This is a genomic window from Mucilaginibacter paludis DSM 18603 (genome assembly GCF_000166195.2).
In the GTDB taxonomy this organism is placed as follows: Bacteria; Bacteroidota; Bacteroidia; order Sphingobacteriales; family Sphingobacteriaceae; genus Mucilaginibacter; species Mucilaginibacter paludis.
This window is the reverse complement of sequence record NZ_CM001403.1, coordinates 7,913,288-7,970,958: the sequence shown is the minus strand read 5'-3', so window position 1 is coordinate 7,970,958 and position 57,671 is coordinate 7,913,288. Positions and strand designations below refer to the sequence as shown.

Here is a 57,671-nt window from a genome sequence, read left to right as displayed (position 1 = left end):
CATCAGAACTGGCGCTTTATCAAACCCCGATTGTTGATGTAGTGCCTTTTGAAAACTTTGTATGGCTGCTCTGGTCTGTTAAGGAGTCGGCCTACAAGTATTTGAAACGAATTAATACCGGTCTGTTATTTTCGCCGGTAAAAATTACTATCCAAAATATCAATATTCCAGCAAATCCTTTATTTATCAACTTAATCGATCTCTGTTGGGAAGGTAAGCCTGTAGGCGATTGGCTTTATAGCGGAGAAGTGATAGGAGAGGGCGAAAAGCTTTATTTTAAATCAATTATTCAGAACCAACTGATAGCTACCGTAGTCGGTGATCATTCAATATTTGATAAAATTTACTGGGGTATTCAATCGGTTAATGATGTTAGGCATCAAAGCCAATCAAGCTTAGTTAGGCAAGCTTTGTTGAACAAGTTGAAGAAATTGTTTTCCCAGGAAAATTTAACAATCGAGAAACACGGAGCTGGTTATCCCATCATATTGCAACAAGGCAAGTTACTGGATATACTTGTTTCTTTAGCCCATCATGACCAATTTACATCATATGTTTTTATGATGGAAGGCGATAGCCTATTACCCCAACCTGTTTAAAGCCTTTGGCCAGCATCGTTATTATGTTTTTTTACCCTTTGTTTGGGAGCATACTGCGTTTTCGTAGTGGTTTCAAGGCATAAACTACCTCATTGACTAATTTTTGTCGCCATTTTTTTATTTTCCACTCAAACAATTTAAAGAAAGATTAGCTTATGTGTACATGCTGTTTTTGCAATAGCAATCAACACTTAATTCAATCAATAATTCTTTCTAAACTATGCCAGGCGTGGAAGCTGAAAATTCGTACGAACACATCACTGGTTATTGGGAATGGACAGTTGGCAGCCGTGATATTTACCATAACCCGGCCCTGAAGAATACACTTGGCTATCAAGCATTGGATTTCCCGGATAAGATGAGCAACTGGATGGCTCTTGTTTTCCCGGAAGATTTGCGCCAATTCAGGATCATATTCGCAAGGCACGTACAAAGCGGCGGCGAAATTCCGTTTGCGCATGAAATACGCTTCCGCCATAAAAATGGTTCTACGGTGTTTATTTTGCTAACAGGTAAAGTGCAAAAATTTACCGCAGAAGGCAAGCCCGAGTATATGTTAGGTAACCATATCAATTTAACTGCTCAAAAGCTGGCGGAAAAAGAACTAAAACGCACCCGCGACTTTTTAGAACGCACCAGCGAAGTTGCTATGGTGGGCGGTTGGGAATTGGATATGCTGCATCAAAAAGTGACATGGTCGGCTGTTACACGGCAGATTTTCGGTGTTGACAAGGATTTTGAGCCAGCGACCGGCACTTCGGCATTTTTTTTCAGGGAAGGTAAGGATCGAAACCTTTTGTTAGAGGCTTTTCATAAAGCTATTACTACTGGTGAACCTTATGATTTAGAACTACAAATCATCACCGCCACCGGGGCTTTAAAATGGACCCGTACTGTAGGCCACCCCGAATTTGAGGATGGAAAGTGCATCCGTATATACGGTATATTCCAGGATATTACTATTCGTAAAACACAGGAAGAGGCACTACGCCAAAAACAGGAACAGCTTGAAACTTTTATAAAATACTCGCCGGTTGCCATTGCCATGATGGACAAACATTTTAATTATGTGGCTGTTAGCGATGTTTGGGTATCGTGTTATAACCTGGATATGCCTACGCTTTTGGGGAGAAGCCATTTTGAAGTATTTCCGGAGTTGCCTGGCATTTGGATGTCGTATTTGTCTCGTTGTCTTCGTGGCGAAGTGATAAAGAAAGAAGAAGATAGTTTTTTCCTTATAAACGGGCGTCGCGAGTGGTTACGCTGGGAGGTAAGGCCATGGTATGAGAGCGCCGGTACAGTGGGTGGCATCATCATGTTCACCGAATTGATTACGGAAAAAAAGCAAATTCAGGAGGCGCTGATCAAAGCTAAAGAGGACGCAGAACAGGCAGCACTAATCAAGTCGAGGTTCCTGTCCATTATGAGCCACGAAATACGTACACCAATGAACGGAGTCATTGGTTTTACCAATCTTCTGTTAAAAAACCCGCGCGAAGACCAACGGGAAGCTTTAAATGTTCTTAAGTTTTCTGCCCAGAACCTAATGGTAATTATTAACGATGTATTGAATTTGAATAAGATAGACGCCGGAAAGGTTGAGCTTGAAAATATAAGCTTTGATCTGTACGAGTTACTACAAAATATATGCCGTTCGCAGGAAAATGACGCTAAAGAAAAACACTTGAATCTATCAGTGCAGTTTGATTATTCACTGCCATTTTGGTTCAAGGGCGATCCGGTTAGGATAGGTCAGGTTATTACTAACCTGGTTAACAATGCTATTAAGTTTACTGCCGCCGGGCGAGTCAGTATCAGCACGGCCCTTGTTGGAGAGCATGAAGGTAAAATGACTATAGGCTTTGCCGTGAGCGATACCGGGATAGGCATACCTGAAACCAAACAGGAACATATTTTTGAGCTTTTTTCTCAGGCAGAAAGTGACACCACAAGGATTTATGGTGGAACCGGACTTGGTTTAACCATCACAAAACGGCTGTTAGAGTTAATGGGGAGCAATATCCAACTAAAAAGCACACCTGGCGAGGGATCTATTTTTTATTTCGATCTTGAGTTGGAGAAGAGCACGCTACCGGTAGAAGAAACATCCGGTTTAGACACACCCCGGCATGCGCATACATTGAAGGGTTCCAGGATTTTAATTGCCGACGATAACCCGGTAAATGTATTGGTTGTAAAACGTTTTTTACAACAATGGCATGCCGATTACGATGTTGCCGAAAATGGCAGAATTGCTTTAGAAAAAGTTACCGCAAATCAATACGACCTGGTGCTAATGGACTTGAAAATGCCTGTAATGGATGGATACGAAGCCACTATTGAAATTAGAAAACTGGAAGGCAAAGGTTTTGCAGACCTTCCGGTAATAGCGCTCACGGCCTCCACCTTGCTCGAGATGAAAGAAGAAATGATCAACAGCGGAATGAATGATTTTGTAATGAAACCTTTTGATCCCGAATCCCTGTTCAACAGCATCAAGCGACTTGTTTCTCCCTCTTAACTATAACTACATTAACCACAATTTACCTGTAGTTCGGTAATTTACTTAACGACTGGGGATGTATTTTTGAGCCAATACTATTCGCCCCAGGCCGTTATCACCAAACTTCTGTTGCCGCTATAATCGCGGTGTTCGCATAAATAAATTCCCTGCCATGTCCCTAAAGCCAATCTGCCGTTACGGATGGGGATCGTTACCGAACTGCCCATTAACGAGGCCTTTAAATGCGCCGGCATATCGTCTGGCCCTTCATCGTCGTGCAGGTAGTCTGGGTCATTCTCGGGTACGGCCTTGTTAAAATACATTTCAAAATCCTTTCTAACCGTTGGGTCGGCATTTTCATTAATGGTTAACGATGCGGATGTGTGTTGAATAAAAACCTGGCAAATCCCTGTTTTAATTTCGGCTATTTGAGGCATAGTATGTATTACCTCACCGGTGATCAGGTGAAAGCCCCGCCGTTTTTCCTTAAGTTGTATTACTTGCTGGTGTATTTTCATTATCGTATTTGTATCATATTAACAATTATAATCGTTTCAATTAACAGCCGTTTTAGTATAGAGGTTTCAATTACGCAGTGTAATTATCGCTAATAATTTCTGCAAACCTTTCATTTTATAAAGCTAACCGAATAATAAACAAGTTGCCTGTCGACGCCAGCGGCTTTCCAATATATTCTATAAAAATATCTTCCTGGCTCGGTTAACAGGATAATATGGTACAACACATAGGGAAAATGGTACAGTAAATACATGCGCTTGTAAAATATATTTGTTACAACCAATTATGATGATAAGGCTCTGGTTAACGGCCGTTTAATTTTCCGAGTATTGTATTAATTTATCTTGCAAAATGGTTCATAGATAGAAGGAAAATAAACATTATTATCGTGCTGGTTAGTTATAACGGGAAATGGTTCTGCAAATAGCATGATAATATCGTATTATAGAAAGAGAAAATATCACAACAAAGGGCGCGCGGTTAAAGGTAGTTTTGCGTTGTTTTAGTAATAATATTCTTATTGAAAATAGTGAACTGAGGTTTTGAATATGTTGAAATGTATCTATAAAATAGGTTTTGCCGTTTTATTGTTATTATTAATTAATAACAAGTGCAGTGCGCAAAGTAATGCGCATGTACTTAATTTAAATAACCTTAAACGCTACGTAAACTATTTTAACTCTATTGATACCGAGGCGGTAAAAAATTATGTGCCTAACGCACAATCGTTTGATTGGCTCTCAAAAAATATCCCCTTGTTTGAGTGCCCGGATACTACTCTGCAACAGATGTACTATTACCGCTGGTGGAGTTTCAGGAAACACCTGGTACAAACCCCGGATGGCTTTGTATTTACCGAATTTATCATCCCTGTTAAATTTGCCGGCGTATATAATACCATCAGTTCGGCAGTAGGGCATCAGGTTAACGAGGGGCGCTGGCTGCACAACCAGCAATACATTCAGGATTATATATCTTTTTGGCTTTATACGGTACCTAAGCAAACCAAAAATCACTTTCATAATTTCAGCAGTTGGATTGACGATGCGGTTTATAACCGATACCTGGTCAATTTAGACAAACCTTTTATCCGGCATATTTTGCCCGCTCTTGATGCTGATTATCATCAATGGGAAATAGAAAAACAGCTGCCCAACCAGATGTTTTGGCAGTTTGACGTGCGCGATGCGATGGAAGAATCGATAAGCGGCTCGCGTAAGGATAAAAATATCAGGCCAACCATTAATAGTTACATGTACGGTAATGCCAGGGCCTTAGCCAGCATGGGCCAGATAGCCGGTGTGGATTCGCTCAAAAATAAATATACGCAGAAAGCCGTACTGCTTAAATCGCTCGTTCAAAAAACACTTTGGGACAATGATGCTTCATTTTTTAAGGTAGAGTTTGCAAAAGGCGGCTTATCGGATGCCCGCGAGGCCATCGGTTTTATCCCCTGGTATTTTAATTTACCGGATGATCAGCCTAAATATGCAAAAGCCTGGGATCAGTTGATTGATACTGCCGGGTTTAATGCGCCCTGGGGATTAACTACAGCCGAAAGGCGCCACCCTAAATTCCGCACTCATGGTGTTGGAAAATGCGAGTGGGACGGTGCCATTTGGCCTTATGCCACCACCCAGGACCTGAAAAGTTTAGCCAACCTGCTTACTAATTATAAAAACCATGGAAAAATGAACGCCCATGTTTTTTATGATGCCCTGCACAAATATGCCTGGTCGCAGCAAATGAACGGCCATCCTTACATTGGCGAATACCAGGACGAAAAAACTGGGAAGTGGCTCAAGGGAGATAATCCGCGAAGCACATTTTATAACCATTCCGGCTTTGCCGATCTGGTAATTAACGATCTGGTAGGCTTAAAACCACGTTTGGATAACGTATTGGAGATAGACCCATTAATCCCTCAAAATCAATGGGATTGGTTTTGCCTTGATGATGTTAGTTACCACGGCCACAGTATCACCATACTTTGGGACAAAACCGGCAGCAAGTATCATAAAGGCAAAGGCTTACATGTTTATGCCGATGGCAAACAAATACTGCAAAGCAACCTGTTAAAACACGTTTACGCGAAACTGCCGTAGGTAAATCGCATAATAAACATCAAATTATTATCCCATTTAAATGAATAGCATTCCGAATTTAACTATTCACTTTCCTGCTAAGCTCGTTTTTGGCAAAGGATGCATATCCGAATTGCCCGCCGAGATTGCTAAACTATCTTGTAAAAAGGTTTTTATTTTAACCATCACGCCTTTATTATCCAAAATTGAAGAGCTCACCAAACAATTGGAAGCTTTAGATATAACCGTATCTGTTAATACTGATATTGTACAGGAGCCCACCTTTGCCGATTTTGACAAGCTGATGTTACAGGCCGGCGAAATTAAACCAGATATGGTGATTGGTATCGGCGGTGGCAGCGTGCTGGATGTAGCCAAATTAGTGGCCGCCCAGTTGGATAACACGCAATCATTAGCTGATATTGTAGGTATCGGTTTATTAAAAGGCCGTAGCAAAAAATTGATCTGTGTTCCGGCAACATCCGGTACAGGCAGCGAGGTATCGCCTAACGCTATTTTAGTTGATCCGGAAAATCAAAAGAAAGGCATTATCAGCCCTTACCTGGTTCCAGACGCGGTATATGTAGATCCTCTTTTAACGATGAGTGTACCGGGTTCTATAACGGCCGCCACAGGTTTGGACGCCTTAACCCATTGTCTGGAAGCCTATACCAATAAGTTTGCACAGCCTTTTATTGATCTATACGCCTATGAGGGGATGCGGCTGATAGGCGCTCATATTGTACAAGCTGTAAAAAACGGCGACGATGAGGAAGCTCGTACCCAGGTTGCGATGGGTAGTCTGTTGGGCGGCTTTTGCCTGGGCCCGGTTAATACGGCCGCCGTGCACGCATTGGCTTATCCCTTAGGTAGTTCGTTTCATCTGGCGCATGGCCTGTCGAATGCATTGTTGTTGCCTTATGTGATGAAATTCAATAGCTCCGCCGCGCCCGGTAAGTATGCAGGTGTTGCACTTGCTTTAGGTTGCATCAGGGGAGATGATGATTTACAAACGGCAAAAAAAGGAATCGAAAAAATAGAACAATTGATCCGCGAGTGCGGTATCCCGGCCAGGTTGCGGGATGTGGGTATTCCAAAAGACGCGATACCCCAAATGGCTGAGGACGCCATGAAAATAACACGTTTATTAAAAAATAATCCGAGGGAATTAAATTACCAGGACGCAGTAGACATCTATACAGACGCTTATTAACAATGAAAATAAAAAAGAAATATCAGGGAATTGTTGTACCCGCTGTAACACCAGTTACAGAAAGCTTTGAGCTTGATGAGGGTGGCGTTGAAAATATGTTTGCAAACTTTCACTCAAACGGGGTATTCCCATTTATATTAGGTACCACCGGAGAGGCAGCATCGTTATGTACCGACCTTAAAAATAACTATATTAAATTAGCTGGGAAGCTTAAACGGCCCGGCGATATGTTATACGCGGGGATAGCATCCAATTGCTTTGACGAATCTGTCGATTTGGCCAAATATTCCTTTGATCATGGCGTGGATGCCGTGGTAGCTAATTTGCCGTCGTATTACAGATTATCTGACGACCAGGTGAAGAAATATTTTGAGCAACTGGCCGAAAAATGCAACGGCCCGCTTATTATTTACAATATCCCGGCTACCACCCACATGTCCATCTCTTTGGAAGTGATTGACGAGTTAAGTTATCATGATAATATCGTAGCCACCAAAGATTCTGAACGGAGCGATGAACGCTTAAAGCAATCATTAAAATTGTGGGCCGACAGGGCGGATTTTAGTCATTTTTTAGGATGGGCAGGCCGGTCAGATGAGGGGATACTCAATGGTTGCGACGGACTGGTGCCCAGCACAGGCAATTTGCACCCCGGCATTTATAAAGATATGGCCATTGCGGCTTCAAACGGCGATTCAGTAAAAGTACACGCGCTGCAAAAGCAGTCTGACCTATTGGGCAACCTGTACCAATCTGGCCGTTTGTTAGGCGAATCATTATGGGCGCTCAAGGTGCTGATGAACGAAGCAGGGCTCTGTAAACCCCATGTGGTGCCGCCATTGCAGCCATTAAGCGACGGAGAAGCCGCCGCTTTGATTAAAGGAATGTACGAAATAATGGAACTTGAAGGATTAAAGATTAACTAACATGCAACTGAAACCGATAGTAGGTATTACCATGGGCGACCCAGCCAGTATTGGCCCCGAGATAGCATTAAAAGCATTGCTTCTGCCTGAAATATATGAAATATGCCGCCCTGTTATAGTAGGCGATGCGGGGGTATTTAGCCAGATTAAGGAGAAGTTAGGTTTAAATATCCAGTTAAACCCCATACAAAATATAAGCGAAGCGTTGTTTCAGTTTGGCAAGCCCGATATTTTTGATTTAAAAAATGCGGACCTGTCGCAAATACAATTCGGGCAAATATCGGCAATGGCAGGCAATGCTTCTTTTGAGGCGGTGAAAAAAGTGATCGACCTGGCTTTGGCGGGTGATATCGATGCTACCGTAACCGGGCCAATCAATAAAAAATCCATTAACGAGGCAGGCCATCACTTTGCTGGTCATACCGAAATATACGCGCAGTTTACCAATACAAAAAAATACGCCATGTTATTGGTTGAAGATAACATGAAGGTAATCCACGTGTCTACCCACGTATCGTTGCGGCAGGCTTGCGACCTGGTCAAAACAGACCGCATTCTTGAAGTTACTGAACTGCTTCACAACGGTTTGATCCAATTAGGCGAAAAAAACCTTAAGATCGGTATTGCCGGCCTTAACCCGCATGCTGGCGACTCCGGCTTGTTTGGCACAGAAGATGACCTTGAAATTTTGCCGGCTGTTGAAGAAGCACTGAAGCGCGGGTATGATGTGGAAGGCCCCGTGCCTGCCGATACTATGTTTGCCAAAGCGGCTACAGGTTATTATGGTGGCGTGGTTGCGATGTATCATGATCAGGGGCATATTCCCTTTAAACTTTCGGGCTTTAAATGGAACAGCGAAAAGAAACAAATGGACAGCGTAAAAGGGGTTAATATTACCATGGGGCTACCTATTATCCGTACCTCGGTTGATCATGGTACCGCTTTTGAGATAGCAGGCAAGGGTGTAGCAAGTCCGGATGCTATGGTGTTGGCCATACAATCAGCAGTACAACTGCACAACCATCGCAACGCGGAGAAATTGGTTAAAGCGTAATGATTATTGTAATTGCAGATGATTTTACCGGCGCCGCCGAATTAGGTGGCATAGGGCTTCGCTACAACTTGAGTGTTGAAGTGAATACCCACGTAAACCTGCAATCAAAGGCCGATCTGCTGGTCATTGCTACCGATACCCGCTCTATGCAAAAGCAGGAAGCGGAGCAACACATGGAAGCGGTTACCAGGGAGGTAGCCAAGCTTAACCCGACCTTCATATTCAAAAAAGTAGATTCAGTTCTACGTGGGTATGTGGCCGAAGAGTTACTGGTTCATATACAGGAGCTAAACCATTCCAGGGCTTTGCTTATCCCTGCCAACCCCGCCCTGGGGCGTACAATCATTAATGGCGAATACCTTTTAAGTTCGGGCCCCTTGCATCTGAGCAATTTTTCCAACGATCCCGAATTTCCGGTTAAAACATCGGCCGTGGTTGAGCACTTGCATCAAAAAGGTATTCATGTTTATTCGCAAAAACATCATGAAACCTTGCAGCACGAAGGCATTATTGTTGGTGATGCCGCCAGTGTTGACGATTTAAGGGCCTGGGCAGATAAGGTTAATAAAAATATGCTGATAGCCGGTGCTTCCGGTTTTTTTACAGCACTGCTGGATAAATTGATTATTCCGGATGAGCAAGCGAAACAAAAGCCGCCAAGAGTATTTAAACCGCCTGTACTCATCGTATCCGGCACTGCTTTCAGCGAAAGCAGCAACTCGATTGCTAAGCTAAAGCAATCTGGTGCTCCCGTAAGTTATATGCCTCCGGGGATCATCGAATCAGATACATTTGATGAGGAAAAGTATCAGAGCTGGTGTAGTGAAATTGTTTCGGATATCACTACATTTGGCCAAGCCATTATAGCCATCGATCCTTTAAGCACGGGCAACGAGTTAAATCAAGCACGGACATTAAGGGAAAAAACCGCAATCATTGTAAAAATGGTTTTTGAACAAATCGACATCAACGAATTACTCATCGAGGGTGGCTCAACGTCATCCGCTATCTTAAAAAAATTGGGTATTTCAAAAATTTACCCGGTTGAAGAACTGGCCGCAGGTGTGATTAGGATGAGTAACGACGAGAAGCCCCAATTATACATTACCATTAAACCCGGAAGCTATTCCTGGCCGCACTCCATACGCCAATACAGCCTATACTAATTATTATGCAGCGAGAAACATTACATTTTATTGACTACCTCATCATTATTATATCCCTGGCAACCTCGCTGGGTGTAGGTTTACGCTTTGGTAGAAATCAAAATACAACCGCTAAATATTTTGTTTCTGCGGGCACCATTCCATCATGGGCTATAGGGATGTCGCTGATGGCTACACTGGTAAGCAGCGTTACTTTTTTGGCCTATCCGGGTGAGGGCTATTCATCCAACTGGATCTTATTGATACAGGGGCTTATGGTGCCAATCGTGTTACTTTTTATGGTTTGGTTCATCGTGCCGCTTTACCGCGAAGTAATCGGCTTAAGCGCTTATGAATATTTCGAAAAACGATTTGGTGTTTTTGCCCGCCTGTATAGTTCAATCGCGTTTGTTTTAACGCACTTCTCAAAAATGGGAACGGTGTTTTTTCTGCTGGCCCTGGCGCTATCTAACATGACAGGAGCTAATACCTTTTTAATTATATGGGTTATCGGCATCATCGTTATTATTATCACGCTTATTGGCGGTATTGAGGCGGTGATCTGGGCCGATGTAATTCAAGGATTTTTGCTCATCATAGGTGGCGTAGTTTCGTTGGTGATCATCTTATTCGCGGTAAAAGGTGGCCCTGCCGAATTTTGGCATATCGCGTCGAGCAATGGTAAAACAGGTTTCGGCCCGTACGATTTCAACTTTAAAAAATTAACCTTTATTGTGATGGCTATCAATGGTATTTTTTATGCCATTCAAAAATACGGTACCGATCAAACCATGGTGCAAAGGTACTTAACTGCTAAAAGCGATAAGTCGGCCATCAAAGCGGCCTTGTTGGGTGTAGGCCTTACCGTGCCTCTATGGGCCTTGTTTATGTTTATAGGCACAGCTTTATTTGTTTTTTACAAACAAAACCCTTTGCCGCCGGGGATGCGCGCCGATGCTGTTTTTCCGTATTTTATCATGACCAATCTGCCGCCTGGAGTAGTGGGTTTAATATTGGCCGCTTTAATTTCCGCAGCTATCTCCAGCTTAGGCTCCGACCTGAACTGTTTGGGTGCCGTTGGCGTGGAGGATTATTATAAAAGGATTTTCCCTAAACATGATGACGTACAAAACTTAAAAGCAGGCCGTTGGATAGTGATATTCGGTGGTGTAGGCTCCGTTTTAATAGCGAGCCTTTACCTGATGGCTGGCGACGAAGGCGTGCTGGGCATTGTGTTTACTTTGTACTCTATATTCTCGGGCGGTATTGCCGGGATGTTCTTACTGGGGCTTTTCAGTTCCAGGGCTAACAGGCAGGGTTTGTTGATTGGCGTTATCACATGCGTATGTTTTACCGCCTACGCTTTTTTAACCTCTACTAAAATTGGTTTGGGTACGGATAAGCATATTTTAATCAATTTGGGTAAGTTTAATTTTAATCAGCATAAATATATGCTTGGCGTATATAGCCACATTATTGTAATTGTAGTTGGTTATATAGCCAGTTTGTTTTTCCCTAAACCTTCCATCAACAAAAACCTGTTATTCAGCGGCTGGCTTGAAACACGCAAAAATTTAAGAAAGGCCCAGGTTTAAGTACCTAATATGATGATCATGAAAAACCTGATAAAAACATTAATACTAAGTTACACTTTGCTATTTGCCCTGAGTAGCATAGCGGGTAACTTACCTAAAAATAAAATCACTATTGTTATAGCTACCCGTGCCCACGCCAGGGTTGTTTTTGGCGCACACCAGTTAGCAGGCGCTTTAACTTCTGCCGGATACGCCGTGAGTACCACGCAGCAAGGTGTTTTACCCAAAACTGGGCAAGTAATTGTTGTAGGCAAAGTAGGTGATGCTTTGATTATTAAAGCCACTTCGGCATATCAGCTTCCTTTAAAAAAATTGCCTGATACCAAGGAAGGCTTTTCTATTTCCTCATCTAAGCAACAAAATATCGTTATTTCGGGCATCGATAATTCGGGCGCTTTATATGGATGTATGGAGTTGGCCGACCAGATTAAAGCAAAAGGCAAGTTGCCCGAAAATATTTCGATGACTGATCGCCCCGAAATGGTGCTGCGCGGCGCTTGCATCGGCTTGCAAAAAACAACTTATCTTCCGGGGCGCGGCGTTTACGAATATCCCTATACCCCCGAAACATTCCCCTGGTTTTACGATAAAGCCCTCTGGATAAAATATCTTGATCAGATGGTAGAGAACAGGATGAATTCGCTCTATTTATGGAACGGGCATCCCTTTGCTTCGCTGGTACGCTTAAAAGATTACCCTTACGCGGTTGAAGTTGACGATGCTACTTTTAAAAAAAATGAAGAGGTTTTTAAATTTTTAACCGAAGAGGCTAACAAACGCGGCATCTGGGTGATCCAGATGTTTTATAATATTTTGGTGTCCAAGCCATTTGCCGAGCATAACCATATCAAAACGCAGGACAGGAACCGTCCGATCATTCCTATGATTGCCGATTATACCCGTAAGTCGATTGCGGCGTTTGTAGAGAAGTATCCCAATGTAGGCTTGATGGTTTGCTTAGGCGAAGCGATGGAAGGTGAGGGGCAGGATGATATCGACTGGTTTACCAAAACGATTATCCCCGGCGTAAAAGACGGGTTGAAGGCTTTAGGCAAAACAGATGAACCGCCCATTGTGCTCCGCGCCCATGATACTGATGCGCCAACCGTAATGAAATACGCTTTACCTTTGTATAAAAACTTGTATACCGAGGCTAAATACAATGGCGAGGCTTTAACCACCTATACTCCCCGCGGCCCATGGGCTGAACTGCACCGCACCCTGAGCCACTTGGGGAGCGTACAGATTGAGAACATCCATATTATGGCTAATTTGGAGCCATTCCGCTATGCTTCGTCGGATTTTATACAAAAGTGCGTGTTGGCGATGCATAATACTTATGAATCAAACGGGCTTCATTTATACCCGGAGTCATCTTATTGGGATTGGCCTTATACTGCCGACAAAGCCGATACCCGCTTATTACAAATAGATCGTGACTGGCTTTGGTATAAGGAGTGGTCGCGCTATGCCTGGAACTGCCATCGCGATAGCATACAGGAAAACAAATACTGGTCGGGCCAGATAGCCAATCAATTCGGTTGCGGCCAAAAGTATGGAAGCGATATTTTAGAAGCTTATAACCAATCGGGCGAAATTGAGCCTAAGTTATTAAGGCGTTATGGCATAACCGATGGCAACCGCCAAACCTTAACGCTGGGCATGTTTATGAGCCAGCTGATCAACCCTGAACGGTACGGCTTGTTCACCCTATTATATAATTCTGAAGGCCCGGAAGGGGAGATGATAGGCGAATATGCCGAAAAGGAATGGAAACATCAGCCCCACATTGGCGAAACGCCGGTGGCTGTTTTAAATGATATTGTAATTCGCGGTAAAAAGGCCATAGCGGCTGTTGAAAATGCAGCGCCGGGTATCAAAACCAACAAAGCGGAATTTGAACGGGTAAAAAACGATATGTATTGTTATAATGCCCTCGCCAATTTTTATGCCGCAAAGGTGCAGGCAGCGTTACAAGTGTTAAAGTATAAATACTCAAAAAACATAGCCGACCTGGAAGCTGCTATCCCTTACCTGGAAAGTAGTGTATCCTATTACAAACAACTGGCCGCCCTTACAAAGGATACCTATCTGTATGCCAACAGTATGCAAACCCAGCAAAGAAAAATCCCGATAGGGGGTAACGATGGTAAAAATAAAACCTGGGCCGAGCTATTGCCCATGTATCAGCAGGAGTTGGATAAGTTTAAAAGCAACGTAGCACTTTTAAAACAAAATGGCCCGGAAGCGAAAATGGCGGCTCCTTTAAAGCCTGCCGAGGTTGAATTACTTAGCCAAACCGGCGATTATTATAATTTGGGCGCTCAACAGTCGGTATTTACAGATACAACGGCTACCGCTACTGTTTTCGACCCGGTATTAAAACAACTTAAAGGTATTCCGTTATCAAAAGCCGCACAGGTAAAAGAAGGTACAACGCTAAAATTCACCAGCAAGCAACCGGTTAAAGTTATTGTAGGATTTTTTAATGCCAAAGATAAGCAGTACTTACCCGAGCCTCAGTTGGAAACAGATGCCAGCGCAAACGATTATGGGCAAGCTGAAATTAAAATAGCCAACGCGGTATTTATTACCGGTTTGCCATCCGTAAACCTGCATACATATACTTTCCCGGCGGGTACCAATACTTTAACTTTAGGTAAAGGCGCTTGTTTGGTTTTGGGTTTTGTAGATGGGAATACCGCTGTACCGGTATATGATGCGGGTATGAACAAAGGTGGTGCAAACCGATTTTTAGACGCGCTTTTTAATTAAGATTTTGCCGGTGGTAATATTGTATAGCAGATAGAAAATATACTATACCAAATTATGCGTTAGGCCCGATATATTTGTTGTTGAGGCTAAGCCCCCTCTAAATCTCCCCCGGTAGGGGAGACTTTTAAAGACCGCTGTACAGCGTGGATTAGGTGGGGGTTGGATTTGTTTATTTGATCCGGATGCAAAGGTGCGTAAAGGCCTGACTGCACGCCGGGCCAGGAGCTGGCTTTGCGGGTGGAAGGATCGGGCACTCCAAAGCCCCCTCTAAATCTCCCCCAGTAGGGGAGACTTTTAAAGCCTTCCATACGGGGAGGGTTGGGTAAGCTGCTTCACGCTGCGATTGAGCGTGCCGATGTTTTAAATTGAGGATACTGATTACCAGGCGCAGATACAGGATTGACAATCAGCGTAGCCGACATGCTGTATACTTTTCGCGCGAAAAAGATCCCTCCTCCCGTCGGGATGACATGGTGGAGGGGGGGTTGGTGTTGATAATCAATAACTTAAGAAAATGTTATTATAAGTAATGGACCCGGTCAGCCACAAAAAAACTGGGATGACGTTTGAACCTCGCAGACAGTTAGGTGCAGAAAGAAAAGTGCGCAAAAGCCTGACTGCACGCCGGGCCGGGTGTTGGCCTCGCGGGAGGAAGGATCGGGCAGTCTTGACTTTTTGGTTACTTTTGTGTCAAGACAAAAGTAACAAGCCCCTTCACGCGGCGACTGAGCGTGCCGATGCTATAAATTATGAATACTGATTGTTAGATCAAAAACAGACGCGCTGATAATCAGAAACTTAAGAAGACGTCATTATAAACCAATACAAACACCCGATAAATAATCCCGGGCCAATTTATGAAGCATTTGCTTAATCGTGTTATTATTGTTTTGTTGCTGTTAGCTGCGGCGCAAAATGTTTTTAGTCAGGATCTTAAACTCTGGTATAAAAAACCTGCCGAAAAATGGACCGATGCTTTACCTATTGGCAACGGAACCCTCGGCGCCATGTTCTACGGCGGAATAAGCTCAGACAGGATTCAGTTTAACGAGCAAACCTTATGGAGCGGCTCGCCACGCAAATATCAGCGCGACGGCGCGGCAACCTATCTTCCCGAAATCAGAAATTTGCTTTTTGCAGGCAAACAAGCGGAAGCAGAAGCTTTGGCCGAAAAGCATTTTATGGGCAAAAAGAATAACGAGGATACTTATCCAGCCGATTCCGCAGCCTGGGTCAATAAAATGCGTGCCATTAACGGCCCGCAACAACAATCATTTCAGGACGTTGCCTGGAAAATCATGAAATTGCCTACCGAGCAAGGCTGGGAAAAAGCGCCAGGTTTTGAGGGCCTGGATGGAGCAGTCTGGTTCAGAACAATATTTGAAGTGCCTGCTGATTGGAAAGGCAAAGATTTACTACTGAGTTTGGGCCGCGTTCGCGATATTGATTTTACTTATATCAATGGTAAGCAAATAGGTAATACAAGCGGCACTGCTTACCGTAAATACATCATTCCGGCAGCCGATTTGCATACCGGTACCAATGTTTTAGCCATACAGGTTTTTAACTTTAATGATAAGGGAGGCTTAACCAGCGCGGCAAAGGAGTTGATGATTTATCCTGTAGGTGTGCAGGTAAGTTCTGTTAAAGGCGGAATCACCAGCGGCGAAACCATATCGGGAGTTGACGAAAAAGGAACTGTTATCAAGCCAATTAAACTTGCCGGAAACTGGAAATACTGGATCCAGGATGCTAATCCTCCTGCTTACCCAAGCTATCAGGCCGATTATTTGCCTTTCGGCGATCTGATCCTCAACTTCAAAACCTCATCGCAGGTAATGGATTATAAACGCGACCTGGATATCGGCAAGGCTGTTGCCACCACTACCTATAACAGCAATGGTGTTAACTTTACCCGCGAATACCTGGCAAGCGACCCCGCCAAAGCTATCATCATTCATTTAAAAGCAAGTAAGCCAGGGCAAATTAACATGGTGGCCTTATTGCAAACCTCTCACAAAATATCCTCCGTTCATCAGGTTGATGCTAATACCATTGCGCTTGATGTAAAAGTGCAAAAGGGTGTTTTAAAAGCGGTTAGCTATCTGTATATTAAAGCCCTAAGTGGCACTGTTAAAGTTATCAATAACCAAATCAGCATAAGCAAAGCTGATGACGTAACCATATACTTAACCGCAGCTACCAGCTTTAAGAATTATAAGGATGTGTCCGGTAAACCTGATGAGATTTGCAAACAGGCTTTACAAGCTGCAAAAACTAAAACGTTTGCTCAATTAAAAGCGCAAAGCATTACAGACTATCAGCAATATTTCAATACGTTTTCGGTTAACCTTGGCCCTGGCAAAGTTGATGTACCTACCGACGAACGGATAAAAACTTATTCCGTAGCTTTTGATCCCGGTTTACTGGCGCTTTATATGCAATATGGGCGATATCTTTTAATATCCTGTTCTCGGCCAAATAGTAAGCTGCCCGCCAATTTACAGGGAATCTGGAATGATCAGATGGTGCCCTCCTGGGGAAGTAAGTTTACCACCAATATCAACCTGCAAATGAATTACTGGCCGGCAGAGGAATTGAATTTAACTCCATGCGAAAAGCCACTTTTTAAGATGATTAGCCAGTTGGCAGTAACAGGGGCGCAAACTGCAAAAATTCATTATGATGCACCGGGCTGGATTTTGCACCATAATACCGATATCTGGTTGGGTACAGCACCCATCAACGCATCCAATCATGGCATTTGGCAGGGAGGCGCGGCATGGTTGTGCCACCAGTTATGGGAGCATTATTTGTATACCGGCGATATCGATTTTCTGAAAAAACACTATGCTGAGATGAAGGGGGCCGCAGAATTTTTTGTGAGCACCCTGGTTAAAGACCCTGTAACCGGTTTTTTAATCAGTACCCCATCCAACTCACCTGAGCACGGTGGCTTGGTTGCCGGGCCTACCATGGATCGGCAGATCATCCGCGATCTGTTCAAAAATTGTATATCGGCATCCGAGATATTAAAAACTGATGATGCTTTCCGGAAAACCTTACAGGAAAAGTATGCGCAGATAGCTCCAAACAAAGTAGGCAAATTTGGCCAGCTCCAGGAGTGGATGGAAGATAAAGATGATACTGCGGATACTCATCGCCATGTATCGCACCTTTGGGGTGTTTATCCCGGCACGGATATTACCTGGGATTCAACGCCGCAAATGATGAAGGCTGCCGAAAAATCATTTCAGTACCGGGGTGATGAGGGTACCGGCTGGAGTTTGGCCTGGAAGGTAAACCTGATGGCGCGTTTTAAACAAGGCGACCATGCGATGCTATTGGTTAATAAATTATTGAGCGTTGCCGAAAACGGATCGGCCAAAGAAAGGGGAGGTGTTTATCATAATTTATTTGATGCACACCCGCCGTTCCAGATCGACGGTAATTTTGGCGGAGCGGCCGGTATTGCCGAAATGCTGTTACAAAGTCAGCAGGGATATATTGATTTATTGCCGGCTTTGCCATCCTCATTACCTGATGGCGAGTTAAAGGGAATATGCGCCCGTGGCGGCTTTGTATTGAATATGCTATGGAAGGGTGGCAAATTGCAGCAGGTGCAGGTTACCTCTAAAATAGGACGCGAGTGTGTGCTGAAATATGGCGACATGCAAACAAGTTTTAAAACCGAAGCGGGTAAAACATATACGGTAAACGGATTATTGAAGACGATATGAGTAAATACATTGTGCCCGGTATGCAATGCCGTTCATCAGGTTATTTAACGTTAATGGGTAAATGCCTGTTGCTGTGGGTATTTGTGCTTGGCCCGTTCCATGTTTTGTCGCAATCACACATCCGGCAGGATATTTCATTAAGCAGCGGTTGGTTAACCATTGCCTCAGATAGTGATCAAAATGCTTATGCCGGGTTCGAAAACCCTGAATTTAACACCAAAAACTGGAAACAGGTTAATGTTCCGCATACGTGGAATAACTATGAAGGTTATCGCCGCTTAAAACATGGCGACAGGCATGGCTATGCCTGGTACCGTACCAGTTTTACCGTAAACTGCGTATCTGCCGGTAAGGTTTATTTTTTATATTTCGAAGGTGTTGCCTCGTACGCTACCGTGTGGCTAAACGGCAAGCAGGTTGGCTACCACGCCGGTGGCCGCACCACGTTTACGCTTGATGTGAGCAAATACCTGCTATCCGGCAAACCAAATTTATTGGCCGTTCGGGCAGATCATCCCGACCATATCCAGGATTTGCCCTGGGTTTGCGGCGGATCGTCAGACGAGGTTGGTTTTTCGGAAGGATCGCAACCCATGGGGATCTTCAGGCCGGTACACCTGATTGTTACCAACCCGGTGCGTATACAACCCTTTGGGGTTCATATTTGGAATGATACCACCGTAACCGAAAAGGCAGCCCGCCTGAACATAGAAACAGAAGTCAAAAGTTACAGCAATAAAGAAAGAAAAGTCACGGTAATAAGCCGTTTGGTAAATCGTGACGGAATAGTTGTAGGCGAAGTAAGCAGTGATGCTATCCTGCCAGGTGGTGCTACATCCATATACAAACAGATGTTAAATTTGACGCATGTAAGGCTATGGTCGTTGCAGGACCCCTATCTGTACAGCGTAGTTTCAAAAGTTATTGATGCGCAAAGGCTTACCGATCAGGAAAGCACGCCTTATGGTATCCGGTGGATTAGCTGGCCCATCGGCCGTTCGGATAATCGTAAGGTATTTTTATTAAATGGCAAACCCGTTTTTATCAACGGCGTAGCCGAGTATGAACATTTAATGGGCAATAGCCATGCCTTTACTAAGGAGCAGGTAAAAACAAGGGTGATGCAGGTTAAGTCGGCAGGTTTTAACGCTTTTCGCGATGCACATCAGCCTCATAACCTGGAATACCAAAAGTATTGGGATGAGTTGGGGATATTATGGTGGCCGCAGTTCACCGCGCACATCTGGTACAACACCCCTCAATTTAAAGAAAATTTTAAGATTTTACTGGCCGATTGGGTGAAGGAGCGCCGCAACAATCCGGCTAATGTTTTATGGGGTTTACAAAACGAAAGTAAATTACCTGCAGAATTTGCAGCAGAGTGTTCATCAATAATACGCCAGCTGGACCCTACGGCATCATCGCAGCGCAAAATCACCACTTGCAATGGCGGTGCGGGTACCGACTGGGATGTTCCGCAGAATTGGACGGGCACTTACGGCGGCGATCCGTTAACTTATGCTGCTGATGTACAAAAGCAGGTACTGATAGGGGAGTACGGTGCCTGGCGCAGCATCGATCTGCATACTGAAGGCCCGTTTGTACCAAGCGGAGCTTTGAGTGAAGACCGTTTGGATCAAATGATGGAAACTAAAATCCGGTTGGCAGAATCTGTTAAAAACAAAACTGCCGGTCAGTTTCAGTGGCTGCTTAGTTCGCACGAAAACCCGGGCAGGGTACAGGGTGGCGAAGGCTTACGTGAGCTTGATCGTGTCGGCCCAGTAAATTACAAAGGCTTGCTCACCGCCTGGGGAGAGCCTACGGATGCCTTTTACCTGTACAGGGCCAATTACTCACCAAAAGATAAGGAGCCGATGGTCTACATCGTATCGCATACCTGGCCAAACCGTTGGTTATCTCCGGGTACAAGGGACAGCATCTGCGTTTACTCCAATTGTGATGAAGTTGAATTGTTTAACGATGTGGACGATGTTTCGCTTGGCAAAAAAACGAATGGTGGCATAGGTACCCATTTTCAATGGGACAGGGTGAACATCCAATATAATGTACTTTACGCGGTTGGCTATGTAAAGGGGAAGATCGTAGCACGGGATTTTATTATTCTAAACCATTTGCCCCAGGCGCCTAATTTTGCATCCCTGCTTCAGGGGAATAAAAACCTGCTTAAGCCGCAATCGGGATTAAAATATCTATACCGGGTTAATTGCGGCGGGCCGGATTACCGGGATCAGTTTGGCAATTTATGGCTGGCGGATGTACATCAAACCAACAACAAAACCTGGGGCTCTAGCTCGTGGACAGATGATTTCGCGGGGATGCCGGCAATGTTTGGCAGCCAGAGAAGAATATTTGATTTAATACGCGGGACTAATGATTCACCCCTGTTTCAAACCTTCCGTTATGGCTTAAATAAGCTGAAATATGACTTTCCCCTTCCGGATGGGGATTACGAACTGGAGTTATATTTTACCGAACCCTGGTATGGAACCGGCGGCGGGATGGATTGTACCGGCTGGCGATTGTTCGATGTAGCTGTAAATGATCAGGTTATTATTCATAACCTGGATATATGGCACGAGGCCGGGCATGATGAAGCATTAAAAAAAACGGTTAAAGTACATATTACCGATGGGCACCTTGCCCTTAGTTTCCCCAGGGTTCAATCCGGCCAGGCTATTATTTCAGCTATCGCTGTTGCTTCTGCAAATCAAAATGTCCAGGCAGCCGCGGCCTCAGCATCGTTAATTAACAACCTGGTGGTTACTGATCCGTCACAGGCAAAAAATTGGTACTTAAAAAGCTGGCTGGATATCGGCGATAAGCCCTACGATAACGACGAAACAGAGATAAGCGATTTACCACCTAACCTTTACGGTGCCGAGTGGATCAAAGTGCCCAAGGTTACCAATCAACAAGGAGATTTATTGGCCAAATTTAGCTTGAGTGCCGACGCTGATGTTTATATCGGCATCAACGAAGCCGTTAAGCAAATACCCGCCTGGATGCACGATTATGATTTTACCAAAACCTTTGTACAAACTGACGCCAATGGCGGCAGTAAATTTAATATCTATCATAAACGTTTTAAAGTTGGCAGTCAGGTTAACTTAGGCAGCAGTGCTGATAAGGCACCCATGTATTTTATTGCGGTTGTACCCGTAAGCCAAATGGAACCAGCAACCGATTTAAAGCCTACAACAGCCTATAAAGCAGAGTTGGCCACCATTGCAGGCGATGATGTAGTTAGAGGTGATGTTGCAGGCAAAAAGGCGGTCACTTTTAAAACACCATCGGGCAGCAGTATAACCTGGCCAATATCTACAGGTGTAGCCGATGTGCATGAACTGCGGATAAAATATTTAAACACAACAGAAAAGCAGTTAACAGCAGAAATAACAGTATTGGCCGCCGACGGCACGGTAATGAAAGCCGGTACCATGAAGTTTGGCCCAACCACGGCCGATAAATGGAAAACCGTTAGCACCACAACAGGTACAAGCATCAACGCGGGCAATTATAAAGTAGTATTAAAGGCAGTTGATGCACAGGGGTTAAGTATTTCAGGCTTAGAGGTGCAATAAAATTTAACAGTGTACAGTGCTATGGCGAAACGATATTTATTGAGTTGTATTTTAATTTTAATGGCGGCGCATCTGCTGGCGCAAGGCACGAGCGTTGTCAATTTAAAATGCGAATACCAGATTAACCCGATTAGTGTTTCGTCGTTATCGCCGCATTTTAGTTGGGAGTTGCAGTCGGGTCGGCGAGGTGTAATGCAATCTGCCTACCGGATACTGGTTGCCGACGATTCCGTTTTATTACAAAGAAATACAGCCAATATCTGGGACTCTCAAAAGGTAAAGTCTGATGCTTCGATACAAATAGCATATATAGGCAAGCCATTGACGGCTGCTAAAAAATATTACTGGAAAGTAATGGTCTGGGATAATAAAAAGCAGGCTTCGTTATGGAGTAAGGTTGCGCAATGGCAAATGGGCTTATTAACTCCAGCCGATTGGAAGGGGGCGAAGTGGATAGCTTACGAGGATATGCCCGATTCGATGAAGATATTTCCGACAATACCAACGCCAGGTGCCAAAAAGCGTGCCCCGGGTACAGATATATTGCCAATACTGCGTAAGGAGTTCGATATTGCCAAACAAATTAAAAGCGCCACGGCATTCATTTCTGGTTTAGGCCATTTTGAAATGAACTTGAATGGTAAAAAAGTTGGTGATCACTTTTTGGATGCCGGATGGGTAGATTATCAAAAGCAGGCCCTATATGTTAGTTTTGATATTACCGGGCAAATCAAGCCGGGCAAAAACGCGGTGGGCGTACTTTTAGGCAATGGCTTTTATTTCACACCAAGCGGAAGGTACCGCAAGCTTACGGTTGCTTATGGCTATCCAAAAATGATTTGCCGGTTGTTAATTCAATATACCGATGGTACATCAGCGGATTTGGTGAGCGACACATCATGGAAAGCCACGCCGGGGCCTATCACTTTTTCAGCCATTTACGGTGGTGAAGATTATGACGCTACTAAAGAACAGACGGGATGGGATCAACCCTCATTTAACGATAAAAGTTGGAGCAACGCCATCGTTGTTAGCGGCCCCAAAGTGCTCAACGCGCAAAATATGGAGCCGGTAAAAATATTTAACGTATTTACTCCTCAAAAAGCAACGCAAATTAAAGCCGGTGAATGGGTTTATGATCTCGGTCAAAACGCGTCGGGTATTCCGCAAATTTCCGTTAAGGGTAATCGGGGAGATACAGTTATCATTACACCCTCCGAATTATTAGACCAGGACAGTTTGGTTACCCAGAAAAATACCGGCAGGAGCCACTATTACCGGTATATTTTAAAGGGTGAAGGCGAAGAAACCTGGCAGCCCCGTTTTACCTATTATGGTTTCAGATACTTGCAGGTCAATCTAAGTGCATCAAAAAACAGTTCGGGGGATCTTCCGAAAATTGTAAATATTCAAGGGCTGCACACCCGTAATTCTGCGGCACGCGTAGGCGATTTTAGTTGTTCGAGCGATTTGTTTAACCGTACCAATACACTCATCGATTGGTCCATCAAGAGCAATATGGTGAGCATACTGACGGATTGCCCGCACAGAGAAAAGTTAGGCTGGTTAGAAGAAGATCATTTAATGGGTAACTCGCTACAGTACAACTATGATATCGCTGCGTTATGTAAAAAAATCATCAACGATATGAAGGATGCCCAAACGCCGGATGGCCTGATCCCCGAAATAGCGCCCGAATTTACGGTATTTGACGGTGGCTTCCGCGATTCGCCTGAATGGGGGAGCAATTGTGTACTGTTGCCATGGTATGTATATCAATGGTATGGCGATAAACAGGTTTTAGCGGACAGCTACCCTATGATGATACGTTACATGGAATATCTGGCCAAACAAGCCAACAACCATATTTTATCACAAGGCCTCGGCGATTGGTACGACATCGGCCCCAAACATCCTGGTGTTTCGCAGCTCACACCCAAAGGTATTACAGCCACGGCATTTTACTATTACGATCTGTGTCTGCTGAGTGATATAGCCCGGCTACTAAACAAACCAGCCGATATTAAAAATTATACCCAACTGGCTGCTGTAGTTAAGCAAGCCTTTAACAATCAGTTTTTTAATAAGGAAACCAAACAATACGGGTCAGGCAGTCAAACCGCCAACGCCATTGCCGTTTACATGAAATTGGTTAACCCAGATGATAAGGCAGCCGTGGTAGAAAATATCGTTAAAGATTTGCGAAGCCGGAACAACAGCCTCACGGCGGGCGATATCGGCTACCGGTATTTATTAAAGGTGCTGGAAGATGAAGGACGCTCTGATGTGATTTTCGATATGAACAACCATGCCGACGTGCCTGGATATGGCTACCAGTTAGCTAAGGGCGCTACCGCCTTAACAGAATCGTGGCAAGCCCTGCCTTCGGTATCCAATAATCATTTTATGCTCGGGCATCTTATGGAATGGTTTTATGCGGGTTTAGCGGGTATCAGGCCAGCTGATGATGTGGTGGCTTATAAAAAGATTGTGATTCGCCCGGAGATTGTTGGCGATATTACATCAGCCAATGGCAGTTATCATTCTGTATATGGTTCCATCAAAAGCGAATGGGTAAAAAAAGATAAGGAATTGGATTTAACCGTCGAGATTCCGGCTAATACTACTGCCCTGGTTTATCTGCCCGTGCAGGGGGCGTCTCAAATTATCCGGAATGGAAAAAGAATGCCGCATGTTAAAATTGAGATTGCAAGGGCATTGGTCAATATCGGTTCAGGAGTTTATCATTTTAAAGTTACAGAATAATATTTATGAAGAAAGCATATTTAGTATTGGTGTTAATTGGCTCGCTTTTGAGCGGCGTATATGCACAGTCTGACAAAAATAAAGTCCCGGAAAGCAGGATGAAAGAAATTTATGAGGAGGTTAAAACACCTTATAAATATGGCATGGTAATGGTGCCGGATAGCAATATTAAAAAGATAGATTGTCCAAGCGTTTTCCGTAAAGGCAACAAATGGTTCATGACCTATATCGTTTTTAACGGCCGTGGTTACGAAACCTGGATAGCTAAAAGCGATGACCTGCTGAAATGGAAAACACAAGGAAGAATTTTATCATTTACCGACACTACCCATTGGGATAACAACCAGAAAGCCGGTTATCCTGCACTGGAGGATACCAAATGGGGCGGTACTTATGAGTTGCAAAAATTTAATAACCAATACTGGCTATCCTACTTTGGCGGGCACGAACGCGGTTACGAAAAAGGCTTGTTATCCATCAGCATGGCTTCAACCGATAAAGATCCATCAACAGCGCACGAATGGGAAACCCTGGGCAAGCCGGTTTTAATGGCTACCGACAGTAATGTTAGCTGGTGGGATAATCATACCCTGTATAAAGAAACCGTGATATGGGATAAAAGCAAAACTACAGGTTACCCCTTTGTCATGTACTATAATGCCAATGGCGACAGCGTGAATAAAAAACGTGGCGCCGAGCGTATTGGTATGGCTGTGTCGAACGATATGGTAAATTGGATCCGCAACCAGAAAGATCCTGTATTAAACCACGGCGCAGGTATTACCGGCGACCCTTATATACAGCGGATTGGCGATGTATGGGTGATGTTCTATTTCGGAGCATTCTGGAAAACACATGGCGGTACCTTTAACCGCTTTGCCTGCTCTTATGATTTAGTGAACTGGACCGATTGGACAGGGGAGGACCTGATTAAACCATCTGAAATTTATGATGGCATGTTTGCTCATAAATCCTTCGTGGTAAAATACAAAGGCGTGGTTTATCATTACTATTGTGCGGTAAACAAGGCTGACCAACGTGGAATAGCGGTGGCCACCTCGAAAGAGATGGGCAAAAGCACGCTGAATTTTATTGCGCCTCCACCCGGAAAAGCAAGATCGGTAAAACAATAAAAAGATGAAACTTAAATTATATCTGTGCGCTGTTTTGTTGTTGGGCTACGCGATGGCCTTTGGGCAGGAGCACCAGGCATCACAGAATTTTAACAGCAACTGGAAGTTTTTTTTAGGTAACGATAGTACGGCCTTTCGGCCAGATTTCGACGATTCAAAGTGGCGCAAGCTAAGTTTGCCGCACGATTGGAGCATTGAAGGCCAATTCAGCGAAAAACATAGTTCAACAACAAACGAGGGTGCCTTGCCTACCGGTATAGGCTGGTATCGCAAAACATTCGCTATGCCATTGTCATCAAAAAACGAAAATGTGTTTATTGATTTTGATGGTATTTATAAAAACAGCGAAGTTTGGATCAACGGATATTATTTAGGTAAGCGGCCTAACGGTTATATCTCGTTCAGATACGATCTTACCGATCACCTGTATTTTGGTAACAAGCTCAACGTAATTGCCGTAAAGGTTGATAATTCTGCGCAGCCTAATTCGCGCTGGTATACTGGATCGGGCATTTATCGTAATGTTTGGTTGGTTAGTAAAAACGCAACCCATTTTAACCAGTGGGAAACAGTGATTACTACACCCAAAGCTGAAGGTAATGTTGCAACTATACATGTTAATACGCAAATTCACAGGGTAAACATGAAGCGAACCAGCCTTGTAACCACTATTTATGATGCAGGTGGAAAATTGGTTGGGAGCGATAGATACGATATGGATGAAGGCTGGCAGGCACAAGCGGATGTTAAAATAAAACAACCCCAATTATGGTCGGTTAACCATCCTTATTTATATCACGTTAAATTGCAATTATTGGTAGCTGGCAAATTAGTTGATAGCTATCAATCCACATTCGGCATCCGTTATTTCAAATTTGATCAGGATAAAGGCTTCTCGTTAAACGGTAAGCCGCTTAAAATACGGGGTGTTTGCATGCATCATGATATGGGTGCTTTAGGCGCGGCTGTAAATACCCGCGCTATGGAGCGGCAACTGCAAATTTTAAAGGCGATGGGTTGTAATGCTATCCGCACCTCCCATAATCCGCCCGCTCCTGAGTTTTTAGAGCTGTGTGATAAGATGGGCTTTTTAGTAATGGACGAAGCCTTTGATATGTGGGCCAAAAAGAAAAACAAATTTGATTATCATCTGGATTGGGCCAAATGGCATAAAGTTGACCTGGAAGATCAAATCAAACGCGACCGGAACCACCCGAGCGTTTTTATATGGAGCATCGGCAACGAGATCCGCGAGCAGTTTGACAGCACCGGTATCAGCATTGGCAAAGAATTAGTCGGCATCGTAAAAAAACTGGATAATACCCGCCCGGTAACCTCCGCCTTGAGCGAAAATGATCCTAAAAAGAATTTCATTTACCAATCGCACGCTTTAGATTTGGTTGGCTTAAACTATCACCAGGAAGCTTACGCTGATTTTCCGAAAAACTATCCCGGCGAAAAGTTTATCGCCACCGAAACCATGTCGGCCCTGGAAACGCGCGGGCATTACGATAAAGTATCTGATACTACGGTGCTCTGGCCTCACAATTCAAAATCCAAATTTACAGATGGAAATGCCGATCTCACGGTTTCCGCTTATGATAATGTAGCTGCATATTGGGGTACCACGCACGAAGCTACCTGGAAGATCATCAAAAAATATGACTATCTGTCGGGACTGTTTGTTTGGACCGGCTTTGATTATTTAGGCGAACCAACACCGTACCCCTGGCCGGCACGTAGTTCGTATTTCGGTATTATCGATCTGGCAGGGTTCCCAAAGGATGTGTACTATATGTACCAAAGCGAATGGACAACCAAGCCCGTATTGCATATTTTACCGCATTGGAACTGGCAGCCCGGCCAGATAATTGACGTATGGGCCTATTATAATCAAGCCGACGAGGTTGAGCTATTTTTAAACGGCAAATCCTTAGGTATCCGCAAAAAGCAGGGGGACGACCTGCACCTAGCCTGGAAAGTTACGTACGAAGCCGGTACATTAAGCGCTGTTTCAAAACTAAATGGCAAGGTTGTACTCAAAACGTCGGTTAAAACAGCTGGTAAACCTGCACGCATACAGCTCATTGCCGATAGGAGCACTATTAAAGCCGATGGAAAAGATCTGAGCTATATTACAGCCCGGGTACTGGATGAGCAGGGCAATATGGTGCCCGACGCGGATGACCTGATCAAATTTGAACTAACCGGACCGGGAGTTATCGCCGGTGTAGACAACGGTTTGCAAACCAGTACCGAGCCTTTTAAAGCCAATCAGCATAAAGCTTTTAACGGCTTGTGTCTGGCTATTATTCAGTCGGGTTTAAAGGGCGGTAAAATAATAATTAAGGCGAGCGCGAAAAATTTAAAGCCGGCCATATTAAATATCGGCAGCAAGTAGATGCTTGCTGCTTTAACTCATGGTAACATCGTATAATATCTGGAGAAATGTATATATAAAATGATGGTTTTGCCGGAGTAGCTTTATCGCGTTAAACCTAACGGCCTATAACGGGGATATTGTAGTTATGAAGCAGCAAAATTATTTTGATTTTATCAATGTAGATGGGCATTCATCAACTCCAAAGTACATACAATTAGCCAATTCCATCCAGGAAGCTGTATTATCCGGCAAAATTCATAAGGATAATTTGCTGCCTTCGCTGCACGAATTAACTTATCACCTGGAGATTTCTAAAGAAACTGCCGACAAGGGGTATAAGCACCTGCGCAAATTAGGGATTTTAGCATCTATACCCGGCAAAGGCTATTATGTTACTGATATCGAAATGGCCAGGCCTCCCAGAATATTTTTGTTAATCAATAGGTTAAGTACACGGAAAAAAAGATTCTACGACGCTTTTACCAAAACCCTGGGCGAACCGGTAACCATCGATTTTTATGTTTATAACGACGATTACCTGTTATTCAAAAAATTGATCAGCTCGCGCCGGGAAGGTTATTCGCATTATGTGATATTGCCAAATTTTGCCGACGGCGGCGAGGGTGCGCGCGAACTGATTAATACGATTCCCGAAGATAAATTAATATTAGTTGATAAGTGCGTTAACGGTATTAACCGTAGCCATGGCGCCGTTTACGAGAACTTTAAAAAAGATATCTACAAATCGCTCGAAAAAGCGCTTAAGCCCTTAAGCAAGTATCACGCTATTAAATTGGTTTTTCCTGACAATGGTTATTTCCCGGTTGAAATAAAAAACGGCTTCAATTTATTTTGTCAGCAATACGCCTTTGACCGTAAGGTAGTGAAGGATGTTAACAGCGAGGAGATTAACAAGGGCGAAGTTTTTATCTGCCTTGAAGACCATGACCTGATAACCTTGATTGAAAGAATTAAAGGATCAAAATTAGTTATAGGAACCGATATCGGGATTATATCCTATAACGAAACGCCGCTGAAAAAATTTATACTGAATGGCATCACAACCATATCACCCGATTTTGAGCAGATGGGCATTAAAGCCGCGCAAATGATTCTTGGAAACACAATGGAGAAGCTGGAGCTTGATTGTGAAATTAACCTCAGGCCATCTCTGTAACTGACCATGACTGATTCCTTAAAAAATAGAATAACCGGGCAAATCCGCCAAAGCTATAACCATCTATGAAAATGCTGCCTGTAGTCGACCTTGCTATTATTATATGTTACCTGATAGGGATGATACTGGTAGGATTTTATTTCTCCAGGAAAAACGATAGTTCCGATCAATACTCCAAAGCTTCGGGGTCAATCCCCGGCTGGGCCATCGGGCTGTCTATTTACGCCACATTTTTAAGCAGCAATACCTTTTTAGGCGTGCCAGGTAAGGCCTTCGGCACCAACTGGAACGCTTTTGTGTTTAGTTTATCCATGCCTTTGGCGGCTTGGGTAGCGGCAAAGTATTTTGTTCCCTTTTACCGTAATACAGGGCAAATATCGGCTTATACCCATCTGGAAAAACGCTTTGGCCCATGGGCGCGTACTTACGTGGTAGTTTGCTTTTTGTTTACCCAACTGGCGCGGATGGGTTCTGTTTTTTTCGGTATAGCGCTTAGCTTGCAAGCCTTAACTGGCTTTTCCATGCAAATTATCATGGTTGTGATGGGGATCTCTATCATCATTTACACGGTACTCGGTGGTATCAAGGCCGTCATCTGGACCGAGGTTGTGCAGGGGATCATTAAAACCTTAGGAGCCATTTTAATTATCTACCTTATTGTTACCAATATGCCCGGTGGGGTTTCTAAAATTATCGATATCGGCAATAGCGCGCATAAATTCAGCCTGGGCAGTTTCAAGCCCGATTTTACCAAATCAACCTTTTGGGTAGTGCTGCTATACGGTTTTTTTATCAACCTCAATAACTTTGGGATGGATCAAAATTATGTGCAGCGCTACCATACCGCAAAATCCTCAAAGGCGGCATCGCGTTCGGTATGGTTGTGCGTATTGATCTATGTGCCGGCGTCGTTCCTGTTTTTTATCATCGGTTCGTGCCTGTACGCCTACTATAGCGTTCATCCCGAACTGATTGAAGTAATTAAACACCAGGCAGCTATCGAACGGCTCCCGGTAAATGCTACAGCCGCGCAAATAGCCAACATGGCAGCTCACCTGCAACCCGCAGACTACGGCGATAAGGTGATGCCACACTTTATGGTTACCAAAATTCCGGCTGGTTTAGTGGGGCTAATTGTTTCGGCCATACTATCAGCAGCCATGAGCACCATCAGCTCTGGCATGAATTCCTCGGCTACTGTTTTTACGGTCGATATTTATAAACGCTATTTTAAGCCCGGCGTTAACGAAAGGCAAACACTCAACCTGCTGCACATCGCTACCGTAATTTTCGGCATCCTGGGTATGGGTACCGGGATAGCGATGATAGGCGTAAAGAGCATTTTAGATATCTGGTGGCAACTTTCAGGCATATTTGCAGCCGGGATGCTGGGGCTATTTTTGTTAGGCATCATCAGTAAACAAACCCGTAACCACGAGGCTTTGATAGCATCTATCATTGGCGGTATCATTATTTTGTGGATGACGTTCCCCAACATCATACCGGCTGAATACCCAGCCCTGCGCAGTTCGCTGCATACCAACATGATTATTGTTGTAGGCAGCTTATCCATTTTTTTAATAGGGATTTTACTTACCAGGCTCAGAAAATCAACAAGCAGTACAGCAGCATCATAACTCAATGGCTGGATCATTGAAATTGAACACAATAACTATGGAACAAAAAGAAAAAGGCTTTATCCCTGTAATGTTAACCCCGTTTAAAGATAACGGCGAAATTGATTACGACGTTTTAACCAAACTTACGGAAACCTACTTGCAGGCGGGAGCAAAGGGGCTATTTGCCAATTGCCTTTCGAGCGAGATGTTTGAGTTAAGCGATAATGAGCGTTTGCAATTGATTAAGCACGTTATTAAAATAGTAAACGGTGCAGTACCCGTGGTAGCCACCGGTACATTTGGCGGCCCTATAGCCCAACAGGCTGAGTTTGTAAAAAAAGTAAGCGATACAGGTACCAACGCCGTGATCGTAATTACTGGTTTACTGGCAGACGAAAAGGAAGCAGATGCGATTTTTGATGAACGCGTTTTTCAATTGTTCGACCTGACGGGCAACATCCCTTTAGGTTTTTATGAATGCCCCGTTCCGTATAAAAGGGTGTTATCGCCGCAGCAGTTGATCCGTTTTGTAGATAGCGGCAGGGTAATTTATCATAAAGATACCTGCCTTGATATTGAACAAGTGAAAGAAAAACTAAAAGCGGGCAATCATCATCCGGAATTTGGTTTATACGATGCTTACATGGGCCATGCTGTAGATACACTGCGCGCCGGTTCGGCAGGTTTATCCTGCATCCAGGGTAATTATTTCCCCGAGTTAATTGTTTGGCTTTGCGATAATTACGCCAATCAACACTTACAGCAGGAGGTTGGCCTGGTACAGCAGTTTTTAATTGACAACATGGATGTGATGCATAATGTATATCCCATAGTGGCCAAGTATTATTTGAACAAACGCGGCCTAAACATATCCACCTTTACCCGCAGAAACGTTGGAACATTCACCAATGCCATACAGACAAAAATAGACGGCCTGTATACCGACTATGCCAACCTGCAGAGCCAGATTGGAATAGAGGTTCAGGTATACTAAATTGTGATCGTTAATGGCAACTAATACGGTGTCTGCGGAAAGCAGGAATGATAATTTGAGCTTAAGTTAGCAGTGCGCACAGGGGGGGCAGAGTTCGTCGCATGGTGAGACACCCCCATGCAGCCGCAAGCCAAACCCGCCCCCTCCTCGAGAGGGGATCAAGATAACGTTCTTATTATCAAATAAATATAAAATAAAAGCGGCGGGCCGTGCGATTCCCCTCTTGAGAGGGGCGGAGGGGTGTGTACTATACGAGCGATTACAAAGCGCAGAGCATCTTGTATTTACATCTTTTATTTCTTAACGGATTGAGGCCTTTGCGTGAGTAGGTCATCCTTATAAAAGCCCAAATTCTTAGCTTAATAGCCCTCCCCGCGAGGTAGGGCTATTAATTTTGCAGGTACTTACGCTTATATTCCAAAGGCGTCATCCCGGTTACTTTTTTAAAGTGACGGTAAAAATTAGATACGTTGTTAAAACCGCACTCAAAACAAAGTACCTCGGTAGGTAGTTTATCCTCAATTAAAAATCTACAAGCGTGGCTGATACGGATCTCGGTCAGAAAATCAGAATAAGTTTTCTTGGTCATCAGCTTAAAATATCTGCAGAATGAGGTGATGCTCAGGTTGCCGATTGAAGCAATTTCGGCCAGGCTGATTTCTTTTTTATAATTAACTAAAGTGTACGAACAAACTTTATTCAAGCGGATGGTTTCCGATTCGTTAGACTGGTGGAATGCCTGTTGAGGTGCCGTAATACTTGTAAAATCCTCATTTTCGGCTAGTACCTTCAGGATAGAAAGAAACACCAGTATCTTGTCTAAATTGGTGGCATCAATGGCCGATTCCATCAATACCTTTAACTTTTCCCGTGCTTCTCCCTGTATCACTATCCCGTTTTTAGCACGCTCAAATAATTTGGGTAATAGATAAGTTTCGGGCAAATTCAGCAAATACTTACCCAGGCAGTCGGGTAAAAAGTGAATTACGATGGCCTCGATATTTAAATCGGGATTATGCTGAAAGTATTCTTCCTTGCATCGCCAGCAATGTGGCAGATTCTCTCCAAGAAGAACAATTTCACCTGACGAAAAATTATTGATATTATTCCCGATAAACCGGAGTCCTTCACCTTTGATAATATAATGCAGTTCCAGTTCGGGATGGTAATGCCATATCCCCCTAAAGTTAGGCTGAATATCGCGCCTGATATGAAAAGAATGCTGAGGCTTAGTGGGTACTTTTAAAAAATGGGGTTTCATAGCATTTATAAATCAAGTATTCTCAATTGGTTATAGGTAAATTGCCACGTTTGGTATCGCTCATGCGGGGCATTTCCCAAGGCTTGGTTTGCGTTTCAAATGTAATGATAATATTATACATAAAATAGGTTGTAATTAACATAAATAGCTTTGTTAAGCCCGTTTCTTTCGCGCCGGATGGCGATTTTGTATCATATACTCACTGTCTGAATTTTATCATGACTTGTTAACTGTACATTATTGGCATCGTGGTTTGCTGGATTTTTAAAAATGGGAATCGACCTGGCGGTGATAATTTACAAAACAAGTAAGTGGGGACTGAGGTATACGCTGCGGTGGTCTGAACCTAAATGAGAAGATATTTTAAAAGGCGTTTCAACAGTCTCGCAGATGAAAATTAATCAATATGTTAAAGTAGGTGTTATGCTAAGATTGTATAATAAGTTGATAACAATTCGCAGTAATACAACAAGGGGAAGATTGATATTTGTTCAAGCAAGTCTGTTTTAAAACAGCATGCATCAATTAAAATATAAACCAGCAAACATAAGCTATACATTATTGCAAAATAGATAGGTGTTAACTTTTGAAGTTAATGCGTGATAAATTATACAAATTAATCAATCCGACTCCTGTAGTATTTATGATATTTATTGCGAGTGATTGTTGCAAATATTTAATAAATAATCCGCTTTTGTTAGCAGATTAATAAAATTACAAGTTCTGAAAATGTCAGGTATACAAAAAGAAATTTTACTGGTATCAAGCGGAGATTTAAGATTAGCCGCTAACCAGATCTGTTGGGCCGAGCAGGAAAAAGCCGAGCAATTGCTTACAATTGCCGTTGATAAATTAGGATATAGCTTAAAACGCGCCCACGCTTACGACGCTGAAAAAAAGCATGGTTTTATAGACTCTCAAAAGATGGGTATTGAGGTTTTTCGCAATATCGATCCCACTAAACCAATCATCGTACTTGAAACCTTGTGGCAATATACTCACCATGTTTTGGCTGGGTTGTTCACACATCAAGGGCCTATACTCACCATGGCTAACTGGAGCGGTACTGCACCGGGCTTAGTTGGCATGTTGAATTTAAACGGATCATTAACTAAGGCCGGAGTTCAGTATAGCACCCTTTGGAGCGAAAGATTTAACGATACCTTTTTTGAAGCGGGGTTAAACGAATGGCTTTTAACTGGCTCCATTAAACATGACCAGAGTCATGTTCAAAATTTCGATACCGTTAAAATACCTCTTGAAGATGAAATGGAAGGCAGGGCGTTTGCGCGTCAGCTAAAATCTGAAAAGGCTATTATGGGTGTTTTTGACGAAGGTTGCATGGGCATGTATAACGCTATCGTTCCAGACGAGTTACTACATCCCACAGGTTTTTTTAAGGAACGTTTAAGCCAGGCTACCCTATACGCAGCGATGCAAAAAGTTAGTCGCGACGAAGCTGTGCAGGTTTTAACCTGGCTGCTTGAAAAAGGAATGAAGTTTAACTGGGGCAGCGATGATAAAACCGAACTGACCGAAAACCAAACCATAGAGCAATGTAAAATGTACATTGCGGCCACACGCATCGCTAGTGAATTTGGATGTAAAACCATTGGCATCCAGTATCAGCAAGGGTTGAAGGACCTGACCGTGGCGAGCGATCTGGTTGAAGGGCTTTTAAATAACCAAGACAGGCCGCCTGTTTTTTCTGAAACAGGGGAGGAGTTGTACGCGGGCGAAGCCTTGCCTCATTTTAATGAAGTTGATGAGTGTGCAGGTATAGATGCCTTGCTTACCTACCAGCTATGGAAACACCTGGGTATGCCTGGCGAAAATACCTTGCATGATTTACGTTGGGGAGAACATTATCAAGATGAAAATACAGAAGCTTTTGTATGGGTGTTTTTAATATCCGGCGCAGTGCCAGCCGCCCATTTAATTGATGGTTATAAAGGCGCAAGCAGCGAAAGGCAGCCCACTATGTATTTTCATTTAGGAGGTGGTAGCTTAAAGGGCATCAGCAAACCGGGCCATATCGTGTGGAGTAGGGTATATATAATGGATAATAAATTACATTGTGATATAGGCGTAGGCGAATCTGTTTTACTGCCCGAAGCCGAAACCCAGCGCCGCTGGCAAGTCACCACACCCCAGTGGCCGATAATGCATGGTGTATTAAAAGGCGTAAGCCGTGATCAGATGATGGCACGACACAAAGCGAATCATATCCACGTGGTGTATACCAACGACGAAGCCAGCGCACACAGAGCATGCCGCATTAAGGCGGCCGCAATGGCTGAATTGGGCTTGGAAGTTCACTTTTGTGGAGATATAAGTTATAAAGGATAAAACAGCGATAACATGAAGAAGACGATAAAACTATTGATAGCGGGATTGGCGCTGATAACGGCCACCCAGGTTAAGGCTCAGGATGCCGCCACCCCGGCACAGAAAGCAGCCCAATATACCCAGGTAATAACCGAGCGTTCTAATAAAATAGTGTCGGCCCTGGGCATAACAGATTCTGTAAAGTATAAAAGAGTTTTAAATGTTGTTGTAGATCAATACCGTGTGATTAACGATATCCATGATGCACGCAATGCAAAGGCGAAACAAATAAAAGAGCAGGCCGGAGCAGATAAAACCGCCGCAAACGCGCAAATAGCTGTACTGGATACCGCTGTTCAGGTGCAGTTAAATCAATCACATAACAAATACCTGGCTAAATTAAATACCAATTTAAATCCCACCCAGGTTGAAAAGGTAAAGGACCTGATGACTTACAATATTTTGCCAATTACTTACAAAGCCTATCTGGAAGAAGTATTAACGCTTACCGATGTACAAAAAGCCCAGATCAAAACCTGGTTGGTAGAAGCGCGCGAGCATGCGATAGATGCCGAATCATCAGATAAAAAACACGCCATTTTTGGTAAATACAAAGGTCGTATTAATAACTACCTCTCTGCCCAGGGATATGACATGAAGAAGGAAAGCGAAGAATGGCAAAAAAGGATCAAAGCAGCAGAAGGCAAATAATGATTAACCCCTAAAAATTATGAAAACATAAAATAAAGTTCCCTATATAAACCAATTGATTATTAAATAAATGAAACCCAAATTTAAACTATTATGAGAAAAATTCTCCTCTTGTTTTCTGTGCTGTTGTTAATGAGCAGTGCACTAAAAGCCCAAAATAGAACCATCACCGGGGTTGTCACCGACGAGAAGGGTGAAACCCTGCCGGGCGTTACCGTTCAGATTAAAGGTAGTACCAATGGTACCGTTACCGATATGAGGGGTAAATATTCTATTAAAGTTACCAATTTACAGAATGTGGTAATAGGTGTGAAATTTCTTGGATACGCCTACCAGGAAGTAAACCTTAAGCCAGGAGTAACTGTTGCAGACTTTAAATTAAACCAAACCGCTAACGCACTGAGCCAAGTTGAGGTTGTTGCAGTGGGCTACGGTACGATAGCAAAAGCTAAGGTTTTAGGGTCCGTGGCGGAAATTAAAGCGGCGGAAATTGAGGATTTGCCAGTAGCTAATTTAGGAACCTCTTTGATGAACAGGATTGCGGGCGTGGGGGTTAGTGTTGCGTCTGGTAAGCCTGGTGCAAGTACAACACTAACCTTACAAGGGGCTTATTCGGTAGCAAGTGGTAGTTTTGGTATTACTACTGATCCATTATATATAATCGATGGTTTGATTGCTCAAAAAACTGATTTTGATAATTTGGATGCCAGTTTAATCGAATCTATTTCGTTTTTGAAGGATGCGCAGGCTGCAATTTACGGTGCTGCAGCCGATAAGGGTGTTGTACTTGTAACTACTAAAAAGGGCAAGGCTGGTAAACCTCAAATCAGTTACACCGGTTACTTTGGTGTATCTGATGCTGTACAACGGCCAAAGCTGATGAGTGGAATACAATTGGCTCAAACTATTAACGATGCATTAACAGCCGCCAATGCCGCAAATACTTCAAAATTTTCTCAAGCTGATTTGGATTTTATCGCTTCAAATCCTTATGAAAGCTGGTACGACCAATTATGGCACTCCTCTCAAACCAAGCGCCATACTGTTAACGTAACTGGCGGTACTGAACGAGTTACGTTTTTTGGTGGTGGTAGTTTTTATGAAGAGGGGGGTAACTTTGGTACAACTACCGTTCGGAAGTATAACATTCGTTCAGGTATGACTGCGAAAGTTACCGACGATTTGACAGCATACATTAGCTTAAATACAAACTATGATTCAAGTCTAAGAAATACCGCCAAATCTGACAATAATGATACTGAAAATATTACATACACAGCAATTAACCAAGTAGCACCTTGGATACCGTTAAGTATTAACGGTCTTCCTACATATTGGAATGGGCCAAGTGCTGTCGGCGGGGCATTTAACCCACTGGCTTATTTTAATAACAATAATTATACGAGAACCAACAACCAATCATTAAATCTTAACTCGTCGATAGAGTATCGTCCGCATTTTATTAAAGGTTTAACTGCAAAAATTCAATACGGAAAAAACAATTACTCAACCGATGGAAAGAATTATTATTCAACCTATAATACCTATCAATTTACCTCCACAGGACAAAATGGTGCTTTATATAGTTTGCCATATACCAGTGTTAAAACTATCGCTAACAATGCTCAAATATTTTTAAGCAGCGGCTCAACAAGCCAATATGAGTTGATCGGCTCTTTGAATTATGCCCGTACGTTCAAATCACATAATTTTGATCTTTTATTTGTTGGTACACAAAATGAATCAACACAAAATTCTTATCAGATATACCGTACCAACCAACAAATACCAGGCGTTGATCAGTGGTTTGCTTTTGATCCAAGTACAACTACATCACAAACTGTTAGTACTGTAGAGAGTGGTAACATAGGTTATGTAGGCCGTTTAAATTATGATTATAAAGGTAAATATCTTGTGCAGTTGATTGACCGTATAGATGGATCAGCAAATTTTGCTCCCGGTAAACGTTTTGGTTCATCTCCCGCCGCTGCGATTGGTTGGCGTGTAAGTGAAGAAGATTTCTTTAAGAAGTATTTGGGAAAATATATCAGTTCGTTTAAAGTGAGGTATAACATAGGGGTGACAGGTGATGATAGGGTTAATGCGTTTTTATATAAAGATAGATTTACAACTTATTCAGGAACAACATTATATGGTTCAACAGTGGCTAATGGCTTAACTGGCAATATTCTTCCTAACCCTGATATTACATGGGAGCATAGTCGCGCCCAAACCCTTGGTTTTGATGTTGGTCTTTTCAACGATAAATTAACAATTACAGCGGAGGTATGGAGTAAACACTACTATGATGGCTTAGTTAATATTTCGGCAACCACATATCCAGCAACCCTGGGTGTGAGTGGTGCTCCTATCAACTACAATGAGGCTAATACCTGGGGAGAAACTTTTACAGTTGGATATGCTACTCAAGTTAGTAAAAATTGGGGTATTAACGCAAATATTAATTTTGGTTGGGGCAACAGCCAGCTTACTAAGGCACTTTATGGGCCTGCGCAGTTAGGTGTCGTTAATCAAGACAACTTGATCACGCTTGGTGAGTTATCCAATACTTATAACGGCACCAATTATGGTTTAATTGCTACAGGTATAATTCGTACTCAAGCCGAGTTAAATGCGATTCTGGCGAAAAACCCGAACTACACTATCGACGGTAAGGTTCCGCAAGTTGGTTGGATGAATTATAAAGATATCAACGGCGATGGTAAAATTGATGAAACATCAGATCAGACATATATGTACGATAGTACTGCTCCAATTTTTTCATCAGGCATCACTTTAGGGGCCACATACAAAGCATTTAAGTTTAATATAAATATGTTTTTACAATTAGGTGGCAAAGTTACAGTTCCTGACAGGACCGCGCCAGCCAGTGCGACCAGTAACTCGTCTCAAAGCCTTAACCAGCCATTCTTCTGGGCCGATCATTGGACACCATCAAACCCTAATGCCGCATATCCACGTTCAGATTCACCGTTAATCAATGATAATTCTACTTTCTGGATACGTAGCGGTACCAGATGGTACATCAATAACGCATCTTTATCATACGCTTTACCAAAAGCTTTGGGAGATAAGTTCAAAATACCCAACTTGAGATTCATATTAACTGGTCAAAATTTGTGGACCATTATTAATCCTTATAATTATAAGGATGTAAGACAGAGTGGTTTATCATATTATCCAACACTCCGTACGTATTCTCTGGGCGTTAATTTGTCGTTGTAAAAATTATTAAAGTTATTTAATATGAAAAAAAGATTAATAAAGCAAGCACAAATAGTTTTGGCGTTTGCGTTAATATGTGTGGGATTTGTGGCATGTAAAAAGAGTGTGCTTGATAAAGCGGATCAAAACGGAGTAGATGTTGCGGTCGTTTGGAGTAATCAATCAACAGTTAACGAATATCTTAATGCTTTATATGATTTGGCTATGCCTAACTGGCCAACCCCTGGTTCACTTCATAACACAAGTGACGAATTAGGTAATGCAACTTTATCTATTTTAAATGGAACCTTAACTGGTAGCACTAATGAAGTTACAGATATTTATACAGCTAACAAGGAAGCTAATATTAATGGCGGAGGCGGTGATGTTTATTATTTAATTTACCGTTGTAACAATGCAATTAAAAATCTTGGTGCTAATAGTTCCTTAAGTAGCAGTGCTGCAGCTCCACTTAGAGGGCAGTTTTATTTTTTCAGAGCTTACATCTATTTTTTAATGGTTAGAATATATGGAGGTGTTCCCCTGGTCTTAGAAACACAAAATCCGGCAAATGGCATTCCGTCACTCTATGTGCCAAGATCTAAATCCAGTATTTGTTTTACGCAGATACAATCCGATCTTGATTCGGCAGCTGCTCTTTTACCTGCAACATGGACATTGTCAAGTGATAACGGACGTATTACACGGGCGGTAGCTATGGCTTTTAAAGGTAAAGCGGCGCTTTATTGGGCGAGTCCGCAATTTAATCCCAATAATATCATGAGTCGCTGGCAGGATGCTTATAATGCCTGTAAGGCGGCGTATGCTCAGGCGCAGACCGATGGTTATGCTTTATACCCAGCAACAAGCGGCGGCTTAGGTAACGTATGGATTGACGAAAGCGCAAATAATAAAGAACGTATGATGTGGCGTTCTATAGATGCCACGGTTGTTAGCCCCGCACATGGTACCAATAATGAAAACATAACCAGGCCTGTTTCCGAAACAACCGGCGGCGGCGGTAGTAACCAGCCGACATGGAATTTGGTGCAAGCTTTCCCTATGGCAAATGGTTTGCCAATCACCGATCCTAATTCGGGTTATGATGCTACACAGTATTGGTTAAATCGCGATCCACGCTTTGCCCAAACTATAGCCTATAATGGCCAAATCTGGAATTTAAGTGGTAAAACTAACCGCCATGAATGGACTTATCAGAATATTTCAACGATAGGCGGAACATTTTTAGATGATGCCTCCAAGCCTAGCGTTACTGGTTTTTATTGCCGTAAAATATGTAATCCGTCTATAACAGCTGCACAAGCTGCATATAGTTCAAATACTAGTGGCGGTAGTGGTATGGATTGGATTGAGTTACGTTTTGCCGAAGTTTTGTTAAATTATGCTGAATGTGCTAATGCAATTGGAAACCTTAATGAGTGTGAGGGGCTGATAGCAACGCTTCGTGCAGCGCGTGGTTTTGCCGCCGGTAGCTATAACTATGGTATGGCAAATCTTACAGGAGGACTTAGTGGCACAATGCCTGCATTTTTATTAACCGAGCGTCAAATAGAGTTTGCTATGGAAGGTAAACGTTATTGGGATTTACGCAGAACGCGCCAGTATGATAAGTTATCAGGTACAGCGTTAAGGGCGCTTATAACAACTGTAAATTATAACGCCGCTACTTTCCCATACGTAGCAGGTGCTGCTAATAATAAAAATGTGGTTTCTTCCGCTATATATATGGACATAGCTAATTCCACGGGTTCTCGTGTTTGTGATACCCTTAATGTAAATAACAAGGCAACTTATACTAAGTTCTTTACAGCCACGCCTACCAACTTAACATACAGTGGCGGGTCAGGCGTTATAAATTATCCAACCACTTATTATTTTTATCCGTTACCTCCTAATTTTTTGCAAACGAGTCCGGCGTTACAGCAAACTATTGGTTGGCCTGGAGGATCATTTGACCCATTACAATAATAACGTTAATGAACCTATTATAAATCTCATTAATTACGCAAAAAAATGAAAAGAGAATCCATTATATACTATATAGCGCTCCTTATGGTATTAGTAATAGCATCAAGCTGTGTTAAAGTGGAGCCTAAATTTAATAGTAATAATCTTACCGTTACTTTTAATAATGCCGGGTCTAACTACGTAATCGGTAATAAAACTGTAAATGGTAAAGATAGTCTTAATTTTAGCTATTCGGGAACTTGCACCACACCAATTACCTATGTAACGCTTACAAAAAATGACACAGAAGTAGGCCGTGACTCGATTAAAACAGGCGACAGAATGTCATTTACAAATTTGGTAAAAAAGCTGGTTGCAGATACTATCCCAGGCAGTTACATTTATAGGGTTGTAGCCAGAGATAAGTCTAATATCTACTTAGGCTCAAGTAACAATATTATTATTACTGTTAACTCTGATATGACGTTTATAACGAATAATAGGGTGTCTGTACCTGATACTACGGCTAAAACCAATAAAGCATATTTTAACATTGCTACACAGACTGCATACAGTTACTCCGATATAACTGCTGGAAACAACAGTAACGTTATTGACTTCGGTTATTTTTGGGATCCTACAATTGCATCAGGTACTACTGTAAAGGGGCATACTATTTATAATTTAAACCTATCGCCGATACCAAGTGCGATCACGATGTATAATACTAGCACCTTTACTAAAAATGCGACTCAATTTAAAGTTGTTACCTCTCCAATAACATGGACAAGCCTTAACTCTGGTGCAACACTAAAAGCGCTTGGTGCCACCACCTTTAAAACAGCTTCGGCAAACTCTGTTACAGGGCTTGCAGCGGGTAGCGTTTTCTTGTTTAAAACAGCTGCTGGGAAATATGGAGCTATCAATGTTACATACGTAAGTGCTGCAAGCGCATATGCAACTACTTACATGAATTTCGATTTGAAGATCGCCAATTAAACAATTAAAGTTTTAAATTGAATAAAAATGAGGCTGTCTCAAAGCTGGTGTGACCCCAAAAAGTTGGACAGTTTACAAAATTAAGTTTTTTGTACGAGAGCTCGGTATTCCACCGGGCTCTTTCCATTTAACCTGTTTTTTATTCTTTCATTGTTATAGTAATGAATGTATTCTTTTAACGAAGTTATAAATTCTTCCGCAGTTTCAAAGCTCTGTTTGTACAGTAATTCTGTCTTTAAGATCCCAAAGAAGCTTTCGGCCAAGGCATTATCCAAGCAGTTTCCCTTTCTGGACATGCTTTGAATAATTCCATGTTTTTCCAAAGCCTTTCTATATCCATAATGTTGATATTGCCACCCTTGGTCAGAGTGAAAAATAAGTCCCCTTATATCTTTCACTTTATCAAAAGCCTCATATAACATTTCATCTATCATCTGCATATTTGGAGATTTTGAAATACTATAAGAAATGACTTCCCCGTTGAACATGTCAATTATAGGAGATAAATAGATCTTCTCCCCTTTAATGTTCATCTGAGTGACATCCGTAGCCCATTTCTGATTAGGCAGATTTGCCTCAAAATCCCTTTCAAGTACATTAGGGGCAATTTTACCAACCTCACCTTTGTATGAGCGATAACTTACTTTCCTGATATTGCATTTTAGGCCTAATGTTCCCATCAATTTTTGGACAGTCTTGTGATTTATGCTATAACCCCGGTTCTTCATTTCGGCGGTGACCCGCCGATAACCATATCTGCCTTTATGCAAGTGGTATATACTTGCGATCTCTTCTTTTTCATGCTTGTATTTATCATCATTTAGGCGCTTGCGATGATAATAAAATACAGAACGAGCCATCTGTTTGCAATCCAATAGAATTGAAACATCATGTTCGGGCCTTAGTTCTTCGATGGCTTTTGCCCACTCATGCGTTCGCGGGCTTCTTTTTCCTTGACTAAGGCCGTGACTTTTTTTAATAGTGCGTTCTCCGCCCGCAAACGGCTATTTTCCGCCTGGAGCTTCTCTACTTCTGTTTCAGGTTCAAGCTTCTTTGATCTTCCCATGCATTTAGGTGGTCGTCCAGGATTCTTTTGCTGGTATAGTACTGCATATCCCTCAACCCGTACTGATCTTACCCAGCGCTCTAAAGCAGTCTTGCTTAATCTATATTCCAGAACAACCTGATTTAAAGGTACTTTTTTTTCTATGACAAGCCTTACAACTTCTTCTTTGAAATCAGGCGTGGGCTTGACGTTAGGTTGTTTGAGCAGCCCACTTTCGCCATAAAGATCATATTTCCGAACCCATTCCAATATCATGCCTTCACGGATATGGCGTTCGCGGGATATCCGTAGAATCGGCTTTCCCTTTCTTACTTGAGAAACTACATCAAGTTTCTCTTCAAATGTGTGCTTTGACATAAATAATAAACCCCAAAAGTTTTTGTCTAACTTTTGGGGTTCACTTCAAGCATGAGATCAGCCTCATTTTTATTTTGCTCTACCACGTCGAGCGCCTATTTTCGTATAGAATTTAAGAAAAGGTAATTTTACTTTGATACAGCCTTTTTTGATTTTAATACCTTCATCATCTTCATATAAGTATTAAAATCGATTGGTGTTATATAATGTTAACACATTTATTTAGAGCCGAAGTTGGAAGAAAGGTTGCCGATAGGCTTTCGTTGTGAAGATAGAAGGCCTTTTCTTTGAAAATGTAACATATTTGCGACTTAATAGCTAATTTAGGCCAATTAAGCCGCCAAGATAATATTGTATAAAACCTTGCGAACATTCTATATGAAATAGTTGGCTTTACGATGCATATTTGAATTAAATATAATTGCTAACCGATATTTATTGCCTAAAGTCTAAAAAAGTAATTTATTGTACAGATGCTTAGCCGGAGTATAAAAGCTTTAATGGCGATATCCTTGTATGGTATTTAGGTAGTAGCGTAAATTATAACAAGATCACAAACATGAAAAAAATTGTTCTGCCGTTTTTATTTTCAGCCGCGCTGTTATCCGCTCGTTCTGCCTGGGCTCAATATCCCCAGGAGCCTAAGGAGCTGCATGATGCCGCAGCGGCCATGATGAAAGAAAATCAACGCAAGTCTGACTCTGCCTGGGCCGTGGCCCTGCCAAAGGTGCAATACGATCAGAAACATGGCAAACCCTATGTGCCATGGGCAGCCCGTCCAACGGATTTGCCGCAGGCAAAAATATTAGCCTTCCCGGGTGCGGAAGGTGGTGGCGCTTACAGCTTCGGCGGCCGGGGCGGTAAGGTATATGTAGTTACTAATTTGAACGATAGCGGCCCAGGCAGTTTACGCTGGGCTTGCGAACAAGGCGGCGCACGTATTGTAGTGTTTAACGTTGCGGGTATTATCCGCATCAAAACTCCCATCATTGTACAGGCACCGTATATTTCCATTGAAGGCCAAAGCGCTCCCGGTGACGGTGTTTGCGTAGCGGGCGAATCTTTTTGGGTGAACACACATGATGTGGTGATCCGCTACATGCGTTTCCGCCGTGGCGAAACTAACGTAGCCCGTCGTGACGATGCCCTTGGTGGTAACCCGGTAGGTAATATCATTGCTGACCACGTATCTGCAAGCTGGGGATTAGACGAAAACTTTTCGATGTACCGCCACATGTATGATGCAGGCATTGGCGAAAAGGAAGAAAAACATGGTACCGCTAATATCACTATCCAAAACTGTATTTACTCTGAAGCCTTAGATTACTGGAATCACTCTTTCGGGAGTACTACCGGTGGCGAAAATAGTTTGCTGATCCGCAACTTGTGGGCAGATAATACTGGCCGTAACCCGTCGATTGGTTGGAACGGCGTTTATAACTTCGTTAATAACGTGGTGTTTAACTGGCACCACCGCTCCATGGATGGTGGCGACTACACAAGTTTATATAATATCATCAACAACTATTTTAAACCGGGACCGGTTACACCTAAGGACCAACCGGTGGGCCATCGTATCCTGAAACCGGAATCGGGCAGGAGTAAAATGAAGGAAAAAGTATTTGGCCGTGCTTATGTTAACGGTAACATCATGGAAGGCTATCCTGAAGTAACTAAGGATAACTGGGCCGGAGGCGTACAAGTTGAAGGTGAAGGCGGTAAGGAATTGCCGGATGCAGGCCAATATAAAGATTACATGTATTCTGATAAACCTTTCCCGTTGCCACCAGCGCCAATTACCATATTACCTGCACAACAAGCATACAAGTTTGTAGTAGAAAACGCGGGTGCCACATTACCTGTTCGTGATGCCGTTGACAAACGTATTACCGAGCAAGCCCGTACCGGCAAAATCACTTATAAAGAGATGCAAACCGATACTGATTTTCAGTTCAAGGTACGTAAGCTTCCTAAGGACTCGTACAAATTGGGTATCATCACGGCTCCATGGCAAGTTGGCGGCTACCCCGAATACAAAGGTACTCCTTATAAAGATGCCGACAATGATGGTATACCTGACGCATGGGAAACTGCTCATGGCTTAAACCCTCATGATGCTTCAGATGCTACCAAATTAGCTAAAAATGGTGGAGGCTATACCAATATTGAAGTCTTTTTAAATACCATTGCCGCCAAAGGCGAAAAACCGCTGGCTGCATATAAATAAAATTAGTGAGTCGTTCTTGTACCACAAATTCAATTTAACCTGATCAATATGTTTCTTCAGCAGAAACTTAAGTACATCATCAATTCCTGCTTCTTAGCAGGAATTTTATTATTAGATGTATCCGTTGCACAGGCGCAAAAAGCGCCAAAGCAAGCTAAACCACTACCACCGGTTGCCGAGGGGGAAGGCGGCAGGCTGGTATACGCTCCGGACGCTAATGGCGACCGTATCCCCGATTTTTCCTATTGCGGATATAGGGCTTCAGAGCAGGCCATCCCTAATGTACCCATCCGTGTGGTAGTCCCGGTTAAAAAGGGCGATGCCACCTTGCGCATTCAGTCGGCAATTGACTATGTGGCCTCTTTACCTGCCGATGAAGACGGTATAAGGGGAGCCGTATTGTTGGAAAAGGGCAAATACGATGTTCTGGGAAGTTTACTGATCCGTAATTCAGGAGTTGTTTTACGTGGAAGCGGCAATACCCTCGAAGGAACTATCATCGTTGGCGGAGGAAAGGATCGCGAAACACTGATCAGGATACTCGGAAAAAAGGATAAGAAATTAGAGGGCCAGGTTAAGATAACCAACGCCTATTTACCGGTGAACTCCACCGAGATAAAGGTTGCCGATGCCGCTAAGTTTAAGGCTGGCGATATGGTAATCATCACTCACCCCACCACCCAGGCCTGGATAGAAAAATTGGGCATGGTTACATTTGGTGGAGGAATATCTTCGTTGGGATGGAAACCCGGCGACCGCGAAATTTATTGGGACAGAAAAATACTTGCTGTTAAAGGCGATGTATTAACCTTAGATGTGCCCCTAACCACAGCGCTTGATTCTGCTTTTGGCGGTGGCACAGTAACGGCTTACCATTGGCCTGGCCGCATCAGCCAGGTAGGGGTTGAAAATTTGCAATTGCGTTCTTATTATGACGAAGCAAATCCAAAAGATGAAGCACATCGCTGGATGGCAATTACCGTCGAGAATACCAGTGATGCCTGGGTAAGGCAAGTTGTGTTTAAGCACTTCGCCAGCTCTGCCGTCAATGTTTTAGAAAGCAGCCACCGCGTTACCGTTGAGGATTGCAAATCGCTCTCGCCAACATCCGAAATTGGGGGTCAGCGTCGTTACTCGTTTACTACCACAGGCCAGCAAACACTTTTTCAGCGTTGTTATTCCGAGTTTGGTTATCACGATTTTTCAGTGGGAATTTGCGCCCCTGGCCCAAACGCATTTGTGCAATGTAACTCATGGCAATCGGTTAGTTTTAGCGGGGCGATAGATAGCTGGGCGTCAGGTGTATTATTTGATGTGGTGAATATTGATGCCAACAGGTTAAGTTATGCCAACCGCGGACAGGATGGGCAGGGCGCAGGATGGAGCGCTGCCAACAGTTTATTTTGGAACTGTACCGCCGCTATAGTGGATTGCCCTAAACCACCAACCGCTCAAAACTGGGCTTTTGGCACCTGGGCGCAGTTTCAGGGAGATGGCTACTGGAGCGATTCTAACAATAGCATCAGTCCGCGCAGTTTTTATTACGCACAACTGAGCGATCGTATTGGCAAAGATAGAGCTTTGGCATTAGGTCAGATCTTTCCTTTAAATACCAGCGCTTCCAGCAGCCCGACAGTAAAAGAAGCCGAAGAACTGATTGCCAGATATAAAAAGCCTCAGCTGCATTTAACTGATTGGATAGACCAGGTAGCGACACGCAATCCTATCCCGGTAAACGGCGCAGGTGTAAAAACTATCGACCAAATAGGCGTAAAGCAACCGGAAGCACCAAAGCAGGCCGCGCCCATGCAGCTTGTTAACGGCTGGATAGTAAGGGGCAATGCCGTTTTAACCGGCAAACATTACGATTCGCCCTGGTGGATGGGCAATACCCGGCCTGAGTTTATTAAAACAGCCAAACCGTCTGTAACCCGGTATGTACCCGGCCGCACAGGCACCGGCTTAACAGACGACCTGGATAGCATGACCAATAAAATGGTTAATCAGCACGTGCTTACTTATGAGCACAACTACGGTTTATGGTATGATCGCCGCCGCGACGATCATGAACGTATCCGCAGGATGGATGGCGAAGTATGGCCACCCTTTTACGAACTGCCTTTTGCCCGCAGCGGCCAAAGCAGCGGCTGGGATGGCTTAAGTAAATACGATTTAACCAAATACAACACCTGGTATTGGGGCCGCTTAAAGAAATTTGCCGACCTGGCCGACGAGAAAGGCTTGGTATTGATCCATCAAAACTATTTCCAGCATAATATTATCGAAGCGGGTGCTCACTACGTTGATTTCCCGTGGCGCACGGCTAATAACATCAATAACACAAGTTTCCCCGAGCCAGTTCCGTTTGCCGGCGATAAGCGCATTTTTATGGCCGAACAGTTTTATGATGAAAAGGATCCGGCTCAAACCAAACTTCATACCGCCTTCATTAGGCAATGCCTTGATAACTTCAAGGATAACTCGGGCGTAATCCAGTTACTGGCTGAAGAATTTACCGGCCCCCTTCATTTTGTACAATTCTGGGTGGACAACATCAAGACTTGGGAGGCCGACAATAATAAAAAAGAGATCATCGGTTTAAGTACGACCAAAGATGTTCAGGATGCTTTGTTGGCTGATGCTGCAAGGGCTGCAGTTATCAACGTAATTGATGTCAAATACTGGCATTACCAGGCCGATGGTACAACCTATCAGCCTGCTGGCGGCCAGAGTTTGGCTCCGCGCCAGCACGCAAGGCTTTTAAAACCAAAGCCCGCTTCTTTCGAGCAGGTTTACCGTGCTGTTAATGAGTACCGTATCAAATATCCAGATAAGGCGGTCATTTATTCCGCAGATGGTTATGAGGCTTATGGCTGGGCAGTGTTTATGGGGGGCGGCTCTTTGGCCAATATCCCGGTTATCGCCAATCCTCAGTTTAATATTGATGCTTCATCGATGAAATCGATCGATATGGGCGCTAAAGGGCAGTATGCTTTGGGCAATCCTGAAAAAGGTTACATTGTATATAGTACATCAGATAACATCCATTTAAATTTGAGTAACGCCAAAGGCAGCTTTGTAGTAAGATGGATAAACCCACGCGATGGGCGCGTTATTAAGCAGGATGGAAGCATCAGCGGCGGCAAAGAGGTCGATTTAAAAACTGTACAAAACGGTCCCGTTATTTTATGGGCCTCACGTAAATAAAATGATAGATGTATAAAAAAATAGCTGCAATATTAATTTTATCACTGGCATGTTTGGCTTTTACCATCCGTGATGCTGTTTTTACAGGCGGCAGGTTAAAAATATCGGCCAACAAACGATATTTCACTACAAGTGATGGCAAACCTTTTTTTTGGCTGGGCGATACCGGCTGGCTGTTATTTTCAAAATTGAACCGGGAAGAGGCTGATAAATACCTCGAAGACCGTCGTGCCAAGGGTTTTAACGTGATCCAGGTAATGGTTTTGCATACCTTGGGTGTGGTAAACGCGTATGGCGATTCGGCCTTGATCCATAAAAACGTAGCCACGCCGTTGGTAACAGCACGTAGTTCTTTCGACGATAAAACCCAGTATGATTATTGGGATCATGTAGATTATATTGTAGATAAAGCCGCCGAAAAAGGAATTTATATCGCGATGGTTCCCGTTTGGGGATCAAATGTAAAGTCGGGTGGCGTTAACCAGCACCAGGCTAAAGTGTATGCTGAGTTTTTAGCAAAGCGATATAAAAACAGGCCGAACATCATCTGGATGAATGGCGGCGATATTCCCGGAAGTGATTCTATTAAAGTATGGAAAACGATAGGCAATACACTGCACCAGTTTGATCCAACTCATTTAATCACTTTTCATCCCCGGGGCCGGACACAATCGTCCAAATGGTTTCACCATGAAAATTGGTTAACCTTTAACTGCTTTCAATCCGGCCACCGCGACTATAAGCAAGATACCTCTAAGGTTGATTTAAAATACGGCGAGGATAACTGGAAGTATATCAATTCAGACTATCGTAAATTACCAACTAAGCCTACGTTTGATGCAGAGCCATCTTATGAAGGCATACCCCATGGATTACACGATACCTTGGCGGCCCGCTGGACGGATGCCGATGTAAGGCGCTATGCTTACTGGTCGGTTTTTGCAGGTGGTTGCGGATATACTTATGGCAATAATTCGGTGATGCAGATGCACAGGCCTACAGATAAAAATGCTTCTTATGGTGCCAAAGCGGCCTGGTACGATGCCATCAATGATCCGGGAGCTTCGCAAATGGGCTATTTAAAAAACCTGATGCTATCACGTTCTTACTTTGACCGCGTACCCGATCAATCCATCATCGTCGCCGCAAAGCAAGGTAAACGCTACAACTATCTTATTGCTACAAAAGGAAAAGACTATGTTTTTATTTACACCTATAATGGCCGTAGTATAAACGTTAACTTAGGCAAAATAGCTGGCGATAAAGTGAAGGCCTCCTGGTTTAATCCCCGTAACGGCGAAATTAAGGCTATCGGGACATTTGCCAACACCGGCACTAAAGCATTTAAATCGCCCGGCGCCGTAGCCAACGGTAACGATTGGGTGTTGATATTAGATAAAGTGTAACATGAACAGGGCCTGGTTGTTAATCATATCGATACTATGCCTTACATCGTGCAAGGCAAAAAAAGAGGTATACCTCTTTACATCCTTTCATGAACCGGCGACGGATGGACTTCGGTTGCTGTACAGTACCGATGCTTACCATTGGACAGACCTTAACCACATATTTATCAAACCGCAGGTTGGCGATAAGGTAATGCGCGACCCTTCGATAGCGGAGGGAGCCGATGGTGTTTTCCATTTGGTATGGACATCGGCCTGGTCGGGCGGAAAAGGATTTGGCTATGCCGATTCTAAAGACCTGATCCATTGGTCGGATCAAAAATTGATCAATGTGATGGATGATGAACCGACAACGGTAAATGTTTGGGCTCCTGAGATTTTTTACGATGATGATAATAATCAGTTTATCATCGTTTGGGCTTCAACCATCCCCAACCGTTTCCCTATAGGCACCGAGACGGAGAACAATAACCACCGTTTATATTATACCATTACCAAAGATTTTAAAACCTTCACCCAAGAGAAGCTCTTTTACGATCCCGGCTTTAGCGCTATTGATGCCGAAATTATCAAGCGGGCTAAAAATGATTATGTGATGGTGGTGAAGGATAATACCCGGCCCAACCGCAATATTAAGGTGGCTTTTAGCAACAACGTTTTGGGCCCATATACAAAGGCATCCGATGCTTTTACCGAAAGTTTTACCGAAGGCCCTACAGTGGCTAAAGCAGGCAACGATTATTTGATTTATTTTGATGCTTACCGCGAAAAGATATTTGCCGCTGTTAAAACAACCGATTTTAAAACTTTTGAAAATATCACCAGGCAGGTTGTTGTGCCCACAGGGCATAAGCACGGCACTATTTTTAAAACCACTAAAAGGGGTTTAAATAAGTTAAAAAAAGAGTCGGGAGTTAACTGACCTGATTTTATGATGATAAACTATGAGAAGAGTTAACCGTATAGCTATATTCCTCATCGCGTCCTGCGGCTTTGTAAATTTACAGGCGCAGGATACCGTGCATTATACAGGCAGCACCTTGGTTAATGTAGACTACCATCATGGGCAGCTGGCCCCGGTGATTGGGGTACATAACATGCAGATTTTCCGCGCCAACCGCGAGCATTCCGAAAATGCGGATGGTTTTGGGTTTACTTATAACCACGCGCCGATGATGGCTTACTGGAACAATACATTTTATGTAGAATACCTGAGCGATAAAGTTGGCGAGAGTGTTCCGCCAGGGCAAACGCTGATGATTACCTCTAAAGATGGCAATAGCTGGTCGAAGCCAACAGTCATCTTCCCTCAATATCAAATACCCGACGGAACTACCAAGCCGGGGCACCCCGGAGTGGCCAAAGATCTGTTTGCGGTAATGCACCAGCGGATGGGCTTTTATACCAGCAAATCACATAAACTATTGGCTTTAGGCTTTTACGGCATTTGTTTAGATGCTAAGGATGACCCGAATGATGGCTTAGGTATTGGCCGTGTTGTGCGCGAGGTATTGCCCGATGGTAAATACGGCCCCATTTATTTTATCCATTACAACCCTGCCTGGAACGAGAAGAATACAAGTTTTCCCTACTATACCAGCAGCAAAAATAAAGGCTTTGTTGATGCCTGTAACGAGTTAATGGCCAACCCGCTGATGATGATGCAATGGGTGGAAGAAACCGATAAAAAAGATCCTTTAATACCTTTACATAAAGATTATAAGGCCTTTAACTTTTACCATTTGCCCGACGGAAGAGTTGTAGGCTTGTGGAAGAACGCGCTTACCTCCATAAGTAGCGATGGCGGTAAAACCTGGGGTAAGGTTATACGTGCACCTAAATTTATAAACAGCAATGCCAAAATATGGGGACAAAGAACATCGGACGGCAAATACGCCACGGTTTATAACCCTTCGGAATTCAGGTGGCCGCTGGCTATATCCCTGAGCGATGACGGCTTGGACTACAAAAATTTGCTTTTAGTGAATGGCGAAATAACCACCATGCGTTATGGCGGAAACTATAAATCTTACGGGCCGCAATATGTACGCGGCATTATTGAGGGCGATGGCATTCCTCCGGATGGAAAGCTGTGGGTAAGCTATAGCATGAACAAGGAAGATATCTGGGTATCTTCTATACCGGTTCCGGTAAATGATAAGGCGGCAAAGGATGCGAACGATGTTTTCAATAACCTGCCGATTGGTCAGGAGTTAAAAGACTGGAATATCTATAGTCCGCTTTGGGCGCCTGTGTCCATCAAACCCAAAAACGGTGTTAAGTGCCTGGCCCTGCAAGACTGGGACCCATTTGACTATGCTAAAGCCGAGCGCCTGGTGCCACCAACCAAGCGGTTAATGGCCGAATTTTCTATCATCCCCGATCAAAATACTAAAGGCATGCTCGATATTGAGTTTCAGGATGCAAAAGGTGCAACAGGAGTGAGGCTGACATTCGATCAGGATAGTACCTTCAAATCAAAGGCCGGTGCGCGCTATAAAAACCTGTTAAAGTACAAGGCGGGCGAGGAGTACCATATCAGCATCTCGTTAAACACCAACACTCGTTCGTATACGATGAATATCAACGGCAAAGAATTATCCACTCAATTGTTTTTTGCCCCGCTCGATAAAATTGAACGTATTGTTTTCCGCACCGGGGAAGTACGAACCTTCCCTAATGCCAATACTCCTGCCGACCAAACTTTTGATGTGCCCAACGCTGGCGAGGCCGACGCTCCGGCAGCATTTTATATTAAATCTTTAACCACAAAAAGCCTGTAATGAGCCGCTGTAAAATATATCTGTTCTTACTTACGCTCGCCACAGTGTGGCTTACATCAGCAACCTATGCCGAAATTGTATTGCCTCGGGTAATAGGGAGCAATATGGTTTTGCAGCGCCAAAAACCGCTGCCCATTTGGGGAACTGCAGCACCGGGTGAACGGGTAACTGTAAAATTTGCAAAACAGGCTAAACAAGCCACCGCAGATACCGCCGGTAATTGGAAAGTGATGCTCGACCCCCTGGCGGCCTCTGCCGAGCCAGCAGTCATGACGGTTTCCGGCACTAATACCATTAAACTCGAAAATATATTGGTAGGAGAGGTTTGGCTCTGCTCGGGCCAATCTAATATGGCTTACGAGATGCGTAAGAACAGCAAGGTTAGGAAACCAGATAGCCTCGACAAAAACTCGCCCGTTGACGAATTGGAACGTGCCCACAATCATGCGATCCGTATCTTCTGGGTTAATCAAAAAAACTTGAAAACCAGCGGCAACTATTTAGCTAACTGGAACATAGCCCAGGATTCGGCCCTCAAAGCATTCTCCGCAGCAGGTTATTTCTTTGCCAAAAATCTAAATCAGCAATTGCGGGTTCCTGTCGGTATGATATGTTCAGCTATCAGCGGAAGCCGGATTGAGCCATGGACGCCTGCCGAGGCTTACGATCTTTCGCCTTATTTTAAGGAGCAAGCCAAAGGAAAACCGGTAAAAATGGAGGGCGACCCAGGCAAGTTTTATCACAGCATGATAGAGCCATTAGCGCCCTTTGCTATACGCGGTTTTTTATGGTACCAGGGCGAAAGTGCCGTATACCTTGCAGAAACTATCAGCTACACTTACAAAATGCAGGCGCTGATCAATGCCTGGCGTAGTTTATGGAACGATGAGCGCAATACACTCCCTTTTTACTACGTTCAATTACCTCCATTTTATTATTCGCATAGCACCGGGAATAAAAGTGTGCTTACTCCGGAAACACTGCCTTTATTCAGGGAGGCGCAAGCTATCGCCCTTAATATTCCCAATACAGGGATGATTGTGACTACCGATCTGAACGACGATATTAAAAACCTGCACCCGCCCTTTAAATGGGAGGTAGGCCGTCGTTTGGCTTTATTGGCATTGGCTAAAACCTATGGCAAAAAAGTAGTTTATTCCGGCCCGATATACAAAGGCATGAAAATTACCGGCAATACCATTGAGCTCGAGTTCAACAATACAGGCAGCGCTCTCGTCAGCAAAGACGGTAAGCCTTTAAACTGGTTCACCATTGCAGGCAGCGATGGTAAGTTTGTGGAGGCTAACGCGGTTATTAAAGGCAATAAAGTAATTGTTTCTTCGCCCAATGTTCAATCGCCGGTAGCGGCAAGGTTTGCCTGGAGCGAAGATGCCCTGCCTAATTTTTTCAATAAGGCCGGTTTGCCAGCGTCGCCGTTCCGTACAGATAACCCTTTAAAATTCAGTAGCTATTTTTGATATGAAGTATTGCACCATCAAATTTCTGGCTTCCTGCTTGCTGCTTTTGGCTTCCTGCCCCTTATTCGCGCAGCAAACAGAAAAATTATACCTGTCGGGTACCGGTAGCGACCATACCGTTAACTGGCAATTTTATTGCACGGCGGGGCGTAACTCCGGTAAATGGACGAGTATCCCGGTGCCCTCAAATTGGGAGTTGCAGGGCTTTGGAAAATATAATTACGGCTTAGATAAAGATAGCCTTCGCGGAAAGGAGTCGGGGATGTACAAATATGAGTTTAAGGTTCCCGCATCCTGGAAAACTAAAAACGTCCAAATTGTTTTTGAAGGATCCATGACCGATACGCGTGTTAAAATAAACGGTACATCAGCAGGACCAATCCACCAGGGCTCATTTTATCGTTTTAAATATAGCGTTGCCAACTTGCTCAAATATGGCGAAATTAATTTACTGGAAGTAACTGTCGACAAACATTCGGCCAATGCATCCGTAAATGGAGCCGAGCGCAAAGGCGATTTCTGGATCTTCGGCGGCATTTACCGCCCGGTATACCTGGAAGCGGCACCCGCTCAGCATATCAGCCGCGTTGCGGTTAGCGGGAAGGCCAGCGGAACATTCAGCGCCAATGTTTTTTTGGATGGAATAAATGGTAGCAGTATAATCTCCGGGCAGATTTATACCCTTAGCGGGCAAAAGCTGGGAGCGCCTTTTCAAACCAGCGTTAAAAAAGGCGATACCATTGCACGTTTACAAACTAATGCCCCTTCACCTCAACTATGGTCGCCGGAGTTTCCAAACCTATACCAGGTGGAGTTCAGCCTGATTAGTAATGGCAAAGCGATCCATGTGTTGAAGCAGAAATTTGGTTTCCGCACCGTAGATTTCCGCGAACATGACGGCATTTACGTTAACAACGTTAAAATTAAATTTAAAGGGGTTAACCGCCATTCATTTTGGCCAACAACCGGCAGGGCGATGAATGAAACCTTCAGCATTGCCGATGTTAAGCTGATTAAGGATATGAACATGAATGCGGTACGCATGTCGCATTATCCGCCTGATGATCATTTCCTGGATGTATGCGATTCGTTGGGATTATTTGTTTTAGACGAATTAACCGGCTGGCATAATTACTATGATACCCAGGTTGGCTCGAAATTAGTGAAGGAGATGATAGATAAGGATGTGAACCACCCCTCTATCGTGATCTGGGATAACGGCAACGAAGGCGGCTTTAACTTTGACCTGGACCATTTTTTTACCGACTACGATATTCAAGAGCGCCCCTTGATCCATCCATGGGCTATTTATAAAGGGATCAATACCCAGCATTATATCAATTATGATTACGGCACTTATACCAACCTGCACGGCCACGATGTAACTTTCCCTACCGAATTTTTGCATGGTTTATATGATGGGGGAGCCGGTGCCGGCCTCGACGATTTCTGGGAGCTGATGTGGCGCACGCCGCTATCGGCAGGTGGTTTCATCTGGGCCTTTGCCGATGAGGACGTAGTCCGCACCGATAAAAATGGCGAACTGGATTCGGACGGTGATCATGCGCCCGACGGTATCCTCGGCCCATACCACGAAAAAGAAGGAAGCTATTATGCCATTAAAGAAATTTGGTGCCCCGTACACATGGAACCACGGGAAATCACCCCCGCTTTTAACGGCAAGCTACGATTAGAAAATCGTTATTTCTATACCAATTTGAAGCAATGTACTTTCAGTTACAAGCTGGCGGCATTTGATAACCCGTACAAAAAGGCTACAGTAGCCGCCAAAACAGGTTCCATTGCTGCGCCCGATGTGGCACCTGGCCAGTTTGGTTACCTGCAAATGCAATTACCTTCTGGCTGGCAAAATTATGATGCTTTGTACGTAACTGCTTATGATGTAAACCATCATGAATTATTTACCTGGAGTTATCCCTTAAGCAGTCATGATAAAATTGCTGCCGGTATGGTAAATACCGCAGGTAGCACTAAGCCAACCATTAAAGAAACCGATTCGCTCTACCAGATCAACGCTAACGGCATAGCCATCGACTTTAACCGCAATTCGGGTTTGCTGGTGAGCGTAAAGAACGCGAAAGGGATTATCCCGCTAACCAAAGGGCCGGTATTGGCTGAAGGCGGGGAGAAAACCGGTTTTCAAAAGCTGAGTTACCATTTTGATGGCGATAGCCTGGTGGTAGAAGCCGCATTTGAAAAGAAGGCTAACCAGGCTGCGCTGAAATGGACCATCTATCCATCCGGATGGGTAAAAATGAATGTAAAATACTGGCCAATTGGCGAGGAAGGGAATCTATTAGGGGTTAGCTTTTCGTATCCCGAAAAGGATGTGAAAGGCGTAACTTATTTGGGTAATGGGCCATACCGGGTTTGGAAGAACCGTTTGAAAGGAACCAGTTTGAACGTTTGGGATAAAACCTATAACAATACCATTACCGGCCAGCCTAATGTGGAATATCCGGAATTTAAGGGGTATTACTCCAACCTTTACTGGATGAAACTGAATACCATTACGCAACCTATAACCATTATTTGCGATAGCCGCGATGTATTTATGCGTTTGTTTACGCCTGCCAATCCTAAAAAGGTTTACAATACGGCACCGGCCTTTCCTTCGGGCGATATATCGTTTATGAACGGCATAACTGCTATTGGTACCAAATCGCAGAAACCCGATAAAATAGGTACCCAGGGCTTTCCGAATAAATATTTCGACTATTACAAGGACATTAACATGGCCTTATCCATCACCTTATACTTTGATTTTTCAGGCCGATGAAATTAATAAGAAACACATATCGCCTGTT

Annotated in this window: 34 protein-coding genes (2 of these 34 running past the window's edge); 30 read left to right on the top strand and 4 right to left on the bottom strand. The window is 43.5% G+C overall.

Annotated features, from left to right (window positions below):
- Both MUCPA_RS33620 and MUCPA_RS33615 read left to right on the top strand, forming a co-directional pair.
- Positions 1–599, top strand: partial view of a 4'-phosphopantetheinyl transferase superfamily protein gene (locus MUCPA_RS33620; RefSeq protein WP_008512846.1) — the 3' portion only. The gene continues 91 nt to the left of window position 1, outside the view; only the last 599 of its 690 coding nucleotides appear in the window; its start codon lies beyond the left edge, outside the window; its stop codon occupies positions 597–599.
- Between the two features lie 220 nt (positions 600–819).
- On the top strand, positions 820–3,120 hold the full coding sequence (locus MUCPA_RS33615) for a PAS domain S-box protein (protein ID WP_008512845.1): 2,301 nt from the start codon (positions 820–822) through the stop codon (positions 3,118–3,120).
- A 77-nt stretch (positions 3,121–3,197) separates the two neighbouring features.
- On the opposite strand, the gene MUCPA_RS33610 is transcribed toward MUCPA_RS33615, so the two are convergent.
- Entirely contained in the window at positions 3,198–3,620 is a 423-nt protein-coding gene (locus MUCPA_RS33610; protein WP_008512839.1) for a secondary thiamine-phosphate synthase enzyme YjbQ, read from the bottom strand.
- A 549-nt stretch (positions 3,621–4,169) separates the two neighbouring features.
- Here MUCPA_RS33610 and MUCPA_RS33605 point away from each other — a divergent pair.
- The 15 genes from MUCPA_RS33605 to MUCPA_RS33530 all read left to right on the top strand — a co-directional run bounded on the left by MUCPA_RS33605 (position 4,170) and on the right by MUCPA_RS33530 (position 31,827).
- Positions 4,170–5,726: an MGH1-like glycoside hydrolase domain-containing protein gene (locus tag MUCPA_RS33605; protein ID WP_008512838.1), complete on the top strand. Its 1,557-nt coding sequence runs from the start codon at positions 4,170–4,172 to the stop codon at positions 5,724–5,726.
- A gap of 40 nt (positions 5,727–5,766) precedes the next feature.
- The gene (locus MUCPA_RS33600) at positions 5,767–6,918 is read left to right on the top strand and encodes an iron-containing alcohol dehydrogenase (protein WP_008512836.1); all 1,152 of its coding nucleotides are present in this window, start codon (positions 5,767–5,769) and stop codon (positions 6,916–6,918) included.
- Between the two features lie 2 nt (positions 6,919–6,920).
- Positions 6,921–7,844 (top strand): dihydrodipicolinate synthase family protein, encoded by a 924-nt coding sequence (locus MUCPA_RS33595; RefSeq protein ID WP_008512835.1) that lies wholly within the window; start codon positions 6,921–6,923, stop codon positions 7,842–7,844.
- A 1-nt stretch (position 7,845) separates the two neighbouring features.
- The gene (pdxA, locus tag MUCPA_RS33590) at positions 7,846–8,898 is read left to right on the top strand and encodes a 4-hydroxythreonine-4-phosphate dehydrogenase PdxA (RefSeq protein ID WP_008512833.1); all 1,053 of its coding nucleotides are present in this window, start codon (positions 7,846–7,848) and stop codon (positions 8,896–8,898) included.
- Complete coding sequence (locus MUCPA_RS33585; RefSeq protein ID WP_008512830.1) at positions 8,898–10,064, top strand: four-carbon acid sugar kinase family protein; 1,167 nt, start codon at positions 8,898–8,900, stop codon at positions 10,062–10,064. Before pdxA ends, MUCPA_RS33585 begins: the two co-directional genes overlap by 1 nt.
- Positions 10,065–10,069: 5 nt before the next feature.
- Positions 10,070–11,638 (top strand): sodium:solute symporter, encoded by a 1,569-nt coding sequence (locus tag MUCPA_RS33580; protein WP_008512828.1) that lies wholly within the window; start codon positions 10,070–10,072, stop codon positions 11,636–11,638.
- 18 nt (positions 11,639–11,656) lie between these two features.
- Complete coding sequence (locus MUCPA_RS33575) at positions 11,657–14,413, top strand: alpha-d-galacturonidase (protein ID WP_040628666.1); 2,757 nt, start codon at positions 11,657–11,659, stop codon at positions 14,411–14,413.
- Positions 14,414–15,270: 857 nt separating this feature from the next.
- Positions 15,271–18,153: a glycoside hydrolase family 95 protein gene (locus tag MUCPA_RS33565; protein ID WP_008512826.1), complete on the top strand. Its 2,883-nt coding sequence runs from the start codon at positions 15,271–15,273 to the stop codon at positions 18,151–18,153.
- Positions 18,150–21,755 (top strand): malectin domain-containing carbohydrate-binding protein, encoded by a 3,606-nt coding sequence (locus MUCPA_RS33560; RefSeq protein WP_008512825.1) that lies wholly within the window; start codon positions 18,150–18,152, stop codon positions 21,753–21,755. The genes MUCPA_RS33565 and MUCPA_RS33560 overlap by 4 nt, the downstream gene beginning before the upstream one ends.
- Positions 21,756–21,776: 21 nt before the next feature.
- Entirely contained in the window at positions 21,777–24,521 is a 2,745-nt protein-coding gene (locus tag MUCPA_RS33555; protein ID WP_040626797.1) for a family 78 glycoside hydrolase catalytic domain, read from the top strand.
- Positions 24,522–24,526: 5 nt separating this feature from the next.
- On the top strand, positions 24,527–25,654 hold the full coding sequence (locus MUCPA_RS33550) for a glycoside hydrolase family protein (protein ID WP_008512822.1): 1,128 nt from the start codon (positions 24,527–24,529) through the stop codon (positions 25,652–25,654).
- Positions 25,655–25,658: 4 nt separating this feature from the next.
- Positions 25,659–28,055 carry a glycoside hydrolase family 2 TIM barrel-domain containing protein gene (locus tag MUCPA_RS33545; RefSeq protein ID WP_008512821.1) on the top strand — a complete coding sequence of 799 codons (2,397 nt, stop codon included), beginning with the start codon at positions 25,659–25,661 and terminating at the stop codon, positions 28,053–28,055.
- Positions 28,056–28,182: 127 nt separating this feature from the next.
- Complete coding sequence (locus tag MUCPA_RS33540; RefSeq protein WP_008512819.1) at positions 28,183–29,214, top strand: GntR family transcriptional regulator; 1,032 nt, start codon at positions 28,183–28,185, stop codon at positions 29,212–29,214.
- A gap of 65 nt (positions 29,215–29,279) precedes the next feature.
- The gene (locus MUCPA_RS33535; RefSeq protein WP_040626796.1) at positions 29,280–30,851 is read left to right on the top strand and encodes a sodium:solute symporter; all 1,572 of its coding nucleotides are present in this window, start codon (positions 29,280–29,282) and stop codon (positions 30,849–30,851) included.
- Positions 30,852–30,888: 37 nt separating this feature from the next.
- A complete protein-coding gene (locus MUCPA_RS33530) occupies positions 30,889–31,827 on the top strand; it encodes a dihydrodipicolinate synthase family protein (protein ID WP_040626795.1) in 939 nt (312 codons plus the stop codon).
- A gap of 388 nt (positions 31,828–32,215) precedes the next feature.
- Here the strand turns inward: MUCPA_RS33530 and MUCPA_RS33525 are convergent, their stop codons facing one another.
- Positions 32,216–33,088, bottom strand: coding sequence for an AraC family transcriptional regulator (locus MUCPA_RS33525; RefSeq protein ID WP_008512813.1), 873 nt, complete (start codon positions 33,086–33,088; stop codon positions 32,216–32,218).
- Between the two features lie 729 nt (positions 33,089–33,817).
- Here MUCPA_RS33525 and MUCPA_RS33520 point away from each other — a divergent pair.
- The 5 genes from MUCPA_RS33520 to MUCPA_RS33500 all read left to right on the top strand — a co-directional run bounded on the left by MUCPA_RS33520 (position 33,818) and on the right by MUCPA_RS33500 (position 42,319).
- Entirely contained in the window at positions 33,818–35,437 is a 1,620-nt protein-coding gene (locus tag MUCPA_RS33520; RefSeq protein ID WP_008512811.1) for a fucose isomerase, read from the top strand.
- A 12-nt stretch (positions 35,438–35,449) separates the two neighbouring features.
- Entirely contained in the window at positions 35,450–36,127 is a 678-nt protein-coding gene (locus MUCPA_RS33515; protein WP_008512810.1) for a DUF3826 domain-containing protein, read from the top strand.
- Between the two features lie 93 nt (positions 36,128–36,220).
- Positions 36,221–39,373 carry a SusC/RagA family TonB-linked outer membrane protein gene (locus tag MUCPA_RS33510; RefSeq protein WP_008512803.1) on the top strand — a complete coding sequence of 1,051 codons (3,153 nt, stop codon included), beginning with the start codon at positions 36,221–36,223 and terminating at the stop codon, positions 39,371–39,373.
- Positions 39,374–39,394: 21 nt separating this feature from the next.
- On the top strand, positions 39,395–41,341 hold the full coding sequence (locus MUCPA_RS33505) for a RagB/SusD family nutrient uptake outer membrane protein (protein ID WP_008512802.1): 1,947 nt from the start codon (positions 39,395–39,397) through the stop codon (positions 41,339–41,341).
- A gap of 45 nt (positions 41,342–41,386) precedes the next feature.
- Positions 41,387–42,319: a hypothetical protein gene (locus MUCPA_RS33500; RefSeq protein ID WP_008512800.1), complete on the top strand. Its 933-nt coding sequence runs from the start codon at positions 41,387–41,389 to the stop codon at positions 42,317–42,319.
- A gap of 80 nt (positions 42,320–42,399) precedes the next feature.
- Here the strand turns inward: MUCPA_RS33500 and MUCPA_RS33495 are convergent, their stop codons facing one another.
- Both MUCPA_RS33495 and MUCPA_RS33490 read right to left on the bottom strand, forming a co-directional pair.
- Positions 42,400–43,299: an IS3 family transposase gene (locus MUCPA_RS33495; RefSeq protein ID WP_157544057.1), complete on the bottom strand. Its 900-nt coding sequence runs from the start codon at positions 43,297–43,299 to the stop codon at positions 42,400–42,402.
- On the bottom strand, positions 43,221–43,742 hold the full coding sequence (locus tag MUCPA_RS33490; protein ID WP_008503751.1) for a helix-turn-helix domain-containing protein: 522 nt from the start codon (positions 43,740–43,742) through the stop codon (positions 43,221–43,223). Before MUCPA_RS33490 ends, MUCPA_RS33495 begins: the two co-directional genes overlap by 79 nt.
- 559 nt (positions 43,743–44,301) lie before the next feature.
- Between MUCPA_RS33490 and MUCPA_RS33485 the strand changes: the two genes are divergently transcribed.
- The 8 genes in view from MUCPA_RS33485 to MUCPA_RS33450 are tightly spaced (at most 48 nt apart) and all read left to right on the top strand, a layout consistent with a single transcriptional unit that may run on beyond the window.
- Complete coding sequence (locus tag MUCPA_RS33485; protein WP_008512798.1) at positions 44,302–45,969, top strand: pectate lyase family protein; 1,668 nt, start codon at positions 44,302–44,304, stop codon at positions 45,967–45,969.
- Between the two features lie 48 nt (positions 45,970–46,017).
- The gene (locus MUCPA_RS33480) at positions 46,018–49,176 is read left to right on the top strand and encodes a DUF6298 domain-containing protein (RefSeq protein WP_008512795.1); all 3,159 of its coding nucleotides are present in this window, start codon (positions 46,018–46,020) and stop codon (positions 49,174–49,176) included.
- Positions 49,177–49,184: 8 nt separating this feature from the next.
- A complete protein-coding gene (locus tag MUCPA_RS33475) occupies positions 49,185–50,582 on the top strand; it encodes a glycoside hydrolase family 140 protein (RefSeq protein ID WP_008512794.1) in 1,398 nt (465 codons plus the stop codon).
- A gap of 1 nt (position 50,583) precedes the next feature.
- Positions 50,584–51,504 (top strand): glycoside hydrolase family 43 protein, encoded by a 921-nt coding sequence (locus tag MUCPA_RS33470; RefSeq protein WP_008512793.1) that lies wholly within the window; start codon positions 50,584–50,586, stop codon positions 51,502–51,504.
- A 22-nt stretch (positions 51,505–51,526) separates the two neighbouring features.
- Positions 51,527–53,365 (top strand): exo-alpha-sialidase, encoded by a 1,839-nt coding sequence (locus MUCPA_RS33465; RefSeq protein WP_008512791.1) that lies wholly within the window; start codon positions 51,527–51,529, stop codon positions 53,363–53,365.
- Positions 53,365–54,843: a sialate O-acetylesterase gene (locus MUCPA_RS33460; RefSeq protein ID WP_008512789.1), complete on the top strand. Its 1,479-nt coding sequence runs from the start codon at positions 53,365–53,367 to the stop codon at positions 54,841–54,843. The genes MUCPA_RS33465 and MUCPA_RS33460 overlap by 1 nt, the downstream gene beginning before the upstream one ends.
- A gap of 1 nt (position 54,844) precedes the next feature.
- A complete protein-coding gene (locus MUCPA_RS33455) occupies positions 54,845–57,643 on the top strand; it encodes a glycoside hydrolase family 2 protein (RefSeq protein WP_008512788.1) in 2,799 nt (932 codons plus the stop codon).
- Positions 57,640–57,671: the start of an alpha-L-rhamnosidase gene (locus MUCPA_RS33450; RefSeq protein WP_008512787.1), read on the top strand. 2,746 nt of this gene lie beyond the right edge of the window; the window shows 32 of its 2,778 coding nt (coding positions 1–32); its start codon is at positions 57,640–57,642; the stop codon falls past the right edge of the window. Before MUCPA_RS33455 ends, MUCPA_RS33450 begins: the two co-directional genes overlap by 4 nt.

Excerpts from the sequence above, each read along its gene's own strand:
- MUCPA_RS33615 (WP_008512845.1), top strand. The coding sequence starts at position 820 with ATGCCAGGCGTGGAAGCTGAAAATTCGTACGAACACATCACTGGTTAT.
- MUCPA_RS33610 (WP_008512839.1), bottom strand. The coding sequence starts at position 3,620 with ATGAAAATACACCAGCAAGTAATACAACTTAAGGAAAAACGGCGGGGC.
- MUCPA_RS33605 (WP_008512838.1), top strand. The coding sequence starts at position 4,170 with ATGTTGAAATGTATCTATAAAATAGGTTTTGCCGTTTTATTGTTATTA.
- MUCPA_RS33600 (WP_008512836.1), top strand. The coding sequence starts at position 5,767 with ATGAATAGCATTCCGAATTTAACTATTCACTTTCCTGCTAAGCTCGTT.
- MUCPA_RS33595 (WP_008512835.1), top strand. The coding sequence starts at position 6,921 with ATGAAAATAAAAAAGAAATATCAGGGAATTGTTGTACCCGCTGTAACA.
- pdxA (WP_008512833.1), top strand. The coding sequence starts at position 7,846 with ATGCAACTGAAACCGATAGTAGGTATTACCATGGGCGACCCAGCCAGT.
- MUCPA_RS33585 (WP_008512830.1), top strand. The coding sequence starts at position 8,898 with ATGATTATTGTAATTGCAGATGATTTTACCGGCGCCGCCGAATTAGGT.
- MUCPA_RS33580 (WP_008512828.1), top strand. The coding sequence starts at position 10,070 with ATGCAGCGAGAAACATTACATTTTATTGACTACCTCATCATTATTATA.
- MUCPA_RS33575 (WP_040628666.1), top strand. The coding sequence starts at position 11,657 with ATGAAAAACCTGATAAAAACATTAATACTAAGTTACACTTTGCTATTT.
- MUCPA_RS33565 (WP_008512826.1), top strand. The coding sequence starts at position 15,271 with ATGAAGCATTTGCTTAATCGTGTTATTATTGTTTTGTTGCTGTTAGCT.
- MUCPA_RS33560 (WP_008512825.1), top strand. The coding sequence starts at position 18,150 with ATGAGTAAATACATTGTGCCCGGTATGCAATGCCGTTCATCAGGTTAT.
- MUCPA_RS33555 (WP_040626797.1), top strand. The coding sequence starts at position 21,777 with ATGGCGAAACGATATTTATTGAGTTGTATTTTAATTTTAATGGCGGCG.
- MUCPA_RS33550 (WP_008512822.1), top strand. The coding sequence starts at position 24,527 with ATGAAGAAAGCATATTTAGTATTGGTGTTAATTGGCTCGCTTTTGAGC.
- MUCPA_RS33545 (WP_008512821.1), top strand. The coding sequence starts at position 25,659 with ATGAAACTTAAATTATATCTGTGCGCTGTTTTGTTGTTGGGCTACGCG.
- MUCPA_RS33540 (WP_008512819.1), top strand. The coding sequence starts at position 28,183 with ATGAAGCAGCAAAATTATTTTGATTTTATCAATGTAGATGGGCATTCA.
- MUCPA_RS33535 (WP_040626796.1), top strand. The coding sequence starts at position 29,280 with ATGAAAATGCTGCCTGTAGTCGACCTTGCTATTATTATATGTTACCTG.
- MUCPA_RS33530 (WP_040626795.1), top strand. The coding sequence starts at position 30,889 with ATGGAACAAAAAGAAAAAGGCTTTATCCCTGTAATGTTAACCCCGTTT.
- MUCPA_RS33525 (WP_008512813.1), bottom strand. The coding sequence starts at position 33,088 with ATGAAACCCCATTTTTTAAAAGTACCCACTAAGCCTCAGCATTCTTTT.
- MUCPA_RS33520 (WP_008512811.1), top strand. The coding sequence starts at position 33,818 with ATGTCAGGTATACAAAAAGAAATTTTACTGGTATCAAGCGGAGATTTA.
- MUCPA_RS33515 (WP_008512810.1), top strand. The coding sequence starts at position 35,450 with ATGAAGAAGACGATAAAACTATTGATAGCGGGATTGGCGCTGATAACG.
- MUCPA_RS33510 (WP_008512803.1), top strand. The coding sequence starts at position 36,221 with ATGAGAAAAATTCTCCTCTTGTTTTCTGTGCTGTTGTTAATGAGCAGT.
- MUCPA_RS33505 (WP_008512802.1), top strand. The coding sequence starts at position 39,395 with ATGAAAAAAAGATTAATAAAGCAAGCACAAATAGTTTTGGCGTTTGCG.
- MUCPA_RS33500 (WP_008512800.1), top strand. The coding sequence starts at position 41,387 with ATGAAAAGAGAATCCATTATATACTATATAGCGCTCCTTATGGTATTA.
- MUCPA_RS33490 (WP_008503751.1), bottom strand. The coding sequence starts at position 43,742 with ATGTCAAAGCACACATTTGAAGAGAAACTTGATGTAGTTTCTCAAGTA.
- MUCPA_RS33485 (WP_008512798.1), top strand. The coding sequence starts at position 44,302 with ATGAAAAAAATTGTTCTGCCGTTTTTATTTTCAGCCGCGCTGTTATCC.
- MUCPA_RS33480 (WP_008512795.1), top strand. The coding sequence starts at position 46,018 with ATGTTTCTTCAGCAGAAACTTAAGTACATCATCAATTCCTGCTTCTTA.
- MUCPA_RS33475 (WP_008512794.1), top strand. The coding sequence starts at position 49,185 with ATGTATAAAAAAATAGCTGCAATATTAATTTTATCACTGGCATGTTTG.
- MUCPA_RS33470 (WP_008512793.1), top strand. The coding sequence starts at position 50,584 with ATGAACAGGGCCTGGTTGTTAATCATATCGATACTATGCCTTACATCG.
- MUCPA_RS33465 (WP_008512791.1), top strand. The coding sequence starts at position 51,527 with ATGAGAAGAGTTAACCGTATAGCTATATTCCTCATCGCGTCCTGCGGC.
- MUCPA_RS33460 (WP_008512789.1), top strand. The coding sequence starts at position 53,365 with ATGAGCCGCTGTAAAATATATCTGTTCTTACTTACGCTCGCCACAGTG.
- MUCPA_RS33455 (WP_008512788.1), top strand. The coding sequence starts at position 54,845 with ATGAAGTATTGCACCATCAAATTTCTGGCTTCCTGCTTGCTGCTTTTG.